Consider the following 54717-nt stretch of genomic DNA (forward strand, 5'->3'; position numbering starts at 1 on the left):
CGACGAGGCGCCGCTGCTGGGTCTGGTCTCGGCCATGGCCCCGGCGATCGCGATGGGCAACCGGGTGGTTCTGGTGGCGTCCGAGCCCTATCCGCTGGCGGCCACCGATTTCTATCAGGTGCTGGACACCTCGGACGTGCCCGCCGGCGTGGTCAACATCCTGACGGGCAGCCATGAGGAGTTGGCCAAACCGCTGGCCTCGCATCTGAACGTGGATGCGGTCTGGTCCTTCTCGTCGTCGGACCTGTCAGCGCAGATCGAGGTCGTCTCGGCCGGGAACCTGAAACGGACCTGGGTCAATAACGCGACGGCAATCGATTGGGGCATGGACCACACCCGCCGCTTCCTGCAGGCTGCGACCGAGATCAAGAACATCTGGGTGCCCTACGGCGAGTAGGGCCCCTTCCAAAGCGGGAGGCTCTACATGGACTTTGCAGGAAAGACGGTCATCGTCATCGGCGGGACCAGCGGTATCAATCGGGGCATCGCCGAGGCCTTCGCGGCCTCGGGCGCCAAACTGGCCGTGGCCAGCCGCTCGCAGGAGAAGGTGGACGACACCATCGCCGCGCTGAAGGCGGCCGGCGCGGCCGAGGCCATCGGCGCGGCCTTCGACGTGCGCGACGCCGAAGCGGTCGCGGCGGGGCTGGAACAGTTCCACGCGAAACTCGGTGATTTCGACGTGCTGGTTTCGGGGGCGGCGGGCAACTTCCCGGCGCTGATGGCGGAGATGTCGATCAACGCTTTCCGCACCGTGGTCGAGATCGACCTGATGGGTACTGTGCATGTGCTGAAAGGCGCCTATCCCTATCTGAAACGGCCCGGCGGCAACATCATCAACATTTCGGCCCCGCAATCTTACCTGCCCTACGAGGGCCAGGCCCATGTCTGCGCGGCCAAGGCGGGTGTCGATCAGATCACCCGCACCCTGTCGATGGAATGGGGCGTGGAAGGCATCCGGGTGAACTCGGTGGTGCCGGGTTTCATCGAGGGCACCGAGGGCGCCAAGCGTCTGGCCCCCACCCCCGACGCGGGCGAGCAGCTGCGCCGAGACGTGCCGCTGGGTCGCTGGGGCACGCCTCAGGACGTAGCCAACGCCTGTCTGTTCCTGGCCTCGGACATGGCCAGCTATGTCAGCGGTACGGTTCTGGCCGTGGACGGGGCGCTGTATCAGCGCGGCTCGGGTCAGTTCGGCCGGATGATGGGGCAGATGCTGCGCAGCATGAAAAAGGGGTGATCCGCGTCCGACAGGCTTGGCCGGCCTTGCCGAACACAGGCAGGGCCGTGGCCGCTTGGCAAACCGCCGCTACTGCAACTGCAGGATATCCGGGATGCAGAGCTTTCTTTGTGCCGGCATCTGGTCTGCACCATCCGACCGCTTCAGCCTTTTCGGACCATCCTTGACTTTGACCTTGGGCTCAGCGAGCGCTCCCCTCAGTGTCACTGGCCACGGGCTGCGCGCAAGTGGCTCGCCAATCTTTCTTGGCTGGATGTTCAGGTCCAACACCTTGTCCGTCAGGTCGACAGCGCCAAAGACAACGACCTGAACATGATCTGTTTCCAGCGTCGTCTGTTTCGTCTCAATTTTTCCGTTGGAAATGCTGATCGGCGCGCGCAGGCACACGATTGGCGCCACTTTCTGTTTTTCCTTGGTAAATACCCACGGAAGAATACCCAGCCCGGCCAGATCCAGAAGCTGGGTTTCGATCGAACCGTCACGCATGGAAACCGTGGCATTGCCACTCATGCTGCCGACGAATTGCTTGACGGTATCCGTGCCCCCCGTAACCGAGAAATCTGCGTACACCGTGCCGCTGGCGCCTTTCTTGAAGTTCAGGTTTTGCAGAAGGTCATCCAACTGCCATCCGCCCGCCTTTCCGGTCAGGGTCAGCAGATGTGCCTCATTCGAAAGATCCATTTGCCCGCTGACGTCGAAATGACCACCTCCGTATTCAAACTTCAGAGGTCCGGCCCGTAGCTCGTTTTCGTCCAGAGTCAGTTCGCTCTGCAGGCTGCTGATGCCCTTTGCACCCTCAATGTGACGCAGGTCTATGTCGACATCTACATTCACACCCGACAGCAAAATGGCCCGCCCGATGGGTTTGAGGGTCACATCCCTCAACGGACCTGTGTCACCGTCGCCTTGCTCGGCATCTTCCTGCTCCGGCGGTGAACCACCTATCTTGCGCAGTTGGGCGGCCGCCTGAACGATGGTCCGGATTTGATCGATTTTTATCAGATCGCTCTCGATCGACCCCTGCAGCACGGGATCGCTTGTTGCGTCATCAAGATCCGCCGCGATTTTCAAGACCGACTCGGAAACCTCGACATTGGCGTTGGCATTCCAATCGGTGCCTTCACTTACCAGGTCGATTTCAAGATGGGCCCGACCGGTGTCCACCGGCTCCAGCGACAAGGCCTTCAGAAGATCTGCGCCCGACGGAACATCCACGTCGATTGCCAGATCCAGATTCTCGAACTTGAGGACATTTTCTACGGATCCGTGCACCTCCAGGCTCCAGACCTCGGTTTCGCTTGTCTGACCATCCAGATTGGTCAAAGCAAGCTGTTCGATGTTTCCGTTCAAATGAAAGTCTCCCGAAAACCTGCCCAGCTGGTCATCGGGGCCCAGCAGTTCGGGCGAGATCAGACTGCTTGCCGGAATATCAATCAAACCCTCGGCGGATACGCCCTGCAACTGCAACGCATCCTCGACCGAACCGGTCAGAATGATAAACGGATCGGCGGGGTTTCCGATCCTCAAATTGATGTTGCCCACGCTCAGGGCACCTTCGGGCGTTCTGGCAAGCTCGGAGAATTTGATCGGCGGCGGGCCCTCACCAGAGGTGTCCAGCGTGAAACCGTTCGTCTTGATGACCATCTGCCGTTGCGGGACCTGTCCCGAGACACTGTCGATGACCATATCCACAGCAATAAGCTTGAGGTCATACCGCGAGGCAGCCGGAGCCGGCTCGGCATCCTCAGGATACAGGCGAATGCGGGTCGTCAGAGAAACATCTTCCGGATTGCCCAATTCCCCGATTTGTCCGGTGACGGAAAGGCTTTGGCCACCATCCAGCTCGGCCAGAACAGACAGGTCATCAACCCGTGCGACGCCATCTGTCAGCTTGAATGTTGCGCCAACACTGCCCGAACCCTCCAATACACGGTTGAGTTTCAGGACATCGAGCAGTTGACCCAACTGATCGACCTCGAGGGTCGCCTTGACCTGAAGGCCGGTCTCCACAGGAATCTGTTGGGCTTCAACCGAAATCTGATCAAAGTTTAATGCCACTTGGAACGGGTCCTGGGGCGGAAACGTGCCCTTCAGGTCAAAACTCTGACCGTTGAGCGAACCCGCTCCAACCGCCGAGGCAACATCGGTTTCGGCATCGCGCTGCAAAACCAGTCCTGGAAGCTGCAAGTCCAGTCCAATGCCGTTCAGGTCGTTCTGATAAAGTACAGTGACATCCTTCAGGTCGATCGTGCGATCCGTCAGAATTCCGGCCAAAGGCTGGGTCGGACGTTCCGAAGCCGTGTCGGTTTCGGCCCCGGTGCGCGAAAAGGACTGCCAGTTGGTCACGCCTTCTTCGTCTTTGATCAGGTTCAGATGAACCCCCGACACTGAAAGATTGCTCACCGACAGCTTGCTGTTCCACAGGTCCCGTGCAGATACGTCGAACTCGATCTGATCAATCGCTGCCAGATCCGCCTCGGCCTTGGGCGTTGCGGGCAGAACCAGTCCAGCTGCTGATACCTGCAACTGACGGCCAAGACCCAAACGTACCTCATCCTCAATCAAGACCTGCTGACCCAGCTTCCTTGAGATCAGGTTCTCAACGAAACTGGTCCGCACCGACGAGAACAAAGCGGAAGACAGAAACAACCAAGCCGCGGCAAAAACCACAAGCGCGACCGCGCAACAGATCAAGACACCTTTGACAATTATTCGCACGTTATCCCTCAGCGTCCCGATTCAGCATGTGATTACCCTAGAGCATTTATCCATCATGTTAATGGAATACATGTTTCGCGCGCCTTCTGAGGCCACGAGGTTGCCGTTGCCCGGGCCAACTCACCCTTTGGATTCACACAATCATCCAATTACTGCTATACGTGAATTCTTTTGCGAATGAGGGCATGATGAATTCACTGACCAGAATAACGCGTGGGATAGGTGTCGCTTTCAAGGACGGCAGAGTGAAAGGCATACTCGCCTTCACCGTCGGAATGATCCTTTGGGCGTCAGTGTTCTACCATTTTGTCGAGGGGTGGAGTTGGTTGGACTCTATCTATTTTTCCGTAGTGACGATCTCGACCGTGGGTTTTGGCGACTTTTCTCCCGAAACCGCTGCGGGCAAGATCTTTACGATGGCGTACATAATCGTGGGTCTGGGTATCTTCGTCACCGCCGCCACGACCGTGGCCGACACGATCCTGTCCCAAGACGACGAGACCCCGCAAAAATAGGCTCTGGCAAGGTGAACTACGGCGTGCTTTGCGCCCCGGGATCCGCTTGCATTTCGGGGCTGAGTCAAACACCGCACTGCCGGGCATCCCCTAATAGCTCAAAAAATATACATATTTACTTTTTTGAGTGTAACATACGGAAAAACATACCAGGGGGATGGAATGGAAAAGACTCAGGACGCAAAGATTGTCGACCTTGCGATAAGGTTGCTGTTTCTCGGGCTGTTTCTCTACAGCGCCTTGGTCATGGTCGCCCCGCTTGCAAGCGTGGTCATCTGGGCCACAATTCTTTGCGTTGCGCTTTATCCGGCCTTCGATTGGCTTCAGTCCAAGCTGGGGGGACGGAAGAAGCTGGCAACGACGATCCTGGTTTTGCTGGGTCTGGTTCTCACACTGGGGCCGGTCGCAACGGCGGTATCTGGGGCCGCGGAACTGGGGTCCGAGTTTGCCGAGCAAGCTGACAAGGGCGAGTTGAAGATACCTCCGGCGCCGGAAGGCCTGAAGGATCTGCCTCTGGTCGGTGCCAAGCTTGCCGATGCCTGGGGCATGTTCGAACGGAACCTGGATGGTGCGCTTGCAAAATACGGCGCGCAAATCCTCGAGATCACCAAATCGCTCTTTGGCAAAGTTCTGGGGATCGGAATCGGGCTTCTCGGCCTTGCGCTGTCGGTGGTGATCATGGGCGCCCTGTTCAGCCCCGGACCGGATCTGGTGCAGGGCCTTCAGCGCTTTGCCAACCGCGTCTTTGCGCCACGCGGCGGCGAATTCGTCACTCTGGCAGGGGCCACGATCCGGAACGTGACCAAGGGCGTAATCGGCGTTGCCGCCATTCAGGCCGTCGTTGTTTGGGTCTTGTTGGCGCTGTTCGGAATATCCTCGGCTGCGACGCTGGCGTTCATTTGCCTGATCCTCTCGATCATCCAGATCGGCCCCGGCCTCGTTCTTCTGCCGCTGGTCATCTATGCATGGAGTTCCATGTCCGGCGGAGCGGCGCTGATCTTCACCGTTCTGGCCATTCCCGTCAGCATAATGGACAGCTTCCTGCGGCCGGTTTTCATCTCAAAAGGCCTGGAGACACCGATGCTCGTGATCCTCATCGGGGTTCTGGGCGGGATGATGGCCTATGGCCTGATCGGAATCTTCATGGGTCCGGTCTTGTTCGCCGTCTTCTACGAGTTGTTCAAGGTCTGGATCGACGCTTCACCAGCGACGGATGACACCGCCGAGGGAGCCGCAAAATGAGGAAGACGATCTGGACGACACTGGCCGTCATTCTCATCTTCCTCACCTGGTATCTGGTTGCTGATCGAAAGACACCGTTCACCGGGAATGCGCGGGTAAAAGCCGTGGCGACCCAAATCGTTCCGCAGGTCACGGGAACCGTGATCGAAGTATTGGTGGAAAACGGACAGATCGTTTCGGCCGGCGATATGCTGGTTCGGATCGACCCGAGACCCTACGAGATTGATCGCGACAGAGCCCAGGCCGACCTTGAGGCGGCCACTCAGGAGGTCGGCGCATCCTCGGCCGAGGTAAGTGCGGCGCAAGCCAAGTTGGCCCGCGCGCAGAGCGATCTGGATACGATGCGCATTCAGACGGAACGAGTCTTCGCGCTCGAGAAGAAAGGGCTGATTTCCATCTCGAAAGCCGACGATGCCCGAGGCCAGCTGGCCGAGTCCGAGGCGAACTATGAAAACGCCAAAGCGGATCTGGAGAAGGCCAAGCAAAGGCTTGGGGACGAAGGGAATGAGAATCCCAAAATCCAACGTGCCTTGGCGGCTTTGGCGGATGCAGAGCTCAATCTGGAATGGACCGAACTGCGCGCGCCGGCTACCGGTGTCATATCCAACTTGTTGATTGCGCCCGGCACATACGCCCGGTCCGGCCAGGATCTGCTGACCTTTCTTGATGCGACGGACGTGTGGATCGAGGCGTATTTCACCGAGAACAATCTGGGGCGCGCCACCGTCGGGTCTCCGGTGGATGTCGTGCTGGATATGCACCCCGGTCAGATCATCCCGGGCAAAATCGAAAGCTTCAGCGCTGCCGTCTCGCTGAGTGGCGGCGACACTCCCGGACAATTGGCAAGCCCGCCGAGCACCAAAGGCTTTCTGCGTGAACCTGAACGGTTTCCCGTGCGCATCATACTGCCGGGCTACGAGGCCGGAAGCGCGGAGGACGATCTCAGGTTTCAGTTGAACGGTCAGGCGGATGTCATCATGTACCTCAGCGACAACGGGATACTGAACGCGGTCGGTCGGACATACATTCGTTTGGTTTCGATCTTTTCTTATGCGTACTGAGGACAGAAACGCCGTTTACAGACTTGCACTGGGTGTGACCGCCGTCTTTTCCTTGGGGCTTTTCCTTGGGTGGCCATTGGCGGTTGTTGGCGCGGTTTTCACTGCGCTCTTCCTTCAGGCACCTACCGCGTTACCGCTGGCCGCGTTTGCGAAACTGTTCATCTTCTCGATTGCGTTGATGTTCGTTTCTTTCCTGCTCTCATCGGTTTTCGCGCCCTATCCGGTCGTATTTCTCATACTGGTGGCGATCGGGATAATCCTGTCCTTCATATGGTCCGTGTCTGGTGCCGGTGTCCTGCCGGGCGTCATCGCCCTGATGGGGGCGCTGATGATCCCCAACCTTGTTCTGCAATCTCAGGATCTGGCGCTGGTGCTTGTATTCTGGATCCCGCTGAATCTGTTGTTTGCCGGTTTCGTATCGACGCTGACGTTCACGCTGATTCCGGCCGCCCCCCAGAACGCCACGCAGGCCAAAGCCGCATCCGTCGCTGACTTTGACAAGCATCGGCGTATCGTCAGAATGTCGCTTGTCACGGTTCCTTTCGCCCTGGCATTTTTTGTGTCTGGTGCGTCTGCCCTGTTGGTTCTGTTCTTTGTGGCCCTTCTCAGCCAGCAACTCGCTGCGATGCCTGCTGCCGGCAAAGCCGTGGCCAAGGCGATGCTGACGGCAAACCTGCTCGGAGCAGCTGCGTCCATCATCTGCTACGAAGTCAACGTCATCGCGCCGGTCATTCTCACGCCGATCCTGCTGTGCTTTTTCGCATGCGTGACACTGGGCGCGCTCGGCAAATCCCAGATACCGCTTGCCGCCGCCGCCGGATCGGCCCTGACGACGGTCCTGATTGTCTACGGCGGGTCGATTTCACCGTTTTCGGATGAGGCCGATGTCAAAAGCATCACTCGCGTTCTGCAAGTCGCCAGCGCGGCCCTTTTCGTCATCATAGCCTACGTGGTCGTGGATGAGTTCTGGCCGGAAAAGAAACGCGAAAACCCGGTGAATGCTTGACGCAGCCGCCAACTTTGGCGCCCGCGGTAAATTGGAACGACGTCAAAGCTGCAGGGGCGGCCCCTGAAACTCGATCTGCCATTTCTCGGAGAATGCATTCAGCACGTCCCGGTCGGGAACTCCGTCTGCCATGATGTCTCCCAGCCCGTTGAAGACGGCGACCGTGTCGAAGGATGGCAGTATCATGACCAGTTGCCGCGCCGGCCCGTCGGAAAGGTTGCAAAACGCATGCGCGGCGCCCCCGGGGATCGTTACGACGTCCCCTGTCTCTGCAACAAAGCGCTTTCCATCGCACTCATAGAGATACTGCCCGTCTAAAACGCGAAAGATCTCAGTTTGTGGGTGACGGTGCAGGGGCGGGCCAAACCCCGGTTCATTTATTGTCTCTATGACCGAGATATTCTCGTCGGTGGTGTCGTGCGGTATCCGGACAAACAACTGCAGTCCAATCGCCGGGACGTGGATGGGAGGGTCGGTCAACTTCGAATGCCAGAAATTATAAGGCATCAATGATCCTTCCTTACCCGCGAAAACAGTTCCGCTTCATGATGACATCTGTCCATCAAGTGAAACAAGCCCGCCGGCGGACCCGCATGACCGTGAACTCCAAGCAGATTTCACGGAACAGATGCCGGATACGCGGACGATCCAAAGGTTGCACACGCTTCCGGATCACGGGGGCCCAGGGCGAGCGGCGCTGAATGACCGCTCGTCTGGAATTCTGCAAAAGCCCTGCCGACTGCCGGCCCTCCGCGTCAGTTCGTGGTCTCAAGCCCCTCGGGTTTGCCTACAACCACGAAATGCAGCCCGTCCGGGTCCAGCAGCTCGGCCGCGACGCGGTTCACGTCGTCCAGCGTCACCGCGTTCACCTTGTCGTTTCGGGTCGCGATGTAGTCGATCGGTAGATCTTCCATCTGCATGCCCACCATGATGCCCGCGATCTGGGCATTGCCGTCAAAGCGTAACGGATAGGCGCCGGTCAGATAGGTCTTGGCATCGTCCAGCTCTTTCTGGGTTACGCCTTCGGTCGCGGCGCGCCGCCATTCGTCGCGAATTACCTCGATAGCCTGCCCGATCCGGTCATTGGCCGAGGATACCGACCCCAGATAGACCGAGGCCAGATCCTTGGGCACCAGATAGGTCCCGACGCCATAGGTCAGGCCGCGTTTTTCGCGGACTTCCTGCATCAGGCGGCTTTCAAAGCCGCCGCCGCCGAGGATGTGGTTCAGGATGTAGGCCGCAAAGAAATCCGGATCGTCGCGGTCGATGCCCTTCTGGCCGAACAGCGCCACCGATTGCGGCGTGTCGAACTCGACCACCGTGACGCCGCCGGGGATCGTTACCTCTGCATTCCCGGGAATCGGTTTGCCCGTTTCGGGAAGGTCCGACAACAGATTGTCCAGCAACGCGCCCAACTCTTCGGGTGTGATGTCGCCCACCGCGCCCACATACAGCCGGTCCTTGGCGAAGACGCCTTTGTATGCGTCGATGATGTCGTCCCGCGTCAGGGCCGATACGCTGTCGATCGAGCCTTTGCCGTTGGATCCATACGGATGATCGCCATAGGCCATTTTGGCGAATGTCTCACCCGCGATGTCATTGGGGTCGGTCTGTTCCGAGCGCAGCCCGGACAGGACCTGCGCCCGAACCCTGTCGATCGCGTCCTGATCAAAGCGCGGCTGCTGGATGGTGGTGCGCAGCAGGTCAACGGCGTCGTCCCGGTTTTCAGTCAGGAACTGGGCCGAGATCGCAACACTGTCATCGGTGGCCCTGTATCCGATCGACGCCGCCAGGGATTCCAGCGCCCGCGCGTAGGTGCGGGAATCCATGTCGCCCGCGCCTTCTTCGAGGAGGCCGCTCATCAGATAGACCGCGCCGCGTTTGTCGGGATCGTCCAGTGACGTGCCCCCGCGGAACCGCAGCTCCAGCGCAGTGAAGGGGATCGAGTGGTCCTCGACCAGCCAGGCCCGGATGCCGCCGGGCGAAGTGACCTCCTGAATCTTGATCTCGGCCCAGGCAGGTAGCGCGATCAGCAGGGCGATCAAAGGGGCAAGGAAACGGATCATTGGGTCACCTCGTCATCACGCATCAGCCAGCCGGTGACCGACGCTTCGGGCTGAAGCACCTCGCGCGCGGCGGCAATGATTTCGTCGCCGGTGACGGCCTGGAGGATGTCGGGCCAGGCCTGTACGTCCTCGACCGTCAGTCCGCTGGTCAGCGCCCGGCCATAGCGGTTGCCGATTCCATCGACGTTGTCTCGGGCATAGACCTGTGCGGCGCGCAGCTGCATCTTGATCCGGTCCAGATCCTCTGGGTTGACGCCTTCGGCGATGAAATCGGCCACCGCCTGATCCATCGCATCCTCGGCCTCTTGCAGCGACACGCCTTCGGCCGGAACAACGATCAGATCAAAGGTCGTGTCATCCAGCGACACCCCACGGTAAAACGCCCCGGCATAGACAGCCAGCTGCTGCTCAAGCTGCAGTTTTTCGTTCAGGTAGGATGTGGTGCTGCCGCCCAGAAGCTCGGCCAGCAGAAACAACGCCGCAGCCTTTTCCTGCGCACCGGCATCACGCTCGGGCGCGAGGTAGCTGCGCTGAACATATGGTTGCGACACCCGCGCATCCTTGAAGGTCAGACGCCGCTCGGCGGTCTGCGGCGGTTCCTGCGATCGGACCCGTTCAGGCAGGTCCGGGTTGGCGGGGATCACGCCATAATAGGTGTCGGCCAAGGCTTTGACCTCGTCCGGGTCCACATCGCCGGTCACCACGAGGATCGCATTGTTGGGCGCGTAATAGGTCTGGTAGAAGGACAGGGCGTCCTTCATGTCCAATGTCTCCATCTCGTGCTTCCAGCCGATCACCGGAACGCCGTAGCGGTGGTTGAGATACTGCGCCGCGCTCATCTGTTCGCCGAACAGGGCACGGGGGTTGTTCTCGGTACGCTGGTTGCGTTCCTCCAGGATAACGTCGCGCTCGGTTGCGATGTCGCTCTCGGTCAGCCGGATGTTGCGCATCCGGTCGGCCTCCATCTTCATCATCAACTCCAGCCGGTCGGCGGCCACGCGCTGGAAATAGGCCGTGTAGTCATACGAGGTGAAGGCGTTGTCGTTGCCCCCATTGGCCGCAACGGTGGCCGAAAGCTCGCCCGCTTCCATCGTATCGGTGGCCTTGAACAGAAGATGTTCGAGGAAATGCGCCACACCTGACGACCCGATCGGTTCGTCCGCTGATCCGGCCCGATACCAGACCATATGCTGAACCACGGGCGCGCGGTGATCTTCGACCACGACGACATCCATGCCGTTATCCAGAGTAAAGGTGGTGACGGCCTCGTGCCCGGTTTCAGCCAAAACCGGGGTTGCGGTCATCAAAGCGGCGCAAAACGCCAAGGCCCGAGCCATGGGGCATCCTCCGTTTCGTTACGGTGTTCAAACTACGGTGACGCCGAACGGGTTCAAGAGCGATGACGGAAAGTTAAGAATTATTCATCCGGCGGCGACGAGGGTGTTTCCACGCCCTGTCTGCGCAAAGCTTCGGTCTGCACTTGGGGATCGATGGCATTGCGCTTGTAGACCTGCGAATAGCGGTCCACCTTGAACAGGCGCAACCGCGTCCAGCGGCTTTGCCGCTTGCGGAAATCCGCATCTTCCTGTGCCAGAACCTGGCGGGTGTTGGGGGAAACGCCATAGCGGCTGGAAGCCGTCACCAGCGCCCCGTCCGACGACGGAATACCGGTGCCGGGGTTCAGCGCGCCGGGATTGCCACCCAACGCAGCCACGGCGTCAGCATTCGGGTTCGGGTCGGTCAGGTTCGCGCCACCCGGCGTCGGCGCGGGCAGGAACGCATAATCTTTGGGCTGGGTCAGCGGCTTGACCGGCATGACCGAAAACTCGTCCGGCCCGGGTCCTGGCGCTTCGAGATGGCGCAGGCCGATATCGGAACATCCTGCGACCGCAGCAGCAAGTGTCAGAGCAATAATGGCGCGCGGCATCCGCATCTTGGTCTCCAGCCTGTTTCAGGCGCTTTTATCGCATAACATCCGGCGCGTCACGAGGGCTTTTTGCCTTCGAACAGTACCAACCCGAGGGCACCCGCGAAAATGAACACGTCGGCGAGGTTGAAGACGAACGGGTTGTTGATGCCACAGCAGGACATGTTCAGGAAATCCAGAACATATCCATACAGCACCCGGTCAACCACGTTCCCCAACGCTCCGCCAATCAGCAATCCGCCGAAAACCAGCATCCGCCGCGATGCGGCCGTGCGCCAGAGCCAGACGAAAACGCCGATGCTGATGGCCAGCGAAATAGCGATGAGAAACCAGCGCGCAGCTTCGGAATTGCCCTGGAACAGGCCAAAATTGATGCCGCGGTTCTCGCCGTAGCGAAAGGTCAGCAGCGGCGGCAGTACGTCGATGCCGCCGGGCCGGTCGGCCACGCGCAACACGTGGACCACCAGGTACTTGCTGAGCTGGTCGATCACAAATGCGGCCAGCCCGGCCCAGAGCAGAACCCGGACCCGCATCAGTGACGGAAATGCCGCATGCCGGTGAACACCATGGCCAGACCGGCTTCGTCGGCGGCAGCGATCACCTCGTCATCGCGCATCGATCCGCCCGGCTGGATCACGCAGGTCGCGCCTGCGGCGGCGGCCTCCATCAGCCCGTCGGGGAAGGGAAAGAACGCATCCGAGGCTACGGCCGAGCCGATGGTCAGCGGTTCAGGCAAGCCCAGACTTTCAGCCATGCGCTCGGCCTTCTTGGCGGCGATCAGGGCGGAATCCACCCGGCTCATCTGACCGGCGCCGACGCCCACCGTGGCCTCGTTCTTGACGTAGACGATGGCGTTCGACTTGACGTGCTTGGCCACTTTCCAGGCAAACAGCAGATCGCGCATCTGCTCGGGCGTGGGGGCCAGCTTGGTCATGACCTTCAGGTCATCCATCTCGACATGGCCGTTGTCCTTGTCCTGCACCAGCAGCCCGCCGGCCACCTGGCGCACGGTCTTGCCGCCGGCGCGCACGTCGGGCAGAGCCTCGGTGGTCAGCAGGCGCAGGTTCTTCTTGGCGGCAAAGATCGCCTTGGCCTCGTCAGTGGCGCCGGGGGCGATCACGACCTCGGTGAAGATGCCGGTGATTTCGCGCGCGGTTTCCGCGTCCAGCGGCCGGTTCAGCGCCACGATCCCGCCGAAGGCCGAGGTCCGGTCGCAGTCGAACGCGGCTTTGTATGCCTCGAGCAACGTGGCGCCCGTTGCAACGCCGCAAGGGTTGGCATGTTTGATGATGGCGCAGGCGGCGCTGTCGCGCGGGTCGAACTCGGCCACCAGTTCAAAGGCGGCGTCGGTGTCGTTGATGTTGTTGTAGCTCAGTTCTTTGCCCTGATGCTGCACGGCGGTAGCGACGCCGGGACGGCCCGAGCCATCGACATAGAACGCCGCCTGTTGGTGGCTGTTCTCGCCATAGCGCAGGGGCTGTTTCAGTTCGCCGGCGAACACGCGGCGCTTTGGGGTGTCGATCTCCAGCGCATCGGCCAGCCAGCTGGATACGGCCGCGTCATAGGCCCCGGTGCGCGCATAGGCCTTCTGCGCCAGCCACTGGCGGAAGCCCAGCGACGTCTTGCCGTAGTTTTCCTCGAGCTGATCCAGCAGGGCCGAGTAATCCTCAACATCGACCACCACGTTGACAAAGGCGTGGTTCTTGGCCGCGGCGCGGATCATCGCGGGACCGCCGATGTCGATGTTTTCGATGCATTCGTCATAGCCCGCGCCCTTGGCCACCGTTTCCTCGAACGGGTAGAGATTGACCACCAGCAGGTCGATCGGGCCGATGCCATGCTCCTGCATCGCCGCCACATGGGCGTCATTGTCGCGCAGCGCCAGCAGGCCACCATGCACCATCGGGTGCAGCGTCTTGACCCGGCCATCCATCATCTCGGGGAAACCCGTGACCTCGCTGACATCCTTGACCGCAAGCCCCGCATCCCGCAGCGCCTTGGCGGTGCCGCCGGTCGACAGCAGCTCGACCCCGCGGTCGGCCAGGGCCTTGCCCAGATCGATCAATCCGGTCTTGTCGGAAACGGAAAGCAACGCGCGGCGCACGGGGTGAAGGTCGGTCATGGGTCCAAAGATCCTTTTGGCTCAGTCGAAATCGGGCTCGTCCCGGTGCACGTCGCGCACGGCATAGGCTGTATCCTGCGCCTTGCTCAGCGTCCACCGGATGCGCGTCGCATACTCGATTGCGCGGCCGGAGAGAACGATCTGTTTTGTCGCGCGGGGCTTCAGACGGCCTTTTTCCAGGTAAACGCTTGGCTCAAGAGACAATTTTCCGGCGCCGTCATGGCGGAAAACCCAGATCTCGCCGCTTTTGAGCGCCATCGACACCGCAGACCCGCCCAGATCCAGCGCGGCGTCCACATCCGGATGAAGGTGAAACCGGATGTCAAAACCGATCCCTGACAGCTTGGATGCGTCCACCGCCCGGTCAAACTGGCGTTTTGCCTTGTCGGTTGCCGTCAAAAGGATGTCTTCACCAGTTACCTCGCGCCCGTCAAAGCGCAGCTCGATCGTACGGGCATGGGTAAGTCCGAACACCTTGGCGTACCCATCATGGCCCGCCATCACGCGCGCGCCTTCGAACGAATCCTCGAACTCCACCGGTACCTCGCTCGGGGCGTCCACCATTGCTTCGTTCGCGGTTCCCTTGGTCGGAGCAGCCAACCGGGCGCTGGAGTATCCATCCAGGCAAAGGGTCGAGTGCGAAGGCGTGGCCCGCCCTGCCCGGCGCCACTCCAACCCGAAGCTTTCGCCCGAACCGCAGTTGACGATCAATGGCCGCCGCCCCGAGGTCAGCTCGAAAGCCAGTGTCGAGGCGTGCGCCATGTACGAGGCCGCCCCTTTGGCCGGGGGTGCTGCGTCGATGATCACCGTGGTGCGGGCGGCGGCCAGACGGGCATAGCCCATGGTCAGGCCTTTGGCGGGTTTGGGCTTGACCCCGCTTTGGGCCAGCGCCTGTTCCAACCGGCCCTCTATGCCGCGGCCACCGCCGTGAAACCGGGCCAGCCCGCCGTCGGCATGACGCAGGCTGCGCAGGGTCGGGGCAATCCGTTTGATTGCTGTCGTCTGAGCGGCGGGCGTGCCGCGCCCGACTTCGCTGAGCGCAGCGGATGTCCAGGCCAGCAGGGTAAAGACCTCAAGCAATTCTTCCGGATTCCGCGTGGGAATGCCACCTTGGGCGTCGATCTGGGCCTCACATTCCCGCGCCAGGGCCCGAACGGCCGGGTCCGAGATGTCTTCCATCCCCTCCAGTGCCAAACCGGCCTGAACCAAACCTGCCAAGGCCTCGAACCGCGGCAGACCCGGTGTCGCGGCGTGCCAGCGTTTGGACAGGAACCAGGTCTGCTGTGACAGAGACCGAAAAAACAGCCGGCTATGGGCCTCGTCCATACCGCGCAGCAGGAACAGCGCGTGATTGATCCAGCGGATCAGGCGGCGTCCGGTCAGGTCTGGGGCCCAGCCCGGACCCTGCCCCTTGCCGTGGGTCTCGATCCAGCCCCAGACCCAGCGTTGCGCCTTTTCCCGTGCCGCGGCATCACCCACCGCGGCCAGATCGTCCAGCCAGGCAAATCCATGCCGTTCATCGTCGAATGCGGCGTTGGGGGCCGCGACCTCCCATAAGCCCGTGTCCGGAGCTTCGACCAGATAACCCGCAAACAAAAGATTTCCCGCCACCAGTTGCCGCCCGCGCGCAAATGAACCAACGGTGCGCGGCTCGGGCTGACCGACAAAGCCGCTGACGGGCTTGCGGCGCTGGCTGAGGCGCGCGTAGAGACGGTTCTGAAACCGCACCCATCGGTTGGCCATGGTGTCCGAATTCGACATGACGTGTGTTGCTCTGCCCCTGCCGCTCTGCTGGCGTTTGAACCAACGATAGCCGGGCCGGTTCGTCAAGTCATCGAAAAGCGACCGGTCAGGCCGATTTGTTCAGGCAGGCGATGTAGAACCCATCCATGCCGCCCAGATCGGGCCAATAATCGGGACGCAGGCGCAGCCCGCCTTCCTCGGTCAGCCAGTCGGGCTGAACGCCGGGTACCTGTAGCGCGGCGCGGTCCACCTGCATGTCGGGATGGTGCGGCAAAGCCTCTTCGATCTGCACCTCGCCCTCGTCGGGCAACAGCGAACAGGTGCAATAGACCAGCCGTCCGCCGGGTTTCAGCAAGGTCCAGGCATGGGCCAGCATCCGGCCCTGCAACGCGATCAGGCCGCCGAATTCGGAGCCGTCCTTGGCAAAGGGCAGATCCGGGTGACGCCGGATGGTGCCGGTCGCCGAACAGGGCGCGTCCAGCAGGATCGCATCGTACTGGCCCTGATGCTCCAGCGCGTCGCCGGCGACCACGTGGGCCGACAACCCGGTCCGTTCGAGATTTTCCCGCGCCCGCGCCAGCCGGCCTTCGGAAATGTCCAGCGCGGTGACCTCGGCCCCCGCCGCTGCCAGTTGCAGCGTCTTGCCGCCGGGCGCGGCGCACATGTCCAGAACCCGCTCGCCGGGCCGGGGCGCCAGAATCCGCGCCGGCAGGGCGGCGGCGGCATCCTGCACCCACCAGTCTCCGCTGGCATAGCCCGGCAGGGCCGAGACCTGACCCGCGTCAGTAACCCGCACCGAGCCGGTCGGCAGTTCGGTCCCCATGGGGATCGTTGCGCCGGGCTTTGGCGTCAGGTCCAGCGGCGCGCCGGCGAAATGGGCCTGCTCCATGCCCTTGACCGCATCCGCGCCCCAGGCCGCGATCAGCGGCTCGCGCAGCCAGTCCGGCAGGCGCGGCACCCGCATCTTCGGCCAGGCCTCGGGGCCTTCGGCGGCGATCTTACGCAGAACCGCGTTGACCAGCCCCTTGAGCCGCCCGTGCTTGCGCGAGCGGCCGATGATCTCGACCATCGCGTTCACGACGCCATGCGCAGCCTCGCCCTGACACAGTTCGACCGTTCCCAGACGCAGCGCGTTCTGAACGGTCAGCGCCGGTGTGCGCCGCAGATGTCCCTCCAGCAGGCGGTCGGCGCGTTCAAGCCCGCGCAAGGTCTCCAGCGTCAAGCGCTGCGCCCGCGCGCGGTCTTCGGGGGCTAGGCGATCCAACGCCCCGGCCGCCAGGCATTCGGACAGCAGGCGCCCCTCGCCCAAGATCTGATCCAGCAGATAGATGGCGCTGCGCCGCGCCGCCGTCGGGGTGTTGGTCATGAAACCGCCTTTGCAAGGTTTTCGCCCGCATTGCCATCAGCGGACGAGGGCGTATATCAAGGCCATGCACGGAAAGGAACCCGATGTCATGAGCGACGACCGCACAGACCTGCCGCCCGCCGCCCGGCGCGCCCTGGCCGAGGCCGAAGAGCGCCGGCGCAAGGCTGAAGCCGAGGCCAAACCCCTGCCCAAGGAGCTGGGCGGACGCGACGGCCTCGATCCCGCGCGCTATGGCGATTGGGAGAAGAAGGGCATCGCGATCGATTTCTGACCGCTCAGACCGCCGCGCGCAGGGCCTGCAGGAAATCGCCGATCAGGGCCTGCTGCTTTTTCGACTGCGCCCGGTCTCGCGGCCAGGTCAGCCAGTATCCGTCGCGGGTTTTCAAATCGGGACGCCCCAGCCGGATCAGACGGCCCGAGGCCAGATCTGCCGAGGCCAGAGCGACCGACCCCAAGGCGACCCCCAGCCCCTGCCGCGCCGCGCCAAGGGCGTGTTCCATCGAATCAAAGCTCAGACCGGTGCGTGGCAGATCCGTGTCGCCCGTCTTCTGCATCCAGTCCTGCCAGCCGGGCCGTTCGCCGCGTAGGTCGATCACCGGCGCGCCCCAGCTGACGCCCGGCGCCGCCATCGGGGTCAGAACCTCGGGCGCGATCAGGTCGGCGGTGCGCCCCGGCCAGCTGCCGCGCCCATAGCGGATCTGAAGCCAGGTCCGCTCGTCCTCCAGCGAGGACCGCCGCGCCACCGAATCCGTGGTGACCTGCACCTCGGGCCGCAGGGCTCGAAAGGCCCCCAGGCTGGGCAGCACGAGTGCTTGGATATGCGAAGACAGCCCGGCCACCCGCAACGCGCGCGGGGCGGTGCCGAACAGATCCTCGGTGTTGCGTTCCAACGCCCGCAGGCTGTCCTGCACCAGCGGCAGATAGCTTTCGCCCTCGACCGTCAGCGACACGCCGCGCGCTTCGCGCACGAACAGGGACCGGCCCAGCCAGGATTCCAGATTGGCGATGCGCTGGCTGACTGCCGCCTGGGTCAGGCCGAACTCGCGCGCCGCGGCCGAAAATCCGCCCAGCCGCCCGGCCGCCTCGAACACGCGCAGCCAGTCCAGCGGGGGCAGGCCGACCTTTTTCTTGCTCATTAGATTTTCCAACTCTCAGATGGAACAAGCCTTAATTGTCGTAATGCCATATCCCGCGTATCTCCTCAATCAAAGCCCGCGCTGAACAGGAGAGCCCCATGCTGCGCCACGCCACCCATGACCCGGCGGTCGTTTCGGTTGAGTTCGAAGACGGCACCCGCGCCCGTTTCCACGCCATCTGGCTGCGCGACAATGCGCTGGACCCGCAGACGCGCGACCCCGGCAACGGCCAGCGTCTGATCACGATCGGCGACATTCCGGCGGGGATCGCGATCCAGGCGGCCGAGGTGGCGGGCGGCGACCTGCAGGTGACCTTCGCCCCCGAAGACAAGACCGTCACCTTTCCCGCAAACTGGTTGGCCGCGCATGTCTATGACCGGGACCAGACCCGCCAGATGGGCTGGCTGTCGCCCGGCATCACCACCTGGGACGGCGGGTTCTCGGCCCCGGCCGGCAACTGGACGCATGTGCACGAAAACCCCACCGCCAAGCGCGACTGGCTGGCGGCGGTCGCCGAATACGGCTTTGCCAAGCTGACCGGCGGCCCGACCGAGCTCGGTTCGCTGCTGAAGGTCGCCGACCTGTTCGGCTATGTGCGCGAGACCAACTATGGCCCCTATTTCGAGGTGCGGACCGAGGTGAACCCGACCAACCTGGCCTATACCGGCCTTGGCCTGCAGGCGCATACCGACAACCCCTATCGCGATCCGGTGCCCACGCTGCAGATCCTCTATTGCCTGGAAAACAGCGCCGAGGGCGGGGAGTCGATCGTGGTCGACGGCTTTCGCGCGGCCCAGCGCCTGCGCGAAGAAAACCCCGAAGGCTTTGCCCTGCTGGCCGGCTATCCCGCGCGGTTCGAATACCGCGGTTCGGACGGGGTATGCCTGCGCGCGCGCCGTCCGATGATCGAGCTGTCGCCAGATGGCGAATTGATCGGCATCCGCTTCAATAACCGGTCTTCGGCCCCGTTCGTGGATGTGCCCTTCGACCGGATGGAGGCCTATTACGCCGCCTACCGCCGTTTGGGCGAGATCATCGACGACCCGGCCATGGGCGTGGCGTTCAAGCTGGAACCGGGCGAGAGCTTCATCGTCGACAACACCCGCGTCCTGCATGCGCGTCTGGGATATTCGGGTGCCGGGTCGCGCTGGCTGCAGGGATGCTATGCCGACAAGGACGGGCTGCTGTCGACCCTAGCCGCGATGCGGATGGCGCAACCGGAGGCGGCGGAATGAAACCCGATTTCCAGACCCTGACCCGCGACAACATCGTGGCCTTCATCGCCGATATCTTCGACCGGCGCGGAGGCGAGGAATACCTGGGCGAGCCGGTCACCATGGCCCAGCACATGCTGCAGGGCGCCACCATCGCCGAACAGAACGGCATGCCCGAAGAGATCATCGTGGGCGCTCTGCTGCACGATATCGGGCATTTCACCTCGGAATTCGGCACCTACCATCCCGACGACACCGAGGACCGCCATCACGAGGATGCCGGCGCCGCGGTGCTGGAGCGGTTCTTTCCCTCGGTCATCACCGATTGCTGCCGCTATCATGTCGCGGCCAAGCGGTACCTGTGTGCAACCCGGCCCGAGTATTTCAGCCGCCTGTCGGCGGCCTCGGTCCATACGCTGGAATTGCAGGGCGGCCCGATGAGCGCCGAGGAAGTCGCCGCATTCGAGGCCAACCCGAACCTGAAGGAAATCATCCAGGTCCGGTATCTGGACGAGGCCGGCAAACGGCCCGACATGGACACCCCCGGCTTCGACCATTTCGCGCCGATGGTTCAGCGCATGATCGACCGGCATCTGGGCGAGGGTTAAAGCCCCAATACATCCACCATGTCATATTGGCCGGGGGCCTTGCCCTGCCCCCACAGCGCCGCCTTCAGCGCGCCACGGGCAAAGATCGCCCGGTCAGTGGCCACGTGGCGCAGCACGATCCGCTCGCCCGGCGCGGCGAACAGCACGTCATGTTCGCCGACAATGTCACCACCGCGGACGGCGTGGAAGCCAATATGGCCCCTCTGCCGGGCGCCGGTGATCCCGTCGCGGCCCCGGTCGGAGACATCGGCAAGGTTCACGCCCCGCCCCTCGGCCGCGGCCTCGCCCAGCATCAGTGCCGTCCCCGAGGGCGCATCGACCTTGTGATGGTGATGGGCCTCGATCACCTCGATGTCGAAATCCTCGTCCAGCGCGGCGGCGACCTTTTTGGTAAGTTGCACCAGCAGGTTCACGCCTAGGCTCATGTTTCCCGCCCGCACGATCACCGCATGACGCGCGGCGGGTTCCAGCGCGGCGATCTGTTCGTTGCTCATGCCGGTGGTACCGATCACATGCACGCAGCGCGCCTGCGCCGCCAGCGCGGCGAACTCCAGCGTCGCCTCAGGCGCGGTGAAGTCGATCACCGCCTGGGCCTGGGCAAAGGCCTCGAGCGGGTCGTCGGTGACGGTCACGCCCAGCGGCTGGCCGCCCATCGCGGTACCCACGTCCTGACCGATCCAGTCATGGCCTGTGCGCTCGACCGCGCCGACCAGCCGCGCCTGATCGCTGTCGGTGATGGTCTTGATGAGCATCTGCCCCATCCGGCCCGAAGCCCCGGTCACGACGATTCCCGGAATATGCGTCATTGCGCTGGTCCTTCTTCTGAAATTCGGCTCAAAGCCTCCTACCCGGTTCGGGGCCGCTTGGCAAAGCCCCGCTTTGCGCTTAGATCGGGGACATGGCTAAGAACAAATTCCACGACGGCCCCGGCCCCTCGCAACGGCAGCTTCGCGTCGGCGAACTGATCCGCCGCACCCTGTCCGAGGTGCTGGCGCGCGGCGACGTGCACGACCCCGACCTGAACCGCCTGTCGATCACTGTGGGCGAAGTGCGTACCTCGCCCGACCTCAAGATCGCCACGGCCTATGTGCTGCCGCTGGGCGGCAAGGGGCAGGACACCGTGATCGAGCTGCTGGCCCGCAACAAGGGCGAGCTGCGCCGCATGGTCGGCAAGAAGGTCGGGCTGAAGTTCGCCCCCGACCTGCGCTTCCGGCTGGACGAAACGTTCGACCGCATGGACGACACGCGCCGGATGTTCGAACAGGACGCCGTGCGCCGGGATCTGGACGAGTGATCCGCAGGGCGGCCGCTCTGCTCGCGCTGCTCTGGGCCGGACAGGCCGGTGCGGTCACGTGCGAGCGTGTGGCCCACGAAGACCGGCGCTATACCGTGTGCGAGGTGGACGCCACCGCCGAGGACCTGCGCCTGTTCCTGTATGACGACGCAGGTCAGGTGCTGGGCCATTTCTCGTCGGTGAACGAGGAACTGGCCGGTTCGGGCCAGCGCCTGAGTTTTGCGATGAATGCGGGCATGTATCACGAGGACCGCTCGCCTGTGGGCCACTATGTCCAAGACGGGCAGGAAGTCATGCGCGTGATTCCCAACGCCGGCCCCGGCAATTTCGGCCTGCTGCCCAACGGAGTGTTCTGCATCCGCGAAGGCCGCGCCGACGTGTTCGAGACGCTGGACTATCTTGATCGCAAGCCCGATTGCCGCTTTGCCACCCAATCCGGGCCGATGCTGGTGATCGACGGAGAATTGCATCCGCGGTTTCTTGAGGATTCGACCTCGAGCTATGTGCGCAACGGGGTGGGCACCAGCGTCGATGGCAGCCGCGCGGTGTTCGTGATCTCCGAAGATTACGTCACCTTCCATGAATTCGGCCGCCTGTTCCGCGACGTGCTGAAAACGCCCAACGCGCTGTTTTTCGACGGCAACATCTCGCGAATGTATGACCGGGCGGCGAACCGGTCCGACGTGGGTTTCTCGCTGGGGCCGATCGTCGGCGTGGTCGAGGACATCCCGGCAAATTGACAGCGCCGGACCGATCCGCTAGGTCGCGCGCCTTAGCAGACGGCAAGGTGCATCATGGGACGCAAACGCAAGGGTCGTGACATTTCCGGTTGGCTGGTGGTCGACAAGCCCGCGGGCATGACCTCGACCGCCGTGGTCAACAAGGTCCGCTGGGCACTGGACGCCAAGAAGGCGGGCCATGCCGGCACGCTCGACCCCGAAGCCACCGGCGTTCTGGCCGTGGCCCTGGGCGAGGCCACCAAGACCGTTCCCTACATCACCGATGCGCTCAAGGCCTATACCTTTACCGTGCGGCTGGGTCAGGCCACCAATACCGACGATGCCGAGGGAGAAGTGATCGCGGAAAGCGACCTGCGCCCCACCGACGACGAGATCAAGCAGGCCCTGCTGCCCTTCGTGGGCGAGATCATGCAGGTGCCGCCCAAGTTCTCGGCGGTCAAGATCGAGGGCCAGCGCGCCTACAAGCTGGCCCGCGACGGCGAGAATGTCGAACTGGCCGCCCGCCCCCTGTGGGTCGAGGAACTGGTGCTGGTCGACCGGCCCGATCCCGACCATGTCGTTCTGGAAATGACCTGCGGTAAGGGCGGCTATGTCCGCTCGATCGCCCGCGACCTGGGTGAGGCGTTGGGCTGTTATGGCCACGTCAAGGAGCTGCGCCGGATCTGGTCCGGCCCGTTCGAGGCCGAGGACGGGCTGAGCATCGAGCAGATCGACGCGATGGCGAAAATCCCGGCGCTGGATGACTACCTGCGCCCGCTGGAACAAGGGCTGGCCGACCTGCCCGAGTTGAAATGCACCCCCGAAGGCGCCACCCGCCTGCGCAACGGCAACCCCGGCATGGTTCTGGCCAGCGACGTGGAATACGGCGACGAGGCCTGGGCCTCGTTCGACGGCAAGGCCGTGGCGGTAGGGGTCTACAAATCCGGTGAGTTGCACCCCAGCCGGGTGTTCGCCGGCTAGGTCCCGTGCTAAGCGAAGGCGCATGATCACCCGGTCCCACACCAAGGGCGACGCGCCCTCGACAGCCGTCTATTCCGACTGCGAACGCTATCGCTACAGCCTGACCCGCATCTGGGAGCCGGCCGGGCGCCGGGCCTTGTTCGTGATGCTGAACCCCTCGACCGCGACCGAGGTTCAGAATGACCCGACCGTCGAGCGCTGCGAGCGGCGCGCGCGGGCTTTGGGCTTCGGGGCGTTCCAGGTGACCAACATCTTTGCCTGGCGCGACACCGACCCGCGCAAGATGCGTGCCGCAGTCGATCCGGTGGGGCCGGAAAACGACGCCGCTATCCTGGCCGGCGTGGACTGGGCCGATCAGGTGATCGCCGCCTGGGGCACCCATGGCGCGCATCTGGATCGCGGTCCGGCGGTCGAGAGTCTGCTGCGCGGCACCGGCCAGCCGCTGTTCCACCTTGGGCTCAGCAAGGCAGGCCATCCCAAGCATCCGCTCTACATCGCGTATACCCAGCAACCCGAACCGTGGGACCGGTGACAAAGGGTTAACCACAGACTCAGGTTGGCTTTGACCAACCCTTTGGCGGCATGGGATATTTCACACTCGGGGCGGCACGCTTTCGGAGGGTTCCCATGTTTCTGCTCGGATTGTTCGGTCTGGCCGCAATGGGCGGCGCAGCATACGCGATCAGCGACGTATTCTCGGGGGATGAGGACGAGGACAACGACGATGTCATCGAGGAAGATGCCGTCGAAGACATTCCCGAAGGAAATCTGCTTGAGATTGACGATTCTTTCGAAGACCCAGCCGAGGCCGAGGATGCGTCCCACGGAATCATACTCTCGGACGTGGACGGAAACCTGGTCATCGCCGGAGGGCCGGGTGTGGATGTTCTGAGCGGGGCCGAGGGCAACGATCAGATCAACGGCTATGATGGCGATGACATTATCGATGGTGGCGCCGGAGATGATACGTTGTTCGGCGCGGACGGGGATGACACGCTAAACGGAAACACTGGCGATGATATTCTGCACGGTGGCAACGGTCACGATGACCTCTCGGGGAATGCCGGTGACGACATATTGTACGGCCATGCTGGCGACGACCAGTTGGTTGGTGGCGAAGGCGATGACGATCTGTACGGCGGTCAGGGCAACGATAACCTTGCCGGTGGTGAGGGCGAAGACGCGCTGCAAGGCGGCGACGGTGAAGACATGCTCGCCGGCGGCGCAGGGGAAGACACGCTGTTCGGCGGTGATGGCGACGACACTCTGTCCGGACAGGACGATGGCGACACGCCCGCCAGCGATTTTCTGAACGGCGGCGCAGGGGACGACACGATCCTGGCAGGCGCCGGAGATGTCGTCACCGGCGGTCAAGGAGCGGACCAGATCGCCATCAACGGAACGGTCACGGGGAAGGAAGTCAGCGTCGTGGATTTCACCCCCGGAGAAGACAAGCTGCTGATCGAATGGAACGGCCCTGACACGCCCGATATCGGGATCGAACACGACGCGGACAACGCCGATCTGACGCGCGTTCTGGTCAACGGGCGTGAGGTGGCCTATCTGTTCGGCGCCCAAGGTCTTGGGCCCGAGGATATTCAACTGACTCCGGGTCTGGACCCGACCCTGACCAGCCCCATGGGCTGAGATACGCAGAATCCCTTTGCCATTTATTCCGATTGCGCCTATACGCGCCCATCCGCATCGGAATCGGTGCGGTTTTCTCCATGGGCCTGTGCTGGACGACATCCCGGCCTGCGCCATCAACTCTAACCTTCGAAGGAGACCCCGATGTCGATCACTGCTGAAGAAAAAGCACGCGTCATGAAAGAATTCGCAACCAAGGACGGCGACACCGGTTCGCCGGAAGTCCAGGTTGCTATCCTGACCTCGCGCATCAACACCCTGACCGAGCACTTCAAGACCCACAAGAAAGACAACCACGGCCGCCGTGGTCTTCTGAAGATGGTCGCCCAGCGCCGCAAGCTGCTGGACTACCTGAAGGGCAAGGAAGAAGCGCGCTACCAGGACCTGATCAAAAAGCTGGGCATCCGCCGCTAAGCGCGGAATACACCGCTTTCAAGTTCGAGACGCCCGCCATATGGCGGGCGTTTTTTGTCAGAGGAGCGCGGTGTTCAATCCAGCGCGTTCTTGTAGACCACACCGTCTTTCATGATCAGGTCGAAGTTTTCGTGTGGGTCGGCAACCAGATCGATGTCTTCTAGCGGGTTGCCATCCACAAAGATCAAATCGGCACAAGCGCCTTCTGTAATCTGGCCCAGCGGTCATTGCTGATAGGGATGCCGGGGGCCGGACAATTCCAGCAGTTCGGCATTGGTCGAAGTGGCCATCTGCGAAACCTCGTAAGGAAAATACCACCGCTGCAGCTTGGCAAGAAACGCGCCCTGCCGCTCGGCCAATTTCGGGTCGAACAGGATGTCGGTCCCGAAGGCGGTTTTGACCCCCACTTCCTTTGCGGTCTTGTAGGTGAAATCGGTGCCGTCGGTCACGTCGATCCACTTCTGTTGGCTGACGGGGTCATCAAAGGAAAACCCGTCTTCGTCATCCAGTAACGGTTGCACGGACAGCCACACGTCATTCTCACGTATCATTTCCATCGTCTCACGGCTCATGAGGAAGCCATGTTCGATGGATTTCACACCGGCCTCAATCGCGATGCGCGCAGCATCGTCGGTGAACAGATGAGAGGCAACATAGGTGTTGTAGGTGTCGGCCACTTCGACAAAGGCTTCGATTTCATCCTTTGTGTATTGGCGAACGTCCAGCGGGTCGTATGTGGACGACACACCGCCCCCGCCAGAAATCTTTAGCTGCGTGGCCCCCATACGCATGACTTCTCGGGCCCGCTTGGTCACTTCTGGGACGCCGTCTGCCTGCATCATCAGACCAACGCTGTACCAATACCACAAAGCATCGCCTTCGTTTGTCGGCACCGCCTGATAAGGGCGGTAGTCAAAATGCCCGCCCGTCTGCGTGATCGGCGGACCGGACGGCAAGATTCGCGGACCGGGGATTTCGCCGGCGTCGATCATCTTCTTGATGGCGAAGGAATTGCCGCCAACATCACGGACGCTGGTGAATCCCCGCATCAGAGTGCCTTCGGACCCCAAAGCGCCACGGATTGCCACACCCAGAATATCATCGGTCACAACCGAATTTTGCGGGCTGCAGCAATAATGGGTGTGCCAGTGCACATCGATGAGGCCTGGGATCAGGGTGTGCCCACCGCCGTCGATCGCCGTTGCACCTTCGGCCGAGATCGGGTTTGTCGAAACAGCCGCAATCAGGTTGCCCTCGATCAGAACATTCGCGTTTTCGATGCCCCCGTCGTTGACGCCATCAAATACATCCACATTGGTAATCATGGTCTGAGCCGGGTCTTGCTGCGCGGAAACCGAGGTGGCGGCAAGCAGCGCGGCCAAAAGATGAATACGCATGAAGTATCTCCTGTCAAACACCGCCAACTTAGCGAATAATCCGATTTGTATTTGCGGAATTTCACTCGAGAACATGCATCCTGAACGTATCCTCGAAACTGCCCAAAGGCGTATAGAATGATAGCTCTGATCCTAAATGCCTACCGTCTGCTCAAGGCGATCGTCCGATCCTGGGATGACCCCCATTTTCGGGGTGGTTTGCTGCTGTGTGTGCTTATTCTTCTGTCCGGCACGTTGTTCTACAGCAGCGTCGAGGGCTGGCATTGGGTGGACGCGCTGTATTTTAGCGCGACCACATTGTCGACGGTCGGGTTCGGCGATCTGTCCCCAGCGACCAAGATCGGCAAGGTCTTCACCGTGATCTACATTTTCGTTGGGGTCGGCGTGTTCATCGCAATGTTCATTCAATTTGCGAAAGCTTTGTTGCGAGATCCTGAATAATAAATTCCGACCCAAGTCAAACCTTTGGAACTATGACTGGATCCGGTTAAAGCGAAAAAACGCCCGCCAAATGGCGGGCGTTCATTAACCGTCGCGGGCGGCTCAGATCTTGGCGCGCTCAGACTTCAGCGCCAACCACAGGCAGTAGCACATGATCAGCACCACCAGCGTGAACGGGATGCCAGTTGACACCGCCGCACCTTGCAGCGCGGCAAGGCCGCCACCCAGCAGCAGCGCGATTGCGACCAAGCCTTCCAGCGTGCACCAGAACACACGCTGCACCACCGGGGCGTCCATCTTGCCGCCTGCGGTGATCGTATCGATCACCAGAGACCCCGAGTCGGACGAGGTGACAAAGAAGACCACGATCAAAATCAGCGCGATCGGGGCCACGATGCCGTATAGCGGAAGCTCTTTCAGGAAGCCGAACAGCGCGCCTTCGGGGGCATAGCTGTCGATCACCGTGGCCTTGACGCCCTCGGCACCGCCGACGTTCAGCATGTCGATTGCCGCGCCACCAAAGGTGGACATCCACAGCGCACAGACCGCCGTGGGCGCCAGCAGCGCACAGATCACGAATTCACGCACCGTGCGCCCCTTGGAGATGCGGGCGATGAACATGCCCACGAAAGGCGACCACGCGATCCACCAGGCCCAGTAGAAGGTTGTCCAACCGTGGAAGAAGCTGGTGTCTTCGCGACCGAACGGGTTCGACAAAGCCGGCAGCAGCCTGACGTAATCGGTCATCACGCTGAAATAGCGCGAGATCGCCGTGCCGATCCCGGTCACTGCGATCACGAACAGGAACAGGCCCACGGCCATGATCATGTTGATCTCGCTGAGCCGCTTCACACCCGCATCCATGCCCATCAGCACTGAGCCCAGCGCGATCATCGTGATGCCGATGATCAGCAGGACGACGACGGTTGGGCTGGGTTCGATGCCGAACACCTCGTAGAGACCGGCGGCAACCTGTTGCGCGCCCAACCCCAGCGATGTGGTCAGGCCGAACAGGGTGGCAAACACCGCCAGCGTGTCGATCGCATGGCCCCACCAGCCCCAGACACGCTCGCCCAGCAACGGGTAGAAGGCCGAGCGCAGGGTCAGCGGCAGACCGAGATTGTAGCTGAAGATCGCAAGGCTCAGGCCCACGGCGGCGTAGACCGCCCAGCCCTCCAGCCCCCAGTGGTGGATGGTACCGACAACACCAATGTATTCATTGCCCGGCACCGCGATGTCGATGCCCAAAGGACGGGCGCCGCCATCCTCGGCGAAATTGTAGTAGACCGGCTCTAACACGCCGAAAAACAGCAATCCGATGCCGATCCCGGCCGCGAACATCATCGCGATCCAGCCGGCGTAGGAGTAATCGGGCTTGGCGTCTTTGCCGCCGATGCGCACCTTGCCGACCGGCAGAACGATCAGAGCCAGGCAGAACAGCGTGATTGCATCCACGGACAGGACGAGGAACCAGTCGAAGGTGCTGGTCAGCCACGGCCGCAGCCAACCGAAGAACGTTGCTGCGGCCTCTTGATTGGCGAGAGCGATCAGCACGAAGGCAAAGATCAGGATGCTTGAGATAAGAAAAACCGGGTTGTGAATATCCAGCCCGAATGGGCGAACATTGTCCTGCCCCAGCTCGTATTCCGTTTCGAAATCATAGATCCGCGGATCCGGATCCAGCATTTTCTTGGTCTGAGACATGTGGCCGTCCCTTTCGTTCGCGCGAATTGCAAACGCCAAGGTATTCGGCCGTCGGACGACAGTGAGTAGTCTTACCCCCTTGGCGCCTTTTCGTCGTCTGGACCGCGGGTTCCGTGGTAAGAGGCTACACTGCAATCACTTTTTCACAAAATGCATTCGCCTACGGGAATATGTCTGCGCATGGCCAGCGATGGCCTGACCGAGGTCGAGAGGACGGGGTCGCATTAGTTTCGCGGCTTTCCTACCACCGTCGCAGCCCGGAGTTTCTCTCCAGCCTCTGCCGCGCCGATTTCCGATCTGCATATCCTCGATGACGAGCGATGCTCCTGTTTGCGAGCGGGTGCACGCCAGATGCTATGCGGGCTTACGCATCGGAACGTTCGCGGTGTCGGCTGACGCAAAGGCGAACCACGGCAGATGCAGGACCGTGTGCCTTCTGCGGCCTTATCCCTTTCAATCCGACGCAATCTCATGTATGCGCGCGGTATCTGAGACGTTGTGCCCTGACCCCGGCACTCGAATGGAAGATAAATTGGGGTCGGCGGCAATGGGGCCGCCACGCAAAACGGGAGACCCGCAGGGGCGGGAGTGCTCCCATCTAGGATACGCATATGTTTGATGTAACGAAGAAATCGATGCAGTGGGGCGAGGAAACGCTCACACTGGAAACCGGCAAGGTTGCCCGTCAGGCTGACGGCAGCGTGATTGCCACGCTGGGCGAAACCAGCGTCATGGCCAACGTGACCTTTGCCCGGGAACAGAAGCCCGGTCAGGACTTTTTCCCGCTGACCGTGCACTATCAGGAAAAATACTATGCCGCCGGCAAGGTGCCGGGTGGCTTCTTCAAGCGCGAGGCCCGTCCGACCGAGAAAGAGACGCTGACCGCGCGCCTGATCGACCGTCCGATCCGTCCGCTGTTCGTTGACGGGTTCAAGAACGAAGTTCTGGTGATGTGCACCGTACTGAGCCACGATCTGGTCAACGACCCCGACATCGTGGCGATGATCGCCGCATCGGCGGCCCTGACCATCTCGGGCGCGCCCTTCCGCGGCCCGATCGCCGGTGCCCGCGTTGGTTTCGTGGATGGCGAGTACGTCCTGAACCCGACCGTGGACGACATGCAGGACCTGCGCCTGAACCCCGAACAGCGTCTGGATCTGGTTGTGGCCGGCACCAAAGACGCCGTGATGATGGTGGAGTCGGAAGCCTACGAGCTGACCGAAGCCGAGATGCTGGGCGCCGTGACCTTCGCGCACGAACAGATCCAGCCGGTGATCGACCTGATCATCTCGCTGGCCGAAGACGCCGCGAAAGAGCCCTTTGCCTTCGAAGCCCCCGACTACTCGGAGCTGTACGCTGCCGTGAAAGCTGCCGGTGAAGAGCAGATGCGTGCCGCATTCGCAATCACCGACAAGCAAGAGCGCACCGCAGCCGTCGCTGCCGCGCGCGAGGCCATCAAGGCCGCTCTGACCGAAGAGCAGCTTGAGGACTCGAACCTGGGTTCGGCGATGAAAAAGCTCGAAGCCAGCATCCTGCGCGGCGACGTGGTGAAGGGCGGCAAGCGGATTGACGGTCGTTCGACCACCGACGTGCGCCCGATCGTGGCCGAAACCGGCCTGCTGCCGCGGACCCATGGTTCGGCCCTGTTCACCCGTGGTGAAACCCAGGCGCTGGCCGTGACGACGCTGGGCACTGGTGACGACGAGCAGTTCATCGACGCGCTGCACGGCAACTTCAAATCGAACTTCCTGCTGCACTACAACTTCCCGCCCTACTCGGTCGGCGAAGTGGGCCGCGTCGGTTCGCCCGGTCGCCGCGAAATCGGCCACGGCAAACTGGCATGGCGCGCCCTGCAGGCGGTTCTGCCGGCTCCGACCGATTTCCCCTACACCATCCGCGTGGTGTCCGAGATCACCGAGTCGAACGGCTCGTCCTCGATGGCATCGGTCTGCGGCGGTTCGCTGTCGATGATGGATGCGGGCGTTCCGCTCAAGGCTCCGGTGGCCGGTGTGGCCATGGGTCTGATCCTGGAAGACGACGGGGACTATGCCGTTCTGACCGACATCTTGGGTGACGAAGACCACCTGGGCGACATGGACTTCAAGGTTGCGGGTACCGAAAACGGCATCACCTCGCTGCAGATGGACATCAAGGTCGCCGGCATCACGCCCGAGATCATGGAGAAAGCCCTGGCTCAGGCCAAGAACGGCCGACTGCACATCCTGAACGAGATGAGCAAGGCGCTGAGCGAGACCGCCGAGTTCTCGGTCCACGCCCCGCGCATCGAGACCATGCAGATCCCGACCGACAAGATCCGCGAAGTGATCGGCTCGGGCGGCAAGGTGATCCGCGAGATCGTGGAAACCAGCGGCGCCAAGGTCGACATCAACGATGACGGCATCATCAAGATTGCATCGCCCGATGGTGAGTCGATCAAGAAAGCCTACGAGATGATCCACTCGATCGTGGCCGAGCCGGAAGAAGGTCAGGTCTACACCGGTAAAGTCGTGAAGATCGTCGATTTCGGCGCCTTCGTAAACTTCTTCGGCAAACGTGACGGTCTGGTGCACGTGTCCCAGATCGAAAACCGTCGCCTGAACCACCCTTCGGACGTTTTGAAGGAAGGCCAGGAAGTGAAGGTCAAGCTCTTGGGCTTCGACGATCGCGGCAAGGTCCGCCTGTCGATGAAATGCGTCGATCAGGAAACCGGCGAAGAGATCGTGCCCGAGAAGAAGGAAAAGAAAGAGGAAGGCGCGGAATAACCCGCCCTACCCTTTGCGAAATCCAAGACCCCGGTTCCGGCCGGGGTCTTTTTGTTTTCCCTGGGCCTTTCCCGGGCCGCAGCCCTGTTCTATGCACGACACCATGCGATCCTTCATCATCCATATGTCCTCCAGCACCGCGCGCCGCCCCAATGCCGAGCAGCTCTGCGCCGACCTGCCCAGTGCCGAGCTGATCGAAGCGGTCAATGGGCGCGATCCGGCGCAGATTGCCGGGGTCACGCTGCATCCGGGCAACCTGCACCGCCCGCACTATCCCTTCGCGCTGCGCCCGGCCGAGATCGGCGTCTTCGAAAGCCACCGTCGGATCTGGCGCAAGATGGTCGACGAGGGGATCGACCTGGCTATCACCGCCGAAGATGATCTGCGCATCGATCCCGACCGGATGAACGCTGCACTGGATCTATTGCGCCCGATCGCGACCCCTGATCACTACATCCGCATCCCGGTCAAGCAGCGCGAAACCGCAGCCCAGACCCTAGCTGAGCGCGACGGCCTTCGTCTGATCCTGCCCAAGGTCATAGGGTTGCAATGCGTCTGTCAGGTGGTGGGACGGAAGGCGGCGGAACGTCTGCTGGCGGCCACCGACCGCATTGACCGCCCGGTGGACACGTTCCTGCAGATGCACTGGATCACGGGCCAGCCCGTCCACGCGCTGTTGGGCAGCGGCAACCAGGAAGTGGCCGGTGAAATCGGCGGCTCGACGATCCAGACGAAACCGCCGTTGACCGATAAGCTGACCCGCGAGTTCAAGCGCGCCGCCTATCGCGCGCAACTGCACCTGCATCCGCAGCGCCCCGCCTAGTCGGGCACCGCATCGCCCAGTTCCTCGACCAAGAAATCCATCGCCCGGCGCACCCGCAGCGGCAGATGACGCCGTTCAGGATAGACGATCCAACTCGCGCGGCTTGGATCTTCGTACCCCTGCAGTATCGGCTCCAGCTCAGGGGGGCGCTTCGCGCCCAGAAAAATCTCGGGCGCGTACATGACCCCCAGACCTTGCCGCGCGGCAGAAAGAACGGCGTGCGGGTTGTTGGCCTGCCACCGGCCATGCACCCGAACCTCGATCGGGTCGCCCGAGCCGGGGTCGCGGAATACCCACCGGTCATTGTTGGTGATCAGGCACTGATGATGCCGCAGGTCGGCCGGATGGGTCGGCCTTCCGTGCCGGTCGAGATAGCCGCGCGCGGCACCGCAGACCATCCGTCGGGTCGCCAGCCGCCGCGCGATCAGCCCGCTCTCCGTCAACTGGCCATAGCGGATGGCAAAGTCGAAGCCTTCTTCGGTCAGGTTCAGAAGGCGCGAATTGAAGTCGATCGTAACCGAGAGCTTGGGGTGCAGGCTTGCAAACCGGGCCAATGCCGGTGCCACGAACTGTTCCGCAAACGGACCGGCGGCCGACACGCGAATGCGCCCCGCGATCTGGGCCCGATCCCCTGCCGCTGACTGGTTCGCCTCTTCCAGACCCGCCACAAGCCCGGCCACCCGCGCGTGATAGTCGCGTCCGGCGTCGGTCAGGCGCACCACGCGGGTCGAACGCGCCAAAAGCTTGACGCCCAAACGATCCTCAAGCCGGGCGACCTGACGCGAGACATGACTGGCCGAAACCCCAAGCCGCCGGGCCGCAGCGGTGAAGCCCCCCGTCTCGACCACCATCAGGAATTCTTCCAGCCCATCCCACAGCGCCATCTCGCAGCCTCATTATTTCATGTCAGCAATAATGCTTTGCCAAATCCGGCACTAATCAACAAGCAGCAACAGCCATATATCCCGATCACACAAGACACGGGCCGGGTGAACCGGCCGAACTAGGAGAAAACACATGGCTTCGACTGCAAAGAAAATTCTGGTCGTCCTGACATCACATGACCAGCTGGGCGACACCGGAGAAAAGACCGGGTTCTGGCTTGAGGAGCTGGCCGCTCCGTACTATGTGTTCAAGGATGCCGGGGCGGAACTGACGCTGGCCTCGCCCGAAGGCGGGCAGCCGCCGCTGGACCCCAAAAGCAGCGCACCCGACAGCCAGACCGAGGACACTCGCCGGTTCGAGGCCGATCCCGAAGCGATGGCGGCATTGGCCAACACGGTGAAATTGTCCGAGGTGAACGCCGAGGACTATGACGCAATCTTCTATCCCGGCGGGCACGGGCCGCTATGGGACCTGGTGTCGGATGAAAAATCGATTGATCTGATCGAGTCGTTCTGGTCGGCCGGGAAACCAGTCAGCGCCGTGTGTCACGCCCCGATCGTTCTCGCGAACGCCAAGGCCGCGGACGGGTCACCCTTGGTCAAGGGGCGCACCGTCACCGGTTTCACGAATGAAGAAGAAGACGCCGTCGGCCTGACCGAAATCGTGCCGATGCTGGTCGAGGATACGATGAAAGACAGGGGCGCACAGTTCAGCAAGGTGGAGCCGTTCCAACCTCACGCCGTGCAGGATGGCAAACTGATTACCGGGCAGAACCCGGCGTCGTCCGCTGCGGTTGCAAGGAAAGTGCTTGAGGCGCTTGAGGCCTGAGGACGTTCAATGCGGTACGGGGCGGGACATGATGTGCCCCGCCCCTTTTGATGTCAGCTCGGCGCCTTGGTCTTGCGCAGATAGGGGAAGATCGTCTCGAACTCGCCGAACTTCTCCTTGGCTTCGTCATTCGAAACCGACGGCGGGATGATCACGTCTTCGCCCGGCACCCAGTTGGCCGGAGTGGCCACGCCCTTGGCGCTCATCTGCAGGCCGTCCAGAGCGCGCAGAATTTCGGCGAAATTCCGGCCCACGGTCATCGGATAGGTCATCGACAGTTTCAACTGCTTGTCCGGCCCGATGATGAAGACCGAGCGCACCGTGGCGCTGTCCGCCGGGGTTCGGCCGTCGGGCAGATATGCCTCGGCGGGCAGCATGTCGAAGGCCTTGGACACTGCCAGTCCGTCATCGGCGATGATCGGAAAGCCGGGGTTGGCCTTGCCATAGGCCTCGATGTCTTTCTTCCACTTCTTGTGGTCCTCGACCCCATCGACCGAAACACCGATCACCTTGGTGTTGCGCTTGGCCCATTCGTCGTTCAACTGCGCCACGGCCGAAAACTCGGTGGTGCAGACCGGAGTGAAATCCTTGGGGTGCGAGAAGAGGATCGCCCAGCTGTCGCCGATCCAGTCGTGGAACTGGATGGTGCCCTGGTCCGTTTCAGCGGTGAAATTGGGGACGGTATCGTTGATGCGCAAACCCATGATGCATCTCCTTTCCTGTGAAAACCCGAGTCGGTTGGTGCAAACCTAATCACTTTGCCCTCAGGTTAAACCATTGATGTGGCACAGGGGCAAAAAACGTGCGATCAATAATTTGATCAAATTTCCAGAATTGCCTTGCCCCAAGGGGGCCGCAGTGACAGAGTGCCCGGGAAAACCGACCGCGCGGTCGAATGAATGCGGATCAAGAGGACACGCCATGATCGAGAAACGCGACTTTTACATCAACGGCCAGTGGGTCGCCCCCAGCCAAGCCAATGATTTCCATGTGATCGACCCATCGACCGAGGAGTCCTGCACGGTGATTTCTCTGGGCGGTCAGGCCGATACCGACGCGGCCGTGGCGGCGGCCAAGACGGCGCTGCCGGGCTGGATGGCCACGCCGGTCGAAGAGCGCATCGCGCTGGTGGAAAAGCTGATCGAGATCTACCCCACCCGCGCCGAAGACCTCGCGCAGGCAATGTCGATGGAGATGGGCGCGCCGATCGACATGTCGCGCACCCAGCAGGTGGGCGCCGGGATCTGGCACCTGAAGAATTTCATTCGAGCAGCCAAGAGTTTCCAGTTCGAGCGCCCCCTGGGCGATCATGCCCCCAATGACCGGATCATCTACGAGGCAGTCGGCGTCGCCGCGCTGATCACCCCGTGGAACTGGCCGATGAATCAGATCACGCTCAAGGTGGGCGCGGCGGCGATCGCGGGCTGCACCATGGTTCTGAAACCGTCCGAGCAAAGCCCGCTGAACGCGATGATCTTTGCCGAGATGATGCACGAGGCGGGCTTCCCGCCGGGTGTCTTCAACCTGGTGAACGGCGACGGCGTGGGCGTGGGTTCGCAACTGTCGGGGCATCCGGACGTCGACATGGTCAGCTTCACCGGCTCGACCCGTGCGGGCACGGCGATTTCCAAGAACGCCGCCGACACGCTCAAGAAGGTGCATCTGGAACTGGGCGGCAAGGGCGCCAACGTGATCTTTGCCGATGCCGATGACAAGGCGGTCAAGCGCGGCGTGCTGCACATGATGAACAACACCGGCCAGAGCTGCAACGCGCCCAGCCGGATGCTGGTGCAGCGCCCGATCTATGATCAAGCCGTGGAAACCGCGGCCGAGGTCGCCAATAAGGTCACCGTGGGCCCGGCGATGCAGGAAGGCCGCCATATCGGCCCCGTCGTGAACGAGCTGCAATGGACCAAGATCCAGGCCCTGATCACGAAAGGCATCGACGAGGGTGCGCGCCTGGTCGCCGGCGGTCCCGGTCGCCCCGAAGGGTTCAACAAAGGCTATTTCGTGCGCCCCACCGTGTTTGCCGACGCCAACAACCAGATGACCATCGCGCGCGAGGAGATCTTTGGCCCGGTCCTGACGATGATCCCCTTCGATACCGAGGAAGAGGCCATCGAGATCGCCAATGACACGCCATATGGCCTGACCAACTATGTTCAGACACAGGACGGCGCCCGCGCCAACCGCATGGCGCGCAAACTGCGCTCGGGCATGGTCGAGATGAACGGCCAATCGCGCGCTGCCGGTTCGCCCTTTGGCGGCATGAAACAGTCCGGCAACGGGCGTGAAGGCGGTGTCTGGGGGCTGGAGGACTTTTTGGAGGTCAAGGCCGTCAGCGGCTGGACCCCGAAATAACCCCCGCACGGGAACGCACAAAATGTGGGGCAAGGCGCGGACAGGCACCTTGCCCCGTTTGCGTCAGGCCGGACGCACCACCAGTTGTGGCTCGCCGTTCGACGTATGGCGAGCTGACCGACCGTCCCAGCCGATCTGACCGCTGACGCGCTGGCGAAAGGCCGAGAAGCTGTCAAAGGTCACCACGTCGACCGGGGTGTCGAACTGCAGCGTGATCCGCCGCTGGGCGCCGTCGCCCAGCATCGTCAGGCCGCGGATTTCCCCTGTGAAGGGCTGGCCCAGATAGGTGCCCTGCACGCGGTCTCCGACCTTCAGGTGCAGCCGGTTTCCGGCCATCGCGTGCAACGTGTTCCAGTCGCGCGCGCCGTGCTGATGGGCGATCATCTCAAGCGATTGCGCATGGCTCAGGGCCACGCCGGCGCCACGCAGTTTCTCGCGCAGGCGTATGGCCTGCACTTTCAGCTCGCCCACGGGGGCGATGTTTCGGATCTGTGTCATGTCTTGCCTCGTTTCCAAAAACGGGCGCGAGTATTGGACGGGGCTCGCCTTGCCATCCGCGCGCCGGGAAAGGGCAACAGATGTGGTTTGAACCGGGTTTCACCAAAGCCAAAGGGCCGCGAGCGGCAGGAGACCCGAACCTGCGCGCCTTGTGGCAGGCGCGCGGGCCTTAGTCAATCAGGCATCGGCCTGCGCCGCCTCATAGGCCAGCATGGCGCGTTTGACGGGCAACCCCCAGTGATAGCCGCCCAGACCCCCCGATTTGCGCAGCGCGCGGTGGCAGGGGATCAGCCAACTGACCGGGTTGCGGCCCACCGCCGTGCCCACTGCCCGCACCGCCTGCGGCGTGCCCACGGCCTGCGCGATCTGGGAATAGGTCGTCACCTGGCCCGAGGGGATCTGCATCAGCGCCTCCCACACCTTGATCTGCAAGGGTGAGCCGATCAGGTACAGCGGCGTAGGCTCCAGCCGGTCGCTGGCCGCGCCAAATGCCGACAGGACCCACGGGCGCAGGCGCATCGGATCCTCGACGTATTCCGCCAGGGGCCAGCGCGACAGCATGTCCTGCATCGCGGCCTCTTCGCCGGTCTCGGCGGCAAAGGCCATGCCGCAGATGCCCTTGGCCGTGCCCATCACCAGCGCCGGGCCAAAGGGGCTTTCGAACCAGCCCCAATAGATGGTCAGCCCGGCCCCCTTGCGGGCATATTCGCCGGGGCTCATCGCCTCCCATTTCAGGAACAGGTCGTGCAGGCGACCGCTGCCGGACAGACCGACGCTGTGCGCGGTCTCCAGCGTGGTGAACCGCTCGCGCAGCAGCGCCTTGGCATGGCCCAGCGTCAGATATTGCTGGTAGCGTTTCGGCGACACGCCCGTCCAGCGCGAGAACAGGCGCTGGAAATGCGCGGGGCTCATGTCCATCTGGCGGGCCAGCTCTTCCAGCGACAACGACTCGCCGCCCTGGTCGATCAGCTCGATCGCGCGCCGCATCACGTTGTAGTGGTACCCGGATTCGGATGTCTGGACGTTCATGGCATTCACCTTGCTGTGGCTTGCCCCATCCTAGCCGGGCCGGACCCGACGGTGCGACCCGAAACTTGCGCATTGGCGGTGCAGCGGGCTTTGGGCTTGTCACCCGGCACCGCGGGCGGCATTAAGGCCCGGATGGCAAAGCAGCTTGATTATCACACGATCCGCGAGATCTTTACCCGGTTCCGGCAGGCCGACCCCGAACCCAAGGGCGAGCTTGAGCATGTGAACGTCTATACGTTGGTCGTCGCCGTGGCGCTGTCGGCGCAGGCGACCGATGCGGGCGTCAACAAGGCCACCCGCGCGCTGTTCAAAATCGCCGATACCCCGCAAAAAATGCTCGACCTCGGCGAAGAGGGGCTGATCGAGCATATCAAGACCATCGGCCTGTTCCGCCAGAAGGCCAAGAACGTCATCAAGATGTCGCGCATCCTGGTCGAGGACTACGGCGGCGAGGTGCCCAATTCGCGCGCCGCACTGCAATCTCTGCCGGGCGTCGGGCGCAAGACCGCGAACGTGGTGCTGAACATGTGGTGGCGATACCCGGCGCAGGCGGTGGACACCCATATCTTTCGCGTCGGCAACCGCACCGGCATCTGCCCCGGCAAGGACGTGGACGCCGTGGAACGCGCCATCGAAGACAATATCCCCGTGGACTTTCAGCTTCACGCCCATCACTGGCTGATCCTGCACGGCCGGTACCACTGCAAGGCGCGCAAGCCGCAATGCGGCACCTGCCTGATCCGCGACCTGTGCCAATTCGAGGACAAGACCCTATGAAAACCTATCACCTGACCGGCATCGGCAACGCCGTTGTGGACGTCATCTCTCAGGCCGACGACAGCTTTCTCGAGATGATGGGAATAGAGAAGGGCATCATGCAGCTGATCGAACGCGAACGCGGCGAAGTGCTGTATGCGGCCATGGAAAACCGAGTGCAGACCCCGGGCGGGTCGGTGGCCAACACCATCGCGGGCGCGGGTGCGCTGGGTCTGGACGCGGCCTTTATCGGGCGGGTGCACGATGATGCGCTGGGCCGGTTCTATGCCGATGCGATGAACGAGGACGGCGTGGATTTCGTGAACCCGCCGGTGCCGGGGGGCGAGCTGCCAACCTCGCGCTCGATGATCTTCGTCTCGCCCGATGGCGAACGGTCGATGAACACCTATCTGGGGATTTCCTCGGAACTGTCCTCGACGGACGTGCCGGCCGAGGTGGCGGGCAACAGCCAGATCATGTTCCTCGAGGGGTATCTGTTCGACAAGGAGAAGGGCAAGACCGCCTTCCTGGAGGCCGCGCGCGACTGCCGCAACGGCGGCGGCAAGACCGGCATCGCCATCTCCGACCCGTTCTGCGTCGAGCGTCACCGTACCGATTTCCTGCTGCTGATCGAACACGAGCTGGATTTCGTGATCGGCAACGAGGCCGAGATCAAATCGCTGTTCGAGACCGACGACCTGGAAGAGGCGCTGGCCAAGACCGCTGCGATCTGCCCGCTGGTGGTCTGCACCCGCTCGGGCGACGGGGTGACGGTTCTGCACGACGGCACGCGTATCGATGTACCGGTCGAGAAATTGGTGCCGGTGGACGCCACCGGCGCGGGCGACCAGTTCGCCGCCGGATTCCTGTTCGGCATGGCGACGGGCCGCGACTATGAAACCTGCGCCAAAATCGGCAACGTCTGCGCCCGCGAGGTGATCAGCCATATCGGCCCGCGCCCCGAGGCGAACATGCTGGAACTGCTGCGGGACGAAGGTTTGGTTTGACGCGCAAGCGACTTGCCGCGTCGCAATGTTGTTGGGACGAAGATTTTCGTGTGTTCGTAGTCCGGGACAGCGCTTGTGTTCAGGGAAAAATGAAGCCGCGCCGTGAAAAGTGAGCAAGGCAAGAAGCTTGAAGAACCAAGCCTTGCCAAAGCGACGCGTCGCGCGAGCGAACCGCGACCAAGCAATCGCTCAAAGTGCGCCTCACAATTACCCCCCAAAGCAAGAGCCGCACCATCAAAACGCCCCTTGAGGGTGCAAATCTGTTGAGTTAACTCTCCCTTTACGGGAAAAACCATTCCAAACCACGAGATGAAATAATAGATGACAATCAACAAAAAACCGAAAGAACCGCTGATGTACAAGAATTTTGGGAACAATCCGATAGCCCGATTTTTACGTATTTTGTTGCCATTTACGATATTAGTTGCATCGATCATTCTTTTTGCATTTCGAGAAACCGACAGCATATGGGATTGGGACGACCACCTCAGCGTTCTTGTGATACTTGCAGCACTCGTTGACCTATATTTTTCAGCGGCAGACTGGTACCACTATGGCGTCAAACGAACTGAGGAAGACGACTGGAATATTACCTACGTTCGGAATGCAATAGTGTTGCTACCCGGAGTTATCATTTTATTGTTTTTCATCGTCGGCCTCCCTCCTCTCCATGGGTGAAAAACTCCCAATCTGCCGGATACCCCTTGGAATATGCACCCATTGGTCTGCGGGCAGTGCCTATCGTTAGGCGGCGGTTACTTGATAACGATTCATTGTGTTCATTTACTGGTGTTTCGTTGTTTTCTGATAAGACAACCCCCAAACGCCTCCATCACACGCTCGTAGACCGCGCGCTTGAAGGGCACGATCTCGGCAATCAGGCGGTCGGGGTCCTGTCATTTCCAGCGGTTGAACTCGCGGCCGTTTCGATGTCGGCCGGATCGTCGCGGCCGGATACCAACGTGCTGGAGATGTTGCAGAAAGAAGGGTTGGTCTGAGGCAGAACCTACTTCCTCGGTTCGTTCGCGATCACGGTGGTCAAGGTGCGTGTCGTTCGGCTTCGGGTGATTGCGATCGCTCCAAGAACCAAAGCGCAGGCTATGGCTTGGGGCGCCGTGATTGCTTCGCCAAAAGCAACAAATCCGACCACGAACATCGTTGGCAATTCTATGCTTCCGACGACCGCGGTTTGGGAGGCGCCGATCAACGGCGAGCAGATCGTGTAGATGAGCTGTGGCACAAGCGCCGTGACCAGGCCAATTCCGACGATCAAGATCCAGTCGGATTGCCCCTCCGGGAGCAGCTGTCGCACATCGGCACTCAGCATCAGCGGCAAGAGCCCAAGAACCGATCCCACGGAAACCGAGGCTATGCGCGCAAGCGGCGCGATGCGGGACAGCCTGTGGACCAAAACACAAATACCGAAACCAAAGCCGAACGGGGCCGCCAGTGCCGCTAAAAGAGTAGGTATGTGTTGTGGGGACACGGATGCGGGCGAACCAGCAATGATTGCCGCCAGAACGATAAGGCCAGAAGCGAGCAAGGCGCGCCGCGTGGGTGCATCAGAGAAAAGCGCCCAAGCAATGACCAATGTAAAAACCGGATAGGTCATGTAGAGCACGCCCACGGTTGACGCGGGCAAGGCCTCCAAAGCCGTCACGTATCCAATCCACCCAAGTCCCATCACGGCTCCTGCCGAAAGGCCCCAACAAATCTCGCGCCAAGCTTTGCGGTGCATGACGATAACGGGCAGCAGCAGAATTGCCGCGACGATGTAGCGGTAGAATGCGACGGCATAGGGTGCGACGCCCTGCTGCGTCAGCCCTCTGCTGAAATAGGGCACCAGCCCAAAGCAGATCGACGCGAAAAGAACGCCTGCAACCGCAAGCGCATAGGGAATAGCCGGTCCGGTTTGTGTTGAGGTCTTTGCCATGAACAAGGGCTAGCACAGGTTCGCGAAATCCATAACAGAGTTCCATGGACTAGGCACCTTGTCCGCAACCCGGAACCCGCTTGATCGAGTTCTAGTTCACCCCAAATACCCCCTGAAAGCCTCCATCGCCCGCTCGTAGACTTCGCGTTTGAATGGCACGATCTCGGCGATCAGGCGGTTGGGGTCCTGCCATTTCCAGCGGGTGAACTCAGGGTGGTCCGTCTGAATATTGATCTGGTCGTCTTCCCCCAGGAACCGCAACAGGAACCATTTCTGCTCTTGCCCACGGAAGCGGCCCTTCCAGATCTTGGGTACGATGTCATGCGGCAGGTCGTAGGGCAGCCAGTCGTCGGTCTCGGCCACGATTTCCACGAGGTCGGGGGTGACGCCGATTTCCTCCTGCAACTCGCGTAGCGCCGCCGCGCGCGGGGTCTCGCCTTCGTCCACGCCACCTTGGGGCATCTGCCAGGCGTCCTCGAACCGGTCATTGCGCTGGCCGACGAAAATCTGACCCTGATCGTTCATCAGCATCAGGCCGACGCAGGGGCGATAGGGCAGTTTGGCGATCTGTTCGGGGGTCATGGGCGGGCCTCGTAATGTGGTTGGCCAAGCTGTAGCAACTGGCAAAGCGGCGGCAAAGGGGGTGACGTCAGGTTTCGCGTGACACCGGCGCGGTGCGGCGCGATTGTCAGCCCCGAATTGAGGGAGAGTTTCAAGATGACTGCGTACCCGAACCTGCTGGCCCCTCTGGATCTGGGCTTTACCACGTTGAAGAACCGGGTCCTGATGGGCTCGATGCATACCGGGCTGGAAGAAACCGGCGACTGGAACCGGGTGGCCGAGTTCTATGCCTCGCGCGCACGTGGCGGCGTGGCGCTGATGGTGACGGGCGGCATCGGGCCGAACCTCGAGGGCTCGGTCCTGCCGGGGGCGGCGATGATGACCAGCGACAAGGACGTGGCCAACCATTCCGTCGTCACCGAGCGGGTCCATCAGGCGGGCGGCAAGATCGCCATGCAGATCCTGCATGCGGGGCGCTATGCCTATGGGCCGAAATGCGTGGCGCCCAGCCCGATCAAGTCTCCGATCTCGCCCTTCCCGCCGACCGAGCTGGACGAGGACGGCATCGAGAAGCAGATCAGCGACATCGTGAACGCCGCCGTGCTGGCGCAGAAGGCCGGCTATGACGGGGTCGAGATCATGGGGTCCGAGGGGTATTTCCTGAATCAGTTCCTGGTGACCCACACCAACAAGCGCACCGACCGCTGGGGCGGGTCCTATGAGAACCGAATGCGCCTGCCTCTGGAAGTGGTGCGCCGCACGCGCGAGGCGGTTGGGACCGATTTCATCATCATCTACCGCCTGTCGATGATCGACCTTGTGCCCAATGGCTCGACCCATGAAGAGGTGGTGCAGCTGGCGCAAGCGGTCGAAAAGGCCGGGGCGACAATCATCAACACCGGCATCGGCTGGCACGAGGCGCGGATTCCGACCATCGCCACCTCGGTGCCGCGCGCGGCCTTTGCCTGGGTGACGAAGAAACTGATGGGCAAGGTGGGGATTCCGGTCATCACCTCGAACCGGATCAACACGCCGGAAGTGGCCGAGCAGGTGCTGGCCGAGGGCTGCGCCGACATGGTCTCGCTGGCGCGGCCGATGCTGGCGGATGCGGATTTCGTGGCCAAGGCGATGGCTGGCGAGTCGGCCAAGATCGCGCCCTGCATCGCCTGCAACCAGGCCTGTCTGGATCACACCTTCAGCGGCAAGCTGACCTCCTGCCTGGTGAACCCGCGCGCCTGCCACGAGACCGAGCTGGTGATCGAAAAGGCCGCCACGCCCAAGCGCGTGGCCATCGTGGGCGCGGGTCCGGCGGGCCTGTCCACCGCGATGACGGCGGCGGATCGCGGCCATGACGTGACCGTGTTTGACAAGGCCGACGAGATCGGCGGCCAGTTGAACATGGCCAAGCAGGTGCCCGGCAAGGAAGAATTCTGGGGGCTGGTGGACTGGTATCGCACCATGCTGGACACGCTAGGCGTCAAGGTGGAACTGGGCCGCGAGGTTGGTGCCGATGATCTGGCCGGGTTCGACGAGGTGGTGATCGCCACCGGCGTCAACCCGCGCGACCCGCAGATCCCCGGCCAGGATCGCGACAATGTCGTGAACTATATCGACGTGCTGCGCGACAAGGCCCCGGTGGGCAAGTCGGCGGCGGTGATCGGCGCGGGCGGCATCGGCTTTGACGTGTCGGAATACCTGCTGGAAGAAGGCCATTCGCCCACCACCGACCTGCCGCTGTGGATGAAGGAGTGGGGCGTCGCCGACCCTGAACAGCACCGCTCTGGCCTCGCGCCCGAAGGCCCCCAGCCCGAGGCGCCCAAGCGGCAGGTCACGCTGCTGCAGCGCAAGAAACAGGCGCATGGCAAGGGGCTTGGCAAGACCACCGGCTGGATCCACCGCGCGACACTGAAGATGAAGGATGTGAACTTCGTGGGCGGCGTAAACTATGAGCGCATCGACGACGAGGGGCTGCATGTCTCGTTCGGAGAAGAGCGCGCCGACCCGACCGTCATCAAGGCGGAGACGATCGTTCTGTGCGCCGGACAGGTGCCCGAGCGGTCGCTGGCCGATGCGCTGATCGAACGCGGGATCACCCCGCATGTGATCGGCGGCGCGGATGTGGCCGCGGAACTGGATGCCAAGCGGGCGATCAACCAGGGCACGCGGCTGGCCGCCGCACTCTAGGGAAGACCCGTTCCGTCCACTTCCCCAAGGCGAGAACACTCAGACAAAAGAAAGCCACCCGAGCGATGCCCGGGTGGCTTCTTAGAGCGTTGAGCCAGTTCCGCGCCCTATACGGAAAAAGTTAGACCTGTCTCGTCCTCGAACCGTGCCAAGTATTCCTGGTAATCCCGAAAGGCGCGGCGCACCAGAATCTGTGACGCCGGCTTCGCGCGCCAGGGCTTCTTGCCTCCGATATAGTGCCACATCTTCGGGTTCCGGCTTGCCTGTTTCAGTTGGTTTCGAAATTCGGCAGAGGTATGCCGGAATTTCGGACTGTGCGCGTCGTACCAAATCTGCGGTCGCGTGTTCCATTGCTGAGGGAGTCTGAGCCACTGGCCGGCGAAAATCTGATTCATCCGATCCTGCTCGGGCAGGTCGTGGATATGCGGGATCAGCTTGTCGAAATTGCCCAGCTCCTTGCCCGCGGGTGAATTCCGGATCGCTTCGCAATCCATCAGAAGGATGCCCGCGTTGAAATAGTTCTCGCCGGGCAGAAAGCCCAACCGGATGCTGCGCAAAACGCGTGTGACCGACTTTTGGTGTTCGTGCCCCGGTCTCAGAACACTCTGCAGGGATGGGCGCAGAAAGCGGCCTTCGCCCAACGTGACCAATCCCATGTCGACACAGGCCCCGATCCCGTGGCCACTCATGTCGAGCTCCTGCAACTCGCAGACATCGCCCAGCACAAGAGTGTCGGCGTCAATGAACAGACACCGGCCCGAAAAGAATTCGGGCAGAAACAACGGCAGCAGCGTGATTTTCGGGTATTTCGTCTTGAACTCTGAAAACCGGCCGAGCGTTTCGGACTGGAACTCCCGGTAACAAACCTTGCCGTTGTCGACCGCACGATCCAGTTGGTCGACGGCTGCGATGTCTTGTGCGGTAAAATCCTGACCGAAAACGGTAACGTCAACAGGCCGGCTGGCGTTCTTGACCACGGAATAGGCCGACAGCAATGCGGGATACAGAAAGTTCCGGTCGACCCCAAAAACAACGTTCATTCAAATACCATGGCTCCGCCCCCGATCAGAATCGTGTATAGGCGACGCAAGCACATGTAATCAAACCGAAACCGTCCCGCCGCTCTCGGCGGGTTGGTCCCGGCGCTGCGGTTGACCGGTACGGGTTACTCCACAGTGATCGTTATCACCTCGGAAACGATCGGCGTCGCGTGAGGCACATGACCCGCATCGCCCAGGACCAGTTGCAACGTGTGCGTCCCGGGGGCAAGCTCCAACGTGACTTCGGTCTGACCACCACCGAAATGCAGGTGGTTGTCATCAGCCGGCAGCCCATATGCCAGTTCGTCGGCCCCGTCCTCACCCTGACCCAATGGGGGGCGATCGATCAGCAAATGGTGATGGCCGGTGTTTTCCTTTTCGGTCCCGGCTGGCGCAACGCCCATACCGCGGAGGCCAAATACCACCGTCACCGGTGACGTTACCGTGTCGCCGTCCGACAGGTTGACGAAATAGACCTCGGCATCGGGGTTCGAAGGTGTCTCCCCTCCGGCCCAGGCCAAGGGGGCAAACAGGCAAAAAATAGTTGCTAGAATGGCTTTCATGATCTCCTCCCTGGTCACAAAAATGCCATTCTGACTTTAGCACGTTGCGAGAAATTACCAGAAAAGAACATGCAAACAGGGGGCGGATAAAGGCGCGAAACCACTGTTTCCGCGTTTCCGAAGTGCAAACGATCCGATTCAAAACCCTGATATTATCCCATGTCTGCCCAGTTTCCGCCCAGATTGGAGGCGATGGTCGGTCAACGAACAGACGACCTGGGGAACGAGAATGGACCGACTGACAGAAATGGAGGCCTTCGCCAACGTGGTGGACCAAGGTGGTTTCACCGACGCGGCCAAAAAGATGGGCATTTCCAAATCAGCCGTGTCAAAGCACGTGTCGAGCTTGGAGGCCCGCTTGGGCGCGCGTTTGCTGAACCGCACGACGCGCCGCGTGTCGCCGACCGAGATCGGGCTGGCCTATTACGACCGCGCACGCCGTGTGCTGAATGATGCAGGCGAAGCCGACGCGCTGGTGACGTCGATGCAATCGGCGCCTTCAGGTCTGCTGCGCATCAGTGTGGCTACTGATTTCGGGGTGAACCACCTGTCGCCCGTTCTGTCCGGTTTCCTGGCGGCCTATCCCGACATCACCGTGAACATGGTCTTGAACAATCGCTATGTTGAGCTGATTTCCGAAGGGTTCGACGTGGCCGTGCGCATCGGCGAGCTGGAAGACAGCACCCTGCGCGCCCGCAAGCTGACCGAAACGGTCAAACGCATGGTTGCGGCCCCCAGCTATATCGAGAAGTTCGGGCGCCCGGCAAAGATCGATGACCTCAACGAACACAAGCTGCTGCATTACTCCAGCCAGTCCTCGGGCAACGTCTGGAAGTTGACCGCGCCCTCGGGCGAAAAGAGGCAGGTGCGCACGGCCGGTTGGCTGAGCGTGAACGACGGTCAATCCCTGTTGAATGCGGCGATCTCGGGCCTCGGAATCGCTTACCTGCCCAGCTATCTCTACGCGGACGCGCTGAAATCCGGCCAGGTGGTCGACGCGATGCCCTCGCTGCCGGACGAGGTTCAGGGCGTCTATGCGGTGTACCCGCCGGGCCGGTTCACCCAGCCCAAGGTGCGGGCGTTCATTGATTTCCTTGTCGAGTCCTTTGCCGAAAAAGGTCCGATGGATTGGTAAGACCTCCCAGTGAAGACTGACCGGCCCGCGCAAGTTGCGCGGGCTTTTTTTCTTGGTCAGTTCAACAGCAGAACAGCCTCGACCCGGCGGTTCTGTTCGCGCCCTTCCGGGGTGGCGTTGGAAACGATCGGGGCGAGGTAGCCGACGCCCTGCGCCTGCACGCGGTCCTCTGCCACTCCATGTGCCTCGATCAATCGCGCACGGACAGCCTGGGCGCGGCGTGTGCTAACTTCGATATTGGCCTGCAGGTCGCCGGTGTCATCGGTGTGCCCAACCAGCGCCAGCCGCGCGCCGGGGGTCTCGGCCAGGTAGCCAGCCAGCAGGCCCAGCGACTCGAACGGCCCGGCCCCCAAGGCAACCTCGCCCGTCTCAAAGCTGAGATCGCCGAGTATCACGTGACCATCCCGCACCAGGCTGGCAACCAGCCCGTTGCTGCCAATCACCGTTTCCTCGACCACCAGCGGCGGTGGGGTCTGACCCTTCGGAGTGACGCGGATCATCTGCACATACCCGTCGGGCTGGTTTCGGCTGATCAGCAAGGTCAGGGCTTCGGCTCCACGAGTGGCTGACAGAAATCGATAATCATTGATTGCGACATACATGTCGGGCGTCGGCACCACCTCGGTTCCAAAGCGGAAGTCGAACCCGCCGCAAGTGCGGGCCTCACATTCAAAAGCGATCTCGAAACCCTGCGCCTTGAGCTGATCCCGCAGCGGGTCGAGGATCTGCAGCGTCGTACTGGAACCGGCCTGCAGCCGCCATGTGGTGCGCTCGATCCGGCCTTCGACCGTGCGCGCGGGAACGGCGTTGTCTGCAAACGGGCCGGTCGGCAATTGGTAGCTGTCCAACGGGCTGACGCGCTGGCTGATTTGTCGCGCGCTCGCCGGCAGCGACAGGTCCTGCGCCGCCACAGGACCCGCGATCAGACAGAAAAGAAGGACAGTAAATCGGATCATCGAAACTGCGCGTGATACTCGTCATTGGGCACCATCGCCGTGGCACTGGCGACCCGGTTGGACATGTTGAAGAAGCCCGCAACGTTTGCGATGTCCCAGATGTCGCGGTCGGTGAACCCCGCATCGCGCAGGCGCTGGCGGTCCGGTTCCTCGATCTCGGCGCTGGCTGTGGTCATCTTGGCGGCGAAATCAAGCATCGCGCGCTGGCGGTCGTCCAGAGGCGCCACTCGGTAGTTCATCACCAGCATTTCACCCAGCTTGGGATCACCTGACAGCTGACGCACGGCGGCACCATGGGCCACCAGGCAATAGAAGCACCGGTTGATCGACGAGACCACGACCGCGATCATCTCACGTTCCAGCTTGCTGAGCCCGCTGTCCGCCAGCATCAGGTCATTATACATGCCCGTGAACGCGTTCAGCTTGTCGATGTCAAAGGCATTTGCCTTCAGCACGTTGGGGACCATGCCCAGCTTCTCGACGCAGATATCGAAGTACTTCTGAGTCTCGGGCGGCAGCGGATCCACCATTGGCAGGTCAAGCGCGGTGGGCATGTCTCGATCGGTCACGTCTGTCTCCTCTCAGACCAGCTGGCGATAGTGATACTCTCCGACGCGTTCCATCCCGAGAGAGTGGTAGAGCGCGTTGGCGCCGGTATTGGCCTTGGTGCAGATCACGCTAAGGGTATGCGCGCCATTGTCCAGCGCCCAAAAGGCCGCGGCGCGCATCGCCCAGCGGCCCAGCCCCTGTCGGCGGTGCGCCGGCACGATCTCGAGCGCATGCAGCATGGCGATGCCGTCGTGGATGGCCACGAAACCGGTGCCGGCCGGTTGATCGCGGTGACGCAGCAACAATCCGGTTTTCGGACCTGTTGCCCGTTCCATCACGGCCAGCCGGGCAGGCCCGATGCCACCTTGGGCCCAGATCTCGCGCATGATCGCCAACGGCTCCCACAGGCAGAACACCGTGACCGGCGGGACCGGCTGGTCCGTCAGCTGTGAGACCGGGCAGGCATAGATGTTGACCGGATCCAGAACCTCGTATCCGCGTTGCGCCAGGATTTCGTCCAGGTCCGCGTCGTGGGGGCGCAGGCAGAAGATGCGCTTTTGGCCCATCGCAAGCATGGCCGCCTCGGCCGCGTCGATATCCGGCGGGGTGACCGGGCCGATACGGCTGGCCGCCGACACGCGCGAGCCGCCCCCCTGCCCTTCGCGCAGCAGAAACGGACCCAATTGCTCATACCGTGCGGCGGGCCAGGTGCCATCGACCACTGCCGCCCAGTCTACCGTCACAGGCCAAGCTCCTTGGCCAGTCGCGTCGTGACCGCATCGATACGCGACCCGTCAGTGCCCCGAACAACCACGTTGGCCCCGAAGACGCCGTTGATCTGGAACGGGTAACACCCGATCGACACGTCGCCAAATTCCTCTGCCACGGCGGCCAGGGTCGCAGCGATGTCACCTTCTCCCCGGTTGACCCGCAAGGTCTGAGACAACAACGGTTTTCCTCCGGTCAGGGTGGGCAGCACACTGGCCACCATCGCCTGGAAGACCAATGGGACGCCGGCCATCACATGGACATTACCTAGTGTGAACCCTGGCGCGGTGGAAACCGGGTTGTCGATCAGCGTTGCCCCGTCAGGGATGCGCGCCATGCGCAGGCGCGCTTCGTTCAGCTCCAGCCCCGATTGGTCGTAGTGCGCCTGCAGCAGGGCGCGGGCATCGTCTCGCACATCGATTTGCGCCCCGAACGCGCGGGCGATGCAATCGGCGGTGATGTCGTCATGGGTAGGGCCGATGCCCCCGCTGGTGAACACATGGTCATAGCCCTGCGACAGCGCCGTGACGGCGGCCTCGATCGCCGGTGCCTCGTCGCTGACGATGCGGACCTCTTTCAGATCGATGCCGTGTTTGGTCAGCTCCTGCGCCAGATAATGCATGTTGGCGTCGCGGGTTCGGCCGGACAGGATTTCATCCCCGATCACCAGCATTGCAGCGGTTGGGTTGGGCATGGCACGCTCTCCTCTTGATCGACCTTTGCGGCAGGTATAGGCCCGGAACCATGCGCTTTCAAACCCCTCTTGTGCCCGCCCGCCTGATCCGCCGCTACAAACGCTTTCTGGCCGATTGCAGGCTTGAGGACGGGCGCGAGGTGACGGCCCATTGCGCCAACCCCGGTTCGATGATGGGTCTGGCCGAACCGGGCGAAAAGATCTGGCTTGAGCCCAATGACGACCCGAAGAAAAAGCTCAAATTCGGCTGGCGGCTGGTCGATCATGAAAACGGCCATTTCACCGGGGTCGATACCTCGGTGCCCAACCGGGCGCTGCGGGCGGTGCTCGAAGCCCGGGAAATCCCTGCATTGGCCGCCTATGAAACCGTCCGGCCCGAGGTGAAATACGGCGAAAACAGTCGCATCGACTTTTTGCTGACGCAACCCGGGCTGCCCGACGCCTATGTCGAGGTCAAAAGCGTGACCCTGTCGCGCGAACCGGGGCTGGCCGAATTCCCCGACAGCGTCACCGCACGGGGCACCAAACATCTGGGGGAACTGGCCGAAATGGCCGCGCAAGGACACCGGGCTATCCTGCTCTACCTTGTTCAGCGCACGGATTGCCGCAAATTCGCGTTGGCCGCGGATATCGACCCGGCCTACGCGGTAGCGTTTGCGACTGCCCAGACCAATGGGGTTGAACACTTGGTCTGTGGTACGCGCATTTCACCGGACGGCGTCTGGGTTCAGCCGCAGGCGACGATCTCCAGCGACTGAAGGCCGGTCGATTTCCGCCGCGTAGCGATTCAATCGGGGACGACGGCGTCGACCTCGATTTCAACCAGCCATTCGGGATTTACGAACCGGCTGATCGCCATGATCGTGTCCACGGGTCGCGCGTCCAGACAGTACAGCTTGCGGGCCTCGATCGCCTGCTTCCAATTGTCGATATCGGTCAGGATCACGCGGGTTCGCACGATGTCCTGCAAACCCGATCCGGCACGCTCCAGCGCATCCTTGATGATCTCAAAGCATTGTTTGGTCTGCAAATAGACGTCCCCGACCCCGACTGTCTTGCCTTGCGCATCGACCGGGGCAGTCCCCCCGACTGCGATGAAATTCCCCACCCGGACGGCGCGGCTGAAGCCGACGACCGCCTCCATGGGGTTTCCATTCGATATCAGTTCCCGTTTCTGCGACATTCATCCGGCTCCTCTCTTCCCGACCAAATGAGTCTCTGTACATTCATTTGGCCCCAAATCCGGGCATCGGTCGAGGCCTTTTGACGCCGGGCCGGACCACCCGCGCAAAACGCGGCAACGTGCCTTGACGTTTCGCCCCCCGCATCCAAATTCAGATCAGGGCAGGCACCCGCGACCCTGCGCCCTCTGGTACTTTCTGCACAAGCAGCGTAGAAGGGATGCTGCGCAGAATTTTTTGGAGCCCCGCACGAATGAAAGAGCATCGTGGCCGTCTGACGAAGGACGGTATCCGCATCTACGAACAGGCTGACTTTGCCGGCATGCACGCGGCAGGGGTTCTGGCGGCGCGCATCCTCGATGGCATTGCCGAGCATGTCTTTCCCGGCCAGACCACGGGCGAGATCGACCGGATCATCACCCAGATGGTTGAGGACGCCGGCGCGAAATCGGCCACTATCGGTTACAAAGGCTATCAGCACGCCAGCTGCATCAGCGTGAACCACGTGGTCTGCCACGGGATTCCCGGGGACAAGAAGCTCAAGGATGGCGACATCCTGAATATCGACGTGACCGTGATCGTCGACGGTTGGTTCGGCGACACGTCGCGCATGTACGTGGCCGGAAAGCTGCCGCGCAAGGCCGAGCGGCTGATCCAGGTGACCCACGACGCCCTGTTCAAAGGCATTGAGATGGTCAAGCCGGGCAACACCTTCGGTGACATTGGCCACGCGATCCAGTCTTACGTCGAAGCCCACCGCATGAGCGTCGTGCGCGATTTCTGCGGGCACGGGCTTGGCCGCGTGTTCCACGCGCCGCCCAACGTGCTGCATTACGGCCGCCCGGGCACCGGCGCGGTTCTGGAAGAAGGTATGTTCTTCACCATCGAGCCGATGGTAAACTTGGGCCGTCCCGAGACCAAGACGCTGGCCGATGACTGGACCGCCGTGACCCGCGACAAGTCGCTGTCGGCGCAGTTTGAGCACTCTGTAGGTGTGACGGCGGACGGGGTAGATATCTTTACCCTGTCACCAGGCGGCAAGTTCCACCCGACCTACTCCTCCTGATCGGCGGCCTGATCGCGCAGAAGCTTTAGCAGCAGGGTGTCCGGGCCCCAAGGCGTCACCGCGTCCTGAATGAACACGGGTGCGGGCCGAGCCTGTGGCTCGGGTCCTGAGGTGGCCTGCGCCTCGAACCGGGCGGTCCAGAGCGGGCGTGAGAGTGCGCGATCCATGACCGCAGTCTAGCACAGGCCGGTCAATGACCCAAAAGCCGCGGCACGTCCTTCATGTGACGGATGACTTCGGCCCCAAGCCCGGCCATGCGTGCGCCGTCATCATGCGGCGCATAGGCAAGGCACCTCATCTGAGCCCGGATCGCGGCGGTCACACCGGTCGCACTGTCCTCGATGACGACGGGCGACTTCGCACCGAAATGTCGGGCTGCGGTCTGGAACAACCCCGGCTCGGGCTTGGCGCTGCCGACCTCATGCGCCGAGAAGACCACGTCCTGGAGCCTGTCCCACAGCCCGTTCTGGCCCAAGGTGATCTGCATCTTCTCGCGACGCCCGTTCGAGGCCACACAGAAAGGGGTGCCCTGTTCGTCCAGATGGCGCAGCAACTCGGGGATTCCCGGAATCACGGGAACACCCGCGCGCAGCACATCATAGATTTGCGCATAGATCTGCTCGGTCCAGTCATCGGGCAGGTCAGCGCCCATCTTGCGCGCCGTGTCCCGGACGCCCGACATGGTGCCGCCCACGAACATCGACATGCAGTCTTGCAGCGACAGATTCAGCCCATACCCGGCCAGGTTGTCAACCATCACTTGGTTGGAGATCGTTTCACTGTCGACCAACACACCGTCGCAATCAAAGATCACCAGATCGTGCATTGGGCTCTCCGCCGCAGGTTTCGCACCTGCCTAACCCGGAGGGCACGCAGGCTCAAGCCGGACCCCCGGCGGGGTCCCGCCACATCAGCGAGATATGGGTATCGCCGTATTTGCGCGCATCGTTCAGCGTGAAGCCTTCGGGCGGGGCCATCGGGGCGTTCTCTTCCCAGACCACCAGCGCGTCATCAGCCAGCCAGCCATTTTGCGCGGTCGCCGCCAGCGCCTTTTGCCCCAGACCCTTGCCATAGGGCGGGTCGAGGAAGATCAGGTCATAGGGGGCGCCGGGGTTTTCGCCCAGTCGCGTCGCGGCGCGGCGGATCAAGGTCGTTCGGTCGGCGCTGCGGGTCAGGTCGATATTCCTGCGGATCAGCCCCTGCGCCACCCGCCCGTCATCGACGAAGGTGACATGCGCCGCACCGCGCGACAGCGCCTCGAGCCCCAGCGCGCCGGTACCGGCGAACAGGTCCAGCACCCGCAGCCCGTCAAAGTCGATCAGGTGGTTCAGCACGTTGAAAAGGCTTTCGCGCACCCGGTCGGTGGTGGGGCGCAGATGCGCGCCTGCATCCCCCTTGCCGACCGAGGCCAGCGCCCGGCCCCGGAAATCTCCGGCGATGATCCTCACGCCTTGAGCAGCGGTTTCAGATCCGCTGCCGGGTCGGCCACCACCGCCGGATCGGCGGTTTTCCCCGCGTCGATCAGGCGCTTGCCGACCATGTAGGCGCGCGGGTCGTTCATCGCATCCACCGCCAGCAACTGATCGCCCTGGTAATACCAGAACGAGGTGGCCCCCTCGCCCGGCCGGGTCACGACGCGGTCATAGCCCATGTTCAGCCCGGCGATCTGGAGTTTCACGTCATACTGGTCCGACCAGAACCACGGCGTGGCTAGGTAATCCTTGCCCGCGCCCAGCATGTTCTGCGCCACCACCTCGGCCTGGTCGATGGCGTTGGGCACGCTTTCCAACCGGATGCGCCGCCCCTTGTAGGGGAACGAGGCGCAATCGCCGGCGGCCCAGATCGACGGGTCAGAGGTGCGGCCCTGCGCATCGGCCTTGATGCCGTTCTCGATCTCGAGCCCGGCCAGATCGGCCAGTTCGGTGGCCGGGGTGATGCCCACGCCGACCACCACGAAATCGACCGCGAGTTCCGTTCCGTCACCCAACACCGCGCCTGAGACCTTGCCATCCGCGCCGGTGATCCGGTCCAGCCCGACGCCCTCGCGGATGTCCACGCCGTGCGCGCTGTGCAGCGCGCGGAAATAGTCGCTGGTCTCGGGTGCCGCGACCCGCTGAAGGATGCGGTCGGCCATCTCAACCAGCGTTACCTTGACCCCGCGCTTGGCACAGACGGCCGCGGCCTCGAGCCCGATATAGCCGCCGCCGACGATCAGCGCCCGGGCGCCTTCGGTCACGACGGAGGCCATCGCGTCCACGTCGGCCAGCGTGCGCACCACATGCACGCCCGTCAGGTCTCCGCCGATGGCGGCGGGCAGGTGGCGCGGGTGCGAGCCGGTGGTCAGGGCAAGCTGGTCGTAGGAGATCACCTCGTCGCCGATGGTCACGGTCTTGGCCGCCGGGTCGATCGCCGTCACCTGCTGACCCAGCCGCAGGGTGATGTCATTCTCGGCATAGAAACTCTCGGGGCGCAGGAACAGCCGTTCCAGATCCATCTCGCCCAGCAGATAGGCCTTGGACAAGGGCGGGCGCTGATAGGGCAGCACGGGTTCGGCGCCGATCAGGGTGATCGCCCCGTCAAACC

Annotated in this window: 58 protein-coding genes and 1 pseudogene (2 of these 59 cut by a window edge); 28 read left to right on the forward strand and 31 right to left on the reverse strand. The window is 62.3% G+C overall.

Features of this window, described 5'->3' with window-relative positions:
* Together ACR0NY_RS11790 and ACR0NY_RS11795 are read left to right on the forward strand one after the other, a co-directional pair.
* A protein-coding gene (locus tag ACR0NY_RS11790) for an aldehyde dehydrogenase family protein (protein WP_170369123.1) crosses the window boundary here: on the forward strand, positions 1-397 show its end. Its footprint begins 1937 nt before the window's first position; the window shows 397 of its 2334 coding nt (coding positions 1938-2334); its start codon lies beyond the left edge, outside the window; its stop codon occupies positions 395-397.
* A gap of 27 nt (positions 398-424) precedes the next feature.
* Positions 425-1234: an SDR family oxidoreductase gene (locus ACR0NY_RS11795; protein WP_170369122.1), complete on the forward strand. Its 810-nt coding sequence runs from the start codon at positions 425-427 to the stop codon at positions 1232-1234.
* Between the two features lie 69 nt (positions 1235-1303).
* Here the strand turns inward: ACR0NY_RS11795 and ACR0NY_RS11800 are convergent, their stop codons facing one another.
* Complete coding sequence (locus ACR0NY_RS11800) at positions 1304-3883, reverse strand: AsmA family protein (protein WP_480771285.1); 2580 nt, start codon at positions 3881-3883, stop codon at positions 1304-1306.
* 314 nt (positions 3884-4197) lie between these two features.
* Here ACR0NY_RS11800 and ACR0NY_RS11805 point away from each other — a divergent pair, with 314 nt between their 5' ends.
* The 4 genes from ACR0NY_RS11805 to ACR0NY_RS11820 all read left to right on the forward strand — a co-directional run bounded on the left by ACR0NY_RS11805 (position 4198) and on the right by ACR0NY_RS11820 (position 7776).
* A complete protein-coding gene (locus ACR0NY_RS11805; protein ID WP_367646355.1) occupies positions 4198-4467 on the forward strand; it encodes a potassium channel family protein in 270 nt (89 codons plus the stop codon).
* Between the two features lie 162 nt (positions 4468-4629).
* The gene (locus ACR0NY_RS11810; RefSeq protein ID WP_170369119.1) at positions 4630-5709 is read left to right on the forward strand and encodes an AI-2E family transporter; all 1080 of its coding nucleotides are present in this window, start codon (positions 4630-4632) and stop codon (positions 5707-5709) included.
* The gene (locus ACR0NY_RS11815; protein ID WP_170369118.1) at positions 5706-6770 is read left to right on the forward strand and encodes an HlyD family secretion protein; all 1065 of its coding nucleotides are present in this window, start codon (positions 5706-5708) and stop codon (positions 6768-6770) included. Before ACR0NY_RS11810 ends, ACR0NY_RS11815 begins: the two co-directional genes overlap by 4 nt.
* Complete coding sequence (locus ACR0NY_RS11820) at positions 6760-7776, forward strand: DUF2955 domain-containing protein (RefSeq protein WP_170369117.1); 1017 nt, start codon at positions 6760-6762, stop codon at positions 7774-7776. Before ACR0NY_RS11815 ends, ACR0NY_RS11820 begins: the two co-directional genes overlap by 11 nt.
* A 42-nt stretch (positions 7777-7818) precedes the next feature.
* On the opposite strand, the gene ACR0NY_RS11825 is transcribed toward ACR0NY_RS11820, so the two are convergent.
* The 9 genes and pseudogenes from ACR0NY_RS11825 to ACR0NY_RS11865 all read right to left on the reverse strand — a co-directional run bounded on the left by ACR0NY_RS11825 (position 7819) and on the right by ACR0NY_RS11865 (position 17000).
* Positions 7819-7962 (reverse strand): hypothetical protein, encoded by a 144-nt coding sequence (locus tag ACR0NY_RS11825; RefSeq protein WP_367646360.1) that lies wholly within the window; start codon positions 7960-7962, stop codon positions 7819-7821.
* A gap of 12 nt (positions 7963-7974) precedes the next feature.
* Positions 7975-8283 (reverse strand): annotated as a pseudogene (locus ACR0NY_RS11830) (cupin domain-containing protein); the annotation flags it as partial.
* A 248-nt stretch (positions 8284-8531) separates the two neighbouring features.
* Positions 8532-9842, reverse strand: coding sequence for a M16 family metallopeptidase (locus ACR0NY_RS11835; protein WP_170369115.1), 1311 nt, complete (start codon positions 9840-9842; stop codon positions 8532-8534).
* Positions 9839-11179 (reverse strand): M16 family metallopeptidase, encoded by a 1341-nt coding sequence (locus ACR0NY_RS11840; protein WP_170369114.1) that lies wholly within the window; start codon positions 11177-11179, stop codon positions 9839-9841. Before ACR0NY_RS11840 ends, ACR0NY_RS11835 begins: the two co-directional genes overlap by 4 nt.
* A gap of 80 nt (positions 11180-11259) precedes the next feature.
* A complete protein-coding gene (locus ACR0NY_RS11845) occupies positions 11260-11775 on the reverse strand; it encodes a DUF3035 domain-containing protein (RefSeq protein ID WP_093964150.1) in 516 nt (171 codons plus the stop codon).
* A gap of 50 nt (positions 11776-11825) precedes the next feature.
* Positions 11826-12302 (reverse strand): signal peptidase II, encoded by a 477-nt coding sequence (gene lspA, locus ACR0NY_RS11850; RefSeq protein WP_170342020.1) that lies wholly within the window; start codon positions 12300-12302, stop codon positions 11826-11828.
* Positions 12302-13891, reverse strand: coding sequence for a bifunctional phosphoribosylaminoimidazolecarboxamide formyltransferase/IMP cyclohydrolase (purH, locus tag ACR0NY_RS11855; RefSeq protein ID WP_170369113.1), 1590 nt, complete (start codon positions 13889-13891; stop codon positions 12302-12304). Before purH ends, lspA begins: the two co-directional genes overlap by 1 nt.
* A 21-nt stretch (positions 13892-13912) precedes the next feature.
* On the reverse strand, positions 13913-15652 hold the full coding sequence (locus ACR0NY_RS11860; RefSeq protein ID WP_170369112.1) for a heparinase II/III family protein: 1740 nt from the start codon (positions 15650-15652) through the stop codon (positions 13913-13915).
* A gap of 88 nt (positions 15653-15740) precedes the next feature.
* The gene (locus tag ACR0NY_RS11865) at positions 15741-17000 is read right to left on the reverse strand and encodes an RsmB/NOP family class I SAM-dependent RNA methyltransferase (RefSeq protein ID WP_170369111.1); all 1260 of its coding nucleotides are present in this window, start codon (positions 16998-17000) and stop codon (positions 15741-15743) included.
* A gap of 88 nt (positions 17001-17088) precedes the next feature.
* Between ACR0NY_RS11865 and ACR0NY_RS11870 the strand changes: the two genes are divergently transcribed.
* Positions 17089-17271 carry a DUF1674 domain-containing protein gene (locus tag ACR0NY_RS11870; RefSeq protein ID WP_170360604.1) on the forward strand — a complete coding sequence of 61 codons (183 nt, stop codon included), beginning with the start codon at positions 17089-17091 and terminating at the stop codon, positions 17269-17271.
* Between the two features lie 4 nt (positions 17272-17275).
* On the opposite strand, the gene ACR0NY_RS11875 is transcribed toward ACR0NY_RS11870, so the two are convergent.
* On the reverse strand, positions 17276-18136 hold the full coding sequence (locus ACR0NY_RS11875; protein WP_170360602.1) for a LysR family transcriptional regulator: 861 nt from the start codon (positions 18134-18136) through the stop codon (positions 17276-17278).
* A gap of 98 nt (positions 18137-18234) precedes the next feature.
* Between ACR0NY_RS11875 and tmpA the strand changes: the two genes are divergently transcribed.
* Together tmpA and tmpB are read left to right on the forward strand one after the other, a co-directional pair.
* Positions 18235-19371, forward strand: a complete 1137-nt coding sequence (gene tmpA, locus ACR0NY_RS11880; RefSeq protein ID WP_170369110.1) for a 2-trimethylaminoethylphosphonate dioxygenase — start codon at positions 18235-18237, stop codon at positions 19369-19371.
* Positions 19368-19958: a (R)-1-hydroxy-2-trimethylaminoethylphosphonate oxygenase gene (tmpB, locus tag ACR0NY_RS11885; protein ID WP_170369109.1), complete on the forward strand. Its 591-nt coding sequence runs from the start codon at positions 19368-19370 to the stop codon at positions 19956-19958. The genes tmpA and tmpB overlap by 4 nt, the downstream gene beginning before the upstream one ends.
* On the opposite strand, the gene dapB is transcribed toward tmpB, so the two are convergent.
* Positions 19955-20764, reverse strand: coding sequence for a 4-hydroxy-tetrahydrodipicolinate reductase (dapB, locus tag ACR0NY_RS11890; RefSeq protein WP_170369108.1), 810 nt, complete (start codon positions 20762-20764; stop codon positions 19955-19957). The genes tmpB and dapB overlap by 4 nt on opposite strands.
* A 92-nt stretch (positions 20765-20856) precedes the next feature.
* On the opposite strand from dapB, the gene rbfA reads away from it, so the two are divergent.
* The 6 genes from rbfA to rpsO all read left to right on the forward strand — a co-directional run bounded on the left by rbfA (position 20857) and on the right by rpsO (position 25013).
* Positions 20857-21252, forward strand: coding sequence for a 30S ribosome-binding factor RbfA (rbfA, locus tag ACR0NY_RS11895; protein WP_093964142.1), 396 nt, complete (start codon positions 20857-20859; stop codon positions 21250-21252).
* Positions 21249-21992 carry a phosphodiester glycosidase family protein gene (locus ACR0NY_RS11900; protein WP_170341102.1) on the forward strand — a complete coding sequence of 248 codons (744 nt, stop codon included), beginning with the start codon at positions 21249-21251 and terminating at the stop codon, positions 21990-21992. The genes rbfA and ACR0NY_RS11900 overlap by 4 nt, the downstream gene beginning before the upstream one ends.
* Positions 21993-22046: 54 nt before the next feature.
* Entirely contained in the window at positions 22047-22952 is a 906-nt protein-coding gene (gene truB, locus ACR0NY_RS11905) for a tRNA pseudouridine(55) synthase TruB (protein WP_170341101.1), read from the forward strand.
* Between the two features lie 22 nt (positions 22953-22974).
* Entirely contained in the window at positions 22975-23484 is a 510-nt protein-coding gene (locus tag ACR0NY_RS11910; RefSeq protein WP_170341100.1) for a DUF1643 domain-containing protein, read from the forward strand.
* A gap of 95 nt (positions 23485-23579) precedes the next feature.
* Positions 23580-24599 carry a calcium-binding protein gene (locus ACR0NY_RS11915; protein WP_170341098.1) on the forward strand — a complete coding sequence of 340 codons (1020 nt, stop codon included), beginning with the start codon at positions 23580-23582 and terminating at the stop codon, positions 24597-24599.
* A gap of 144 nt (positions 24600-24743) precedes the next feature.
* Complete coding sequence (gene rpsO / locus ACR0NY_RS11920; protein ID WP_005980247.1) at positions 24744-25013, forward strand: 30S ribosomal protein S15; 270 nt, start codon at positions 24744-24746, stop codon at positions 25011-25013.
* A gap of 224 nt (positions 25014-25237) precedes the next feature.
* On the opposite strand, the gene ACR0NY_RS11925 is transcribed toward rpsO, so the two are convergent.
* Positions 25238-26410, reverse strand: coding sequence for a metal-dependent hydrolase family protein (locus tag ACR0NY_RS11925; protein ID WP_254432933.1), 1173 nt, complete (start codon positions 26408-26410; stop codon positions 25238-25240).
* 117 nt (positions 26411-26527) lie between these two features.
* Here ACR0NY_RS11925 and ACR0NY_RS11930 point away from each other — a divergent pair, with 117 nt between their 5' ends.
* Positions 26528-26851 (forward strand): potassium channel family protein, encoded by a 324-nt coding sequence (locus tag ACR0NY_RS11930; protein ID WP_093964136.1) that lies wholly within the window; start codon positions 26528-26530, stop codon positions 26849-26851.
* Positions 26852-26953: 102 nt separating this feature from the next.
* Here the strand turns inward: ACR0NY_RS11930 and ACR0NY_RS11935 are convergent, their stop codons facing one another.
* Positions 26954-28555, reverse strand: coding sequence for a BCCT family transporter (locus tag ACR0NY_RS11935; protein ID WP_170341096.1), 1602 nt, complete (start codon positions 28553-28555; stop codon positions 26954-26956).
* Positions 28556-29166: 611 nt separating this feature from the next.
* On the opposite strand from ACR0NY_RS11935, the gene pnp reads away from it, so the two are divergent.
* Positions 29167-31317 (forward strand): polyribonucleotide nucleotidyltransferase, encoded by a 2151-nt coding sequence (gene pnp, locus ACR0NY_RS11940; RefSeq protein WP_170341094.1) that lies wholly within the window; start codon positions 29167-29169, stop codon positions 31315-31317.
* A gap of 91 nt (positions 31318-31408) precedes the next feature.
* Entirely contained in the window at positions 31409-32140 is a 732-nt protein-coding gene (locus ACR0NY_RS11945) for a glycosyltransferase family 25 protein (RefSeq protein WP_254430786.1), read from the forward strand.
* Here ACR0NY_RS11945 and ACR0NY_RS11950 read toward each other — a convergent pair.
* Positions 32137-33024 (reverse strand): LysR family transcriptional regulator, encoded by an 888-nt coding sequence (locus ACR0NY_RS11950; protein WP_170369107.1) that lies wholly within the window; start codon positions 33022-33024, stop codon positions 32137-32139. The two genes, ACR0NY_RS11945 and ACR0NY_RS11950, sit on opposite strands and share 4 nt — an antisense overlap.
* Before the next feature lie 133 nt (positions 33025-33157).
* Between ACR0NY_RS11950 and ACR0NY_RS11955 the strand changes: the two genes are divergently transcribed.
* A complete protein-coding gene (locus ACR0NY_RS11955; RefSeq protein WP_170369106.1) occupies positions 33158-33853 on the forward strand; it encodes a type 1 glutamine amidotransferase domain-containing protein in 696 nt (231 codons plus the stop codon).
* A 53-nt stretch (positions 33854-33906) separates the two neighbouring features.
* On the opposite strand, the gene ACR0NY_RS11960 is transcribed toward ACR0NY_RS11955, so the two are convergent.
* A complete protein-coding gene (locus ACR0NY_RS11960; protein ID WP_093964131.1) occupies positions 33907-34557 on the reverse strand; it encodes a peroxiredoxin in 651 nt (216 codons plus the stop codon).
* Between the two features lie 217 nt (positions 34558-34774).
* On the opposite strand from ACR0NY_RS11960, the gene ACR0NY_RS11965 reads away from it, so the two are divergent.
* A complete protein-coding gene (locus tag ACR0NY_RS11965) occupies positions 34775-36214 on the forward strand; it encodes an aldehyde dehydrogenase family protein (protein ID WP_170369105.1) in 1440 nt (479 codons plus the stop codon).
* A 63-nt stretch (positions 36215-36277) separates the two neighbouring features.
* On the opposite strand, the gene ACR0NY_RS11970 is transcribed toward ACR0NY_RS11965, so the two are convergent.
* Together ACR0NY_RS11970 and ACR0NY_RS11975 are read right to left on the reverse strand one after the other, a co-directional pair.
* Positions 36278-36712, reverse strand: a complete 435-nt coding sequence (locus ACR0NY_RS11970; RefSeq protein WP_170369104.1) for a glyoxalase superfamily protein — start codon at positions 36710-36712, stop codon at positions 36278-36280.
* 177 nt (positions 36713-36889) lie between these two features.
* On the reverse strand, positions 36890-37741 hold the full coding sequence (locus ACR0NY_RS11975; RefSeq protein WP_170369103.1) for a bifunctional helix-turn-helix domain-containing protein/methylated-DNA--[protein]-cysteine S-methyltransferase: 852 nt from the start codon (positions 37739-37741) through the stop codon (positions 36890-36892).
* Between the two features lie 132 nt (positions 37742-37873).
* Here ACR0NY_RS11975 and nth point away from each other — a divergent pair, with 132 nt between their 5' ends.
* From nth to ACR0NY_RS11995, 4 genes are all read left to right on the forward strand, one after another.
* On the forward strand, positions 37874-38518 hold the full coding sequence (gene nth / locus ACR0NY_RS11980) for an endonuclease III (RefSeq protein WP_170369102.1): 645 nt from the start codon (positions 37874-37876) through the stop codon (positions 38516-38518).
* Complete coding sequence (locus ACR0NY_RS11985) at positions 38515-39504, forward strand: adenosine kinase (protein ID WP_170369101.1); 990 nt, start codon at positions 38515-38517, stop codon at positions 39502-39504. The genes nth and ACR0NY_RS11985 overlap by 4 nt, the downstream gene beginning before the upstream one ends.
* Positions 39505-39825: 321 nt before the next feature.
* A complete protein-coding gene (locus tag ACR0NY_RS11990) occupies positions 39826-40182 on the forward strand; it encodes a hypothetical protein (RefSeq protein ID WP_170341080.1) in 357 nt (118 codons plus the stop codon).
* 26 nt (positions 40183-40208) lie between these two features.
* Positions 40209-40502 (forward strand): hypothetical protein, encoded by a 294-nt coding sequence (locus tag ACR0NY_RS11995; protein WP_170341079.1) that lies wholly within the window; start codon positions 40209-40211, stop codon positions 40500-40502.
* A gap of 8 nt (positions 40503-40510) precedes the next feature.
* On the opposite strand, the gene ACR0NY_RS12000 is transcribed toward ACR0NY_RS11995, so the two are convergent.
* Positions 40511-41437 carry a DMT family transporter gene (locus tag ACR0NY_RS12000; RefSeq protein WP_170369100.1) on the reverse strand — a complete coding sequence of 309 codons (927 nt, stop codon included), beginning with the start codon at positions 41435-41437 and terminating at the stop codon, positions 40511-40513.
* Positions 41438-41533: 96 nt separating this feature from the next.
* Positions 41534-42019: an RNA pyrophosphohydrolase gene (locus ACR0NY_RS12005; RefSeq protein ID WP_170341076.1), complete on the reverse strand. Its 486-nt coding sequence runs from the start codon at positions 42017-42019 to the stop codon at positions 41534-41536.
* Between the two features lie 135 nt (positions 42020-42154).
* Between ACR0NY_RS12005 and ACR0NY_RS12010 the strand changes: the two genes are divergently transcribed.
* Positions 42155-44182: an NADPH-dependent 2,4-dienoyl-CoA reductase gene (locus ACR0NY_RS12010; RefSeq protein ID WP_170369099.1), complete on the forward strand. Its 2028-nt coding sequence runs from the start codon at positions 42155-42157 to the stop codon at positions 44180-44182.
* 107 nt (positions 44183-44289) lie between these two features.
* Here the strand turns inward: ACR0NY_RS12010 and ACR0NY_RS12015 are convergent, their stop codons facing one another.
* Both ACR0NY_RS12015 and ACR0NY_RS12020 read right to left on the reverse strand, forming a co-directional pair.
* On the reverse strand, positions 44290-45222 hold the full coding sequence (locus ACR0NY_RS12015) for a glycosyltransferase family 8 protein (protein WP_170369098.1): 933 nt from the start codon (positions 45220-45222) through the stop codon (positions 44290-44292).
* 125 nt (positions 45223-45347) lie between these two features.
* Positions 45348-45785 carry a DUF4399 domain-containing protein gene (locus ACR0NY_RS12020; RefSeq protein WP_170341071.1) on the reverse strand — a complete coding sequence of 146 codons (438 nt, stop codon included), beginning with the start codon at positions 45783-45785 and terminating at the stop codon, positions 45348-45350.
* Positions 45786-46014: 229 nt separating this feature from the next.
* Between ACR0NY_RS12020 and ACR0NY_RS12025 the strand changes: the two genes are divergently transcribed.
* Positions 46015-46920 (forward strand): LysR family transcriptional regulator, encoded by a 906-nt coding sequence (locus ACR0NY_RS12025; RefSeq protein ID WP_093964122.1) that lies wholly within the window; start codon positions 46015-46017, stop codon positions 46918-46920.
* A 56-nt stretch (positions 46921-46976) separates the two neighbouring features.
* On the opposite strand, the gene ACR0NY_RS12030 is transcribed toward ACR0NY_RS12025, so the two are convergent.
* From ACR0NY_RS12030 to ACR0NY_RS12045, 4 genes are read right to left on the reverse strand one after another with little or no spacing between them, the layout of a single operon-like run.
* The gene (locus ACR0NY_RS12030) at positions 46977-47876 is read right to left on the reverse strand and encodes an OmpA family protein (RefSeq protein WP_170341069.1); all 900 of its coding nucleotides are present in this window, start codon (positions 47874-47876) and stop codon (positions 46977-46979) included.
* The gene (locus ACR0NY_RS12035; RefSeq protein WP_093964120.1) at positions 47873-48445 is read right to left on the reverse strand and encodes a peroxidase-related enzyme; all 573 of its coding nucleotides are present in this window, start codon (positions 48443-48445) and stop codon (positions 47873-47875) included. The genes ACR0NY_RS12030 and ACR0NY_RS12035 overlap by 4 nt, the downstream gene beginning before the upstream one ends.
* Before the next feature lie 12 nt (positions 48446-48457).
* On the reverse strand, positions 48458-49168 hold the full coding sequence (locus tag ACR0NY_RS12040) for a GNAT family N-acetyltransferase (protein ID WP_170341067.1): 711 nt from the start codon (positions 49166-49168) through the stop codon (positions 48458-48460).
* The gene (locus tag ACR0NY_RS12045) at positions 49165-49887 is read right to left on the reverse strand and encodes a competence/damage-inducible protein A (RefSeq protein ID WP_170369097.1); all 723 of its coding nucleotides are present in this window, start codon (positions 49885-49887) and stop codon (positions 49165-49167) included. Before ACR0NY_RS12045 ends, ACR0NY_RS12040 begins: the two co-directional genes overlap by 4 nt.
* 50 nt (positions 49888-49937) lie before the next feature.
* On the opposite strand from ACR0NY_RS12045, the gene sfsA reads away from it, so the two are divergent.
* Entirely contained in the window at positions 49938-50645 is a 708-nt protein-coding gene (gene sfsA / locus ACR0NY_RS12050; RefSeq protein WP_170369096.1) for a DNA/RNA nuclease SfsA, read from the forward strand.
* Positions 50646-50674: 29 nt separating this feature from the next.
* Here the strand turns inward: sfsA and ACR0NY_RS12055 are convergent, their stop codons facing one another.
* Positions 50675-51070 (reverse strand): RidA family protein, encoded by a 396-nt coding sequence (locus ACR0NY_RS12055; RefSeq protein ID WP_254432932.1) that lies wholly within the window; start codon positions 51068-51070, stop codon positions 50675-50677.
* Positions 51071-51321: 251 nt separating this feature from the next.
* On the opposite strand from ACR0NY_RS12055, the gene map reads away from it, so the two are divergent.
* A complete protein-coding gene (gene map / locus ACR0NY_RS12060) occupies positions 51322-52134 on the forward strand; it encodes a type I methionyl aminopeptidase (RefSeq protein WP_170341061.1) in 813 nt (270 codons plus the stop codon).
* Here the strand turns inward: map and ACR0NY_RS12065 are convergent.
* The 4 genes in view from ACR0NY_RS12065 to ACR0NY_RS12080 are tightly spaced (at most 52 nt apart) and all read right to left on the reverse strand, a layout consistent with a single transcriptional unit that may run on beyond the window.
* Positions 52122-52301: a hypothetical protein gene (locus tag ACR0NY_RS12065; protein ID WP_170369095.1), complete on the reverse strand. Its 180-nt coding sequence runs from the start codon at positions 52299-52301 to the stop codon at positions 52122-52124. The two genes, map and ACR0NY_RS12065, sit on opposite strands and share 13 nt — an antisense overlap.
* Positions 52302-52324: 23 nt before the next feature.
* Positions 52325-52960 (reverse strand): HAD family hydrolase, encoded by a 636-nt coding sequence (locus ACR0NY_RS12070; protein ID WP_170369094.1) that lies wholly within the window; start codon positions 52958-52960, stop codon positions 52325-52327.
* 52 nt (positions 52961-53012) lie between these two features.
* On the reverse strand, positions 53013-53582 hold the full coding sequence (rsmD, locus tag ACR0NY_RS12075) for a 16S rRNA (guanine(966)-N(2))-methyltransferase RsmD (protein ID WP_170369093.1): 570 nt from the start codon (positions 53580-53582) through the stop codon (positions 53013-53015).
* Positions 53579-54717, reverse strand: the 3' portion of a protein-coding gene (locus ACR0NY_RS12080; protein WP_170369092.1) for an NAD(P)/FAD-dependent oxidoreductase. Its footprint extends 70 nt past the window's final position; the window shows 1139 of its 1209 coding nt (coding positions 71-1209); its start codon lies beyond the right edge, outside the window; its stop codon occupies positions 53579-53581. The genes rsmD and ACR0NY_RS12080 overlap by 4 nt, the downstream gene beginning before the upstream one ends.

This window comes from Ruegeria sp. BJ5, from assembly GCF_056537865.1.

Coding starts and splice junctions, on each gene's coding strand:
- ACR0NY_RS11795 (WP_170369122.1), top strand. CDS start 425: ATGGACTTTGCAGGAAAGACGGTCATCGTCATCGGCGGGACCAGCGGT.
- ACR0NY_RS11810 (WP_170369119.1), top strand. CDS start 4,630: ATGGAAAAGACTCAGGACGCAAAGATTGTCGACCTTGCGATAAGGTTG.
- ACR0NY_RS11815 (WP_170369118.1), top strand. CDS start 5,706: ATGAGGAAGACGATCTGGACGACACTGGCCGTCATTCTCATCTTCCTC.
- ACR0NY_RS11820 (WP_170369117.1), top strand. CDS start 6,760: ATGCGTACTGAGGACAGAAACGCCGTTTACAGACTTGCACTGGGTGTG.
- ACR0NY_RS11825 (WP_367646360.1), bottom strand. CDS start 7,962: ATGATACTGCCATCCTTCGACACGGTCGCCGTCTTCAACGGGCTGGGA.
- ACR0NY_RS11835 (WP_170369115.1), bottom strand. CDS start 9,842: ATGATCCGTTTCCTTGCCCCTTTGATCGCCCTGCTGATCGCGCTACCT.
- ACR0NY_RS11840 (WP_170369114.1), bottom strand. CDS start 11,179: ATGGCTCGGGCCTTGGCGTTTTGCGCCGCTTTGATGACCGCAACCCCG.
- ACR0NY_RS11845 (WP_093964150.1), bottom strand. CDS start 11,775: ATGCGGATGCCGCGCGCCATTATTGCTCTGACACTTGCTGCTGCGGTC.
- lspA (WP_170342020.1), bottom strand. CDS start 12,302: ATGCGGGTCCGGGTTCTGCTCTGGGCCGGGCTGGCCGCATTTGTGATC.
- purH (WP_170369113.1), bottom strand. CDS start 13,891: ATGACCGACCTTCACCCCGTGCGCCGCGCGTTGCTTTCCGTTTCCGAC.
- ACR0NY_RS11860 (WP_170369112.1), bottom strand. CDS start 15,652: ATGTCGAATTCGGACACCATGGCCAACCGATGGGTGCGGTTTCAGAAC.
- ACR0NY_RS11865 (WP_170369111.1), bottom strand. CDS start 17,000: ATGACCAACACCCCGACGGCGGCGCGGCGCAGCGCCATCTATCTGCTG.
- ACR0NY_RS11870 (WP_170360604.1), top strand. CDS start 17,089: ATGAGCGACGACCGCACAGACCTGCCGCCCGCCGCCCGGCGCGCCCTG.
- ACR0NY_RS11875 (WP_170360602.1), bottom strand. CDS start 18,136: ATGAGCAAGAAAAAGGTCGGCCTGCCCCCGCTGGACTGGCTGCGCGTG.
- tmpA (WP_170369110.1), top strand. CDS start 18,235: ATGCTGCGCCACGCCACCCATGACCCGGCGGTCGTTTCGGTTGAGTTC.
- tmpB (WP_170369109.1), top strand. CDS start 19,368: ATGAAACCCGATTTCCAGACCCTGACCCGCGACAACATCGTGGCCTTC.
- dapB (WP_170369108.1), bottom strand. CDS start 20,764: ATGACGCATATTCCGGGAATCGTCGTGACCGGGGCTTCGGGCCGGATG.
- rbfA (WP_093964142.1), top strand. CDS start 20,857: ATGGCTAAGAACAAATTCCACGACGGCCCCGGCCCCTCGCAACGGCAG.
- truB (WP_170341101.1), top strand. CDS start 22,047: ATGGGACGCAAACGCAAGGGTCGTGACATTTCCGGTTGGCTGGTGGTC.
- ACR0NY_RS11910 (WP_170341100.1), top strand. CDS start 22,975: ATGATCACCCGGTCCCACACCAAGGGCGACGCGCCCTCGACAGCCGTC.
- ACR0NY_RS11915 (WP_170341098.1), top strand. CDS start 23,580: ATGTTTCTGCTCGGATTGTTCGGTCTGGCCGCAATGGGCGGCGCAGCA.
- rpsO (WP_005980247.1), top strand. CDS start 24,744: ATGTCGATCACTGCTGAAGAAAAAGCACGCGTCATGAAAGAATTCGCA.
- ACR0NY_RS11925 (WP_254432933.1), bottom strand. CDS start 26,410: ATGCGTATTCATCTTTTGGCCGCGCTGCTTGCCGCCACCTCGGTTTCC.
- ACR0NY_RS11930 (WP_093964136.1), top strand. CDS start 26,528: ATGATAGCTCTGATCCTAAATGCCTACCGTCTGCTCAAGGCGATCGTC.
- ACR0NY_RS11935 (WP_170341096.1), bottom strand. CDS start 28,555: ATGTCTCAGACCAAGAAAATGCTGGATCCGGATCCGCGGATCTATGAT.
- pnp (WP_170341094.1), top strand. CDS start 29,167: ATGTTTGATGTAACGAAGAAATCGATGCAGTGGGGCGAGGAAACGCTC.
- ACR0NY_RS11945 (WP_254430786.1), top strand. CDS start 31,409: ATGCACGACACCATGCGATCCTTCATCATCCATATGTCCTCCAGCACC.
- ACR0NY_RS11950 (WP_170369107.1), bottom strand. CDS start 33,024: ATGGCGCTGTGGGATGGGCTGGAAGAATTCCTGATGGTGGTCGAGACG.
- ACR0NY_RS11955 (WP_170369106.1), top strand. CDS start 33,158: ATGGCTTCGACTGCAAAGAAAATTCTGGTCGTCCTGACATCACATGAC.
- ACR0NY_RS11960 (WP_093964131.1), bottom strand. CDS start 34,557: ATGGGTTTGCGCATCAACGATACCGTCCCCAATTTCACCGCTGAAACG.
- ACR0NY_RS11965 (WP_170369105.1), top strand. CDS start 34,775: ATGATCGAGAAACGCGACTTTTACATCAACGGCCAGTGGGTCGCCCCC.
- ACR0NY_RS11970 (WP_170369104.1), bottom strand. CDS start 36,712: ATGACACAGATCCGAAACATCGCCCCCGTGGGCGAGCTGAAAGTGCAG.
- ACR0NY_RS11975 (WP_170369103.1), bottom strand. CDS start 37,741: ATGAACGTCCAGACATCCGAATCCGGGTACCACTACAACGTGATGCGG.
- nth (WP_170369102.1), top strand. CDS start 37,874: ATGGCAAAGCAGCTTGATTATCACACGATCCGCGAGATCTTTACCCGG.
- ACR0NY_RS11985 (WP_170369101.1), top strand. CDS start 38,515: ATGAAAACCTATCACCTGACCGGCATCGGCAACGCCGTTGTGGACGTC.
- ACR0NY_RS11990 (WP_170341080.1), top strand. CDS start 39,826: ATGACAATCAACAAAAAACCGAAAGAACCGCTGATGTACAAGAATTTT.
- ACR0NY_RS12000 (WP_170369100.1), bottom strand. CDS start 41,437: ATGGCAAAGACCTCAACACAAACCGGACCGGCTATTCCCTATGCGCTT.
- ACR0NY_RS12005 (WP_170341076.1), bottom strand. CDS start 42,019: ATGACCCCCGAACAGATCGCCAAACTGCCCTATCGCCCCTGCGTCGGC.
- ACR0NY_RS12010 (WP_170369099.1), top strand. CDS start 42,155: ATGACTGCGTACCCGAACCTGCTGGCCCCTCTGGATCTGGGCTTTACC.
- ACR0NY_RS12015 (WP_170369098.1), bottom strand. CDS start 45,222: ATGAACGTTGTTTTTGGGGTCGACCGGAACTTTCTGTATCCCGCATTG.
- ACR0NY_RS12020 (WP_170341071.1), bottom strand. CDS start 45,785: ATGAAAGCCATTCTAGCAACTATTTTTTGCCTGTTTGCCCCCTTGGCC.
- ACR0NY_RS12025 (WP_093964122.1), top strand. CDS start 46,015: ATGGACCGACTGACAGAAATGGAGGCCTTCGCCAACGTGGTGGACCAA.
- ACR0NY_RS12030 (WP_170341069.1), bottom strand. CDS start 47,876: ATGATCCGATTTACTGTCCTTCTTTTCTGTCTGATCGCGGGTCCTGTG.
- ACR0NY_RS12045 (WP_170369097.1), bottom strand. CDS start 49,887: ATGCCCAACCCAACCGCTGCAATGCTGGTGATCGGGGATGAAATCCTG.
- sfsA (WP_170369096.1), top strand. CDS start 49,938: ATGCGCTTTCAAACCCCTCTTGTGCCCGCCCGCCTGATCCGCCGCTAC.
- ACR0NY_RS12055 (WP_254432932.1), bottom strand. CDS start 51,070: ATGTCGCAGAAACGGGAACTGATATCGAATGGAAACCCCATGGAGGCG.
- map (WP_170341061.1), top strand. CDS start 51,322: ATGAAAGAGCATCGTGGCCGTCTGACGAAGGACGGTATCCGCATCTAC.
- ACR0NY_RS12065 (WP_170369095.1), bottom strand. CDS start 52,301: ATGGATCGCGCACTCTCACGCCCGCTCTGGACCGCCCGGTTCGAGGCG.
- ACR0NY_RS12070 (WP_170369094.1), bottom strand. CDS start 52,960: ATGCACGATCTGGTGATCTTTGATTGCGACGGTGTGTTGGTCGACAGT.